Origin of the sequence: Riemerella anatipestifer (genome assembly GCF_035666175.1) — a bacterium.
Taxonomy (GTDB): domain Bacteria; phylum Bacteroidota; class Bacteroidia; order Flavobacteriales; family Weeksellaceae; genus Riemerella; species Riemerella anatipestifer_D.
On record NZ_CP142016.1, the window covers coordinates 2,409,161 to 2,466,831 of the forward strand.

Annotated in this window: 50 protein-coding genes and 1 pseudogene (1 of these 51 cut by a window edge); 43 read left to right on the plus strand and 8 right to left on the minus strand. The window is 34.9% G+C overall.

The genetic code is table 11. The annotated features are described in order from the left end of the window. On the plus strand, positions 1–2,156 hold the 3' portion of the coding sequence (gene metH / locus VIX88_RS12050; protein ID WP_064969369.1) for a methionine synthase. The gene continues 535 nt to the left of window position 1, outside the view; only the last 2,156 of its 2,691 coding nucleotides appear in the window; its start codon lies beyond the left edge, outside the window; the stop codon is at positions 2,154–2,156. A 33-nt stretch (positions 2,157–2,189) separates the two neighbouring features. Beyond that, a complete protein-coding gene (gene metF, locus VIX88_RS12055) occupies positions 2,190–3,146 on the plus strand; it encodes a methylenetetrahydrofolate reductase [NAD(P)H] (RefSeq protein WP_064969370.1) in 957 nt (318 codons plus the stop codon). 48 nt (positions 3,147–3,194) lie between these two features. Here metF and VIX88_RS12060 read toward each other — a convergent pair whose 3' ends face one another. Continuing rightward, positions 3,195–4,379 carry a beta-ketoacyl synthase N-terminal-like domain-containing protein gene (locus VIX88_RS12060; protein WP_064969371.1) on the minus strand — a complete coding sequence of 395 codons (1,185 nt, stop codon included), beginning with the start codon at positions 4,377–4,379 and terminating at the stop codon, positions 3,195–3,197. A 107-nt stretch (positions 4,380–4,486) separates the two neighbouring features. On the opposite strand from VIX88_RS12060, the gene VIX88_RS12065 reads away from it, so the two are divergent. From VIX88_RS12065 to VIX88_RS12085, 5 genes are all read left to right on the plus strand, one after another. Then, a complete protein-coding gene (locus tag VIX88_RS12065; protein WP_064969372.1) occupies positions 4,487–5,644 on the plus strand; it encodes an aminotransferase class I/II-fold pyridoxal phosphate-dependent enzyme in 1,158 nt (385 codons plus the stop codon). A gap of 4 nt (positions 5,645–5,648) precedes the next feature. Further along, positions 5,649–6,266 carry a dethiobiotin synthase gene (gene bioD, locus VIX88_RS12070; protein WP_064968621.1) on the plus strand — a complete coding sequence of 206 codons (618 nt, stop codon included), beginning with the start codon at positions 5,649–5,651 and terminating at the stop codon, positions 6,264–6,266. Then, positions 6,263–7,543, plus strand: a complete 1,281-nt coding sequence (bioA, locus tag VIX88_RS12075) for an adenosylmethionine--8-amino-7-oxononanoate transaminase (protein ID WP_064968620.1) — start codon at positions 6,263–6,265, stop codon at positions 7,541–7,543. The genes bioD and bioA overlap by 4 nt, the downstream gene beginning before the upstream one ends. A gap of 53 nt (positions 7,544–7,596) precedes the next feature. After that, positions 7,597–8,067, plus strand: coding sequence for a hypothetical protein (locus VIX88_RS12080; RefSeq protein ID WP_250206827.1), 471 nt, complete (start codon positions 7,597–7,599; stop codon positions 8,065–8,067). Positions 8,068–8,269: 202 nt separating this feature from the next. After that, positions 8,270–8,608 carry a cyclic-phosphate processing receiver domain-containing protein gene (locus tag VIX88_RS12085; RefSeq protein WP_064969373.1) on the plus strand — a complete coding sequence of 113 codons (339 nt, stop codon included), beginning with the start codon at positions 8,270–8,272 and terminating at the stop codon, positions 8,606–8,608. Between the two features lie 83 nt (positions 8,609–8,691). On the opposite strand, the gene VIX88_RS12090 is transcribed toward VIX88_RS12085, so the two are convergent. Continuing rightward, positions 8,692–9,900, minus strand: coding sequence for an RsmB/NOP family class I SAM-dependent RNA methyltransferase (locus VIX88_RS12090; RefSeq protein WP_064969388.1), 1,209 nt, complete (start codon positions 9,898–9,900; stop codon positions 8,692–8,694). 317 nt (positions 9,901–10,217) lie between these two features. Here VIX88_RS12090 and VIX88_RS12095 point away from each other — a divergent pair, with 317 nt between their 5' ends. Next, positions 10,218–11,648 (plus strand): CCA tRNA nucleotidyltransferase, encoded by a 1,431-nt coding sequence (locus VIX88_RS12095; RefSeq protein ID WP_109475585.1) that lies wholly within the window; start codon positions 10,218–10,220, stop codon positions 11,646–11,648. Positions 11,649–11,707: 59 nt separating this feature from the next. Here the strand turns inward: VIX88_RS12095 and VIX88_RS12100 are convergent, their stop codons facing one another. From VIX88_RS12100 to VIX88_RS12110, 3 genes are all read right to left on the minus strand, one after another. Continuing rightward, the gene (locus tag VIX88_RS12100) at positions 11,708–13,975 is read right to left on the minus strand and encodes an aconitate hydratase (RefSeq protein WP_260648280.1); all 2,268 of its coding nucleotides are present in this window, start codon (positions 13,973–13,975) and stop codon (positions 11,708–11,710) included. Positions 13,976–14,095: 120 nt separating this feature from the next. Further along, positions 14,096–14,956: a GLPGLI family protein gene (locus VIX88_RS12105; protein ID WP_013447203.1), complete on the minus strand. Its 861-nt coding sequence runs from the start codon at positions 14,954–14,956 to the stop codon at positions 14,096–14,098. 82 nt (positions 14,957–15,038) lie between these two features. Continuing rightward, positions 15,039–16,511: a lipopolysaccharide biosynthesis protein gene (locus VIX88_RS12110; RefSeq protein ID WP_015345566.1), complete on the minus strand. Its 1,473-nt coding sequence runs from the start codon at positions 16,509–16,511 to the stop codon at positions 15,039–15,041. A gap of 336 nt (positions 16,512–16,847) precedes the next feature. Between VIX88_RS12110 and VIX88_RS12115 the strand changes: the two genes are divergently transcribed. The 3 genes from VIX88_RS12115 (at position 16,848) to blaRASA (ending at position 18,535) form a co-directional block, all read left to right on the plus strand. Then, positions 16,848–17,297: a DUF6934 family protein gene (locus VIX88_RS12115; RefSeq protein WP_041321170.1), complete on the plus strand. Its 450-nt coding sequence runs from the start codon at positions 16,848–16,850 to the stop codon at positions 17,295–17,297. A 30-nt stretch (positions 17,298–17,327) separates the two neighbouring features. Further along, positions 17,328–17,489 carry a DUF4197 domain-containing protein gene (locus VIX88_RS12120; protein ID WP_141113035.1) on the plus strand — a complete coding sequence of 54 codons (162 nt, stop codon included), beginning with the start codon at positions 17,328–17,330 and terminating at the stop codon, positions 17,487–17,489. Between the two features lie 164 nt (positions 17,490–17,653). After that, positions 17,654–18,535: an RASA family extended-spectrum class A beta-lactamase gene (gene blaRASA / locus VIX88_RS12125; protein WP_041320648.1), complete on the plus strand. Its 882-nt coding sequence runs from the start codon at positions 17,654–17,656 to the stop codon at positions 18,533–18,535. Between the two features lie 260 nt (positions 18,536–18,795). Here blaRASA and erm(F) (VIX88_RS12130) read toward each other — a convergent pair whose 3' ends face one another. After that, complete coding sequence (gene erm(F) / locus VIX88_RS12130; protein ID WP_010256780.1) at positions 18,796–19,596, minus strand: 23S rRNA (adenine(2058)-N(6))-methyltransferase Erm(F); 801 nt, start codon at positions 19,594–19,596, stop codon at positions 18,796–18,798. Between the two features lie 1,049 nt (positions 19,597–20,645). On the opposite strand from erm(F) (VIX88_RS12130), the gene VIX88_RS12135 reads away from it, so the two are divergent. From VIX88_RS12135 to VIX88_RS12165, 7 genes and pseudogenes are all read left to right on the plus strand, one after another. Then, positions 20,646–21,440 (plus strand): cation transporter, encoded by a 795-nt coding sequence (locus VIX88_RS12135; RefSeq protein ID WP_014937120.1) that lies wholly within the window; start codon positions 20,646–20,648, stop codon positions 21,438–21,440. Positions 21,441–21,668: 228 nt separating this feature from the next. After that, a complete protein-coding gene (locus VIX88_RS12140; RefSeq protein ID WP_041321170.1) occupies positions 21,669–22,118 on the plus strand; it encodes a DUF6934 family protein in 450 nt (149 codons plus the stop codon). A gap of 30 nt (positions 22,119–22,148) precedes the next feature. Beyond that, complete coding sequence (locus tag VIX88_RS12145) at positions 22,149–22,310, plus strand: DUF4197 domain-containing protein (protein WP_141113035.1); 162 nt, start codon at positions 22,149–22,151, stop codon at positions 22,308–22,310. 183 nt (positions 22,311–22,493) lie between these two features. Beyond that, positions 22,494–23,318 (plus strand): class D beta-lactamase, encoded by an 825-nt coding sequence (gene blaOXA / locus VIX88_RS12150; RefSeq protein ID WP_310503742.1) that lies wholly within the window; start codon positions 22,494–22,496, stop codon positions 23,316–23,318. 184 nt (positions 23,319–23,502) lie between these two features. Then, on the plus strand, positions 23,503–24,423 hold the full coding sequence (gene estT, locus VIX88_RS12155; protein WP_046701559.1) for a macrolide hydrolase EstT: 921 nt from the start codon (positions 23,503–23,505) through the stop codon (positions 24,421–24,423). Next, positions 24,416–25,639, plus strand: a complete 1,224-nt coding sequence (gene floR, locus VIX88_RS12160; RefSeq protein ID WP_014053560.1) for a chloramphenicol/florfenicol efflux MFS transporter FloR — start codon at positions 24,416–24,418, stop codon at positions 25,637–25,639. The genes estT and floR overlap by 8 nt, the downstream gene beginning before the upstream one ends. A 27-nt stretch (positions 25,640–25,666) precedes the next feature. After that, a pseudogene (locus VIX88_RS12165) lies at positions 25,667–25,765 on the plus strand (LysR family transcriptional regulator); the annotation flags it as partial. Between the two features lie 234 nt (positions 25,766–25,999). On the opposite strand, the gene erm(F) (VIX88_RS12170) reads toward VIX88_RS12165, so the two are convergent. Together erm(F) (VIX88_RS12170) and ere(D) are read right to left on the minus strand one after the other, a co-directional pair. Next, a complete protein-coding gene (erm(F), locus tag VIX88_RS12170) occupies positions 26,000–26,800 on the minus strand; it encodes a 23S rRNA (adenine(2058)-N(6))-methyltransferase Erm(F) (protein WP_182650836.1) in 801 nt (266 codons plus the stop codon). 259 nt (positions 26,801–27,059) lie between these two features. Next, positions 27,060–28,286, minus strand: a complete 1,227-nt coding sequence (ere(D), locus tag VIX88_RS12175) for an EreD family erythromycin esterase (RefSeq protein WP_009040233.1) — start codon at positions 28,284–28,286, stop codon at positions 27,060–27,062. 357 nt (positions 28,287–28,643) lie between these two features. On the opposite strand from ere(D), the gene tet(X) reads away from it, so the two are divergent. The 25 genes from tet(X) to VIX88_RS12300 all read left to right on the plus strand — a co-directional run bounded on the left by tet(X) (position 28,644) and on the right by VIX88_RS12300 (position 57,569). Then, on the plus strand, positions 28,644–29,810 hold the full coding sequence (gene tet(X), locus VIX88_RS12180) for a tetracycline-inactivating monooxygenase Tet(X) (protein WP_310503746.1): 1,167 nt from the start codon (positions 28,644–28,646) through the stop codon (positions 29,808–29,810). Between the two features lie 185 nt (positions 29,811–29,995). Beyond that, entirely contained in the window at positions 29,996–30,790 is a 795-nt protein-coding gene (locus VIX88_RS12185) for a cation transporter (RefSeq protein WP_014937120.1), read from the plus strand. Positions 30,791–32,724: 1,934 nt separating this feature from the next. After that, positions 32,725–34,476, plus strand: a complete 1,752-nt coding sequence (locus tag VIX88_RS12190; RefSeq protein WP_064971223.1) for a DUF262 domain-containing protein — start codon at positions 32,725–32,727, stop codon at positions 34,474–34,476. 211 nt (positions 34,477–34,687) lie between these two features. After that, positions 34,688–35,272, plus strand: coding sequence for a zeta toxin family protein (locus VIX88_RS12195; RefSeq protein ID WP_064971222.1), 585 nt, complete (start codon positions 34,688–34,690; stop codon positions 35,270–35,272). Beyond that, a complete protein-coding gene (locus VIX88_RS12200; protein WP_164857935.1) occupies positions 35,259–35,411 on the plus strand; it encodes a hypothetical protein in 153 nt (50 codons plus the stop codon). Before VIX88_RS12195 ends, VIX88_RS12200 begins: the two co-directional genes overlap by 14 nt. A 255-nt stretch (positions 35,412–35,666) precedes the next feature. Beyond that, positions 35,667–36,722 (plus strand): hypothetical protein, encoded by a 1,056-nt coding sequence (locus VIX88_RS12205; RefSeq protein WP_064971221.1) that lies wholly within the window; start codon positions 35,667–35,669, stop codon positions 36,720–36,722. A 257-nt stretch (positions 36,723–36,979) separates the two neighbouring features. Then, entirely contained in the window at positions 36,980–37,906 is a 927-nt protein-coding gene (locus tag VIX88_RS12210) for a DNA adenine methylase (protein ID WP_038693319.1), read from the plus strand. After that, complete coding sequence (locus VIX88_RS12215; RefSeq protein ID WP_004920743.1) at positions 37,890–38,729, plus strand: type II restriction endonuclease; 840 nt, start codon at positions 37,890–37,892, stop codon at positions 38,727–38,729. The genes VIX88_RS12210 and VIX88_RS12215 overlap by 17 nt, the downstream gene beginning before the upstream one ends. Then, positions 38,730–39,629 (plus strand): DNA-methyltransferase, encoded by a 900-nt coding sequence (locus tag VIX88_RS12220; protein WP_014937104.1) that lies wholly within the window; start codon positions 38,730–38,732, stop codon positions 39,627–39,629. A gap of 754 nt (positions 39,630–40,383) precedes the next feature. Further along, a complete protein-coding gene (locus VIX88_RS12225; protein WP_079206264.1) occupies positions 40,384–41,124 on the plus strand; it encodes a DUF2971 domain-containing protein in 741 nt (246 codons plus the stop codon). Between the two features lie 1,337 nt (positions 41,125–42,461). Further along, positions 42,462–43,532 (plus strand): YcjF family protein, encoded by a 1,071-nt coding sequence (locus VIX88_RS12230; protein WP_014937102.1) that lies wholly within the window; start codon positions 42,462–42,464, stop codon positions 43,530–43,532. A gap of 235 nt (positions 43,533–43,767) precedes the next feature. Then, positions 43,768–44,124: a type II toxin-antitoxin system RelE/ParE family toxin gene (locus tag VIX88_RS12235; protein ID WP_014937101.1), complete on the plus strand. Its 357-nt coding sequence runs from the start codon at positions 43,768–43,770 to the stop codon at positions 44,122–44,124. Then, positions 44,111–44,446, plus strand: coding sequence for a helix-turn-helix domain-containing protein (locus tag VIX88_RS12240; RefSeq protein WP_014937100.1), 336 nt, complete (start codon positions 44,111–44,113; stop codon positions 44,444–44,446). Before VIX88_RS12235 ends, VIX88_RS12240 begins: the two co-directional genes overlap by 14 nt. A gap of 183 nt (positions 44,447–44,629) precedes the next feature. Next, positions 44,630–45,466, plus strand: a complete 837-nt coding sequence (locus VIX88_RS12245) for a helix-turn-helix domain-containing protein (RefSeq protein WP_014937099.1) — start codon at positions 44,630–44,632, stop codon at positions 45,464–45,466. Between the two features lie 87 nt (positions 45,467–45,553). After that, a complete protein-coding gene (locus tag VIX88_RS12250) occupies positions 45,554–46,108 on the plus strand; it encodes a YbhB/YbcL family Raf kinase inhibitor-like protein (protein ID WP_014937098.1) in 555 nt (184 codons plus the stop codon). Between the two features lie 779 nt (positions 46,109–46,887). Then, positions 46,888–47,511, plus strand: coding sequence for a hypothetical protein (locus VIX88_RS12255; protein WP_127919956.1), 624 nt, complete (start codon positions 46,888–46,890; stop codon positions 47,509–47,511). Between the two features lie 391 nt (positions 47,512–47,902). Further along, positions 47,903–48,109, plus strand: coding sequence for a hypothetical protein (locus VIX88_RS12260; RefSeq protein WP_260377649.1), 207 nt, complete (start codon positions 47,903–47,905; stop codon positions 48,107–48,109). 525 nt (positions 48,110–48,634) lie between these two features. Next, entirely contained in the window at positions 48,635–49,798 is a 1,164-nt protein-coding gene (locus tag VIX88_RS12265) for a metallophosphoesterase (protein WP_153926690.1), read from the plus strand. Positions 49,799–49,988: 190 nt separating this feature from the next. After that, positions 49,989–53,420: a DEAD/DEAH box helicase gene (locus tag VIX88_RS12270; RefSeq protein WP_081276889.1), complete on the plus strand. Its 3,432-nt coding sequence runs from the start codon at positions 49,989–49,991 to the stop codon at positions 53,418–53,420. After that, entirely contained in the window at positions 53,398–53,979 is a 582-nt protein-coding gene (locus VIX88_RS12275) for a hypothetical protein (RefSeq protein WP_064969380.1), read from the plus strand. Before VIX88_RS12270 ends, VIX88_RS12275 begins: the two co-directional genes overlap by 23 nt. Before the next feature lie 342 nt (positions 53,980–54,321). After that, entirely contained in the window at positions 54,322–54,822 is a 501-nt protein-coding gene (locus tag VIX88_RS12280; protein WP_214193913.1) for a GNAT family N-acetyltransferase, read from the plus strand. 264 nt (positions 54,823–55,086) lie between these two features. Beyond that, on the plus strand, positions 55,087–55,341 hold the full coding sequence (locus VIX88_RS12285) for a type II toxin-antitoxin system Phd/YefM family antitoxin (protein ID WP_004917649.1): 255 nt from the start codon (positions 55,087–55,089) through the stop codon (positions 55,339–55,341). After that, a complete protein-coding gene (locus tag VIX88_RS12290) occupies positions 55,341–55,598 on the plus strand; it encodes a Txe/YoeB family addiction module toxin (RefSeq protein ID WP_004917651.1) in 258 nt (85 codons plus the stop codon). Before VIX88_RS12285 ends, VIX88_RS12290 begins: the two co-directional genes overlap by 1 nt. Before the next feature lie 488 nt (positions 55,599–56,086). Next, positions 56,087–56,512: a hypothetical protein gene (locus VIX88_RS12295; RefSeq protein WP_064969382.1), complete on the plus strand. Its 426-nt coding sequence runs from the start codon at positions 56,087–56,089 to the stop codon at positions 56,510–56,512. 418 nt (positions 56,513–56,930) lie between these two features. Continuing rightward, positions 56,931–57,569 carry a hypothetical protein gene (locus VIX88_RS12300; RefSeq protein WP_127919959.1) on the plus strand — a complete coding sequence of 213 codons (639 nt, stop codon included), beginning with the start codon at positions 56,931–56,933 and terminating at the stop codon, positions 57,567–57,569. Positions 57,570–57,671: the final 102 nt, after the last annotated feature.

The following is a 57,671-nucleotide window of genomic DNA, read 5'->3' on the forward strand; positions in this document are numbered from 1 at the left end:
CTTATCGCCTTTTGGTAAATAAAGTCAATTTTGCTCCAGAGGATATTATTTTTGACCTTAATATATTTCCTGTAGCTACGGGAATGGAAGAACACAGACGAAACGCTATAGATTTTATTGAAGCGACGAGATGGGTAAGACAAAATTTACTGTATGCTTCGGTAAGTGGAGGCGTGAGTAATGTGTCGTTTTCTTTTAGAGGTAATGATACCGTGAGGGAAGCCATGCACTCGGTATTTTTATACCACGCCATACAAGCAGGAATGAATATGGGGATTGTAAACCCTACTATGTTAGAGGTGTATGACGAAATTCCTAAAGAACTTCTAACCCTAGTAGAAGATGTTATATTAGACCGAAAAGATGATGCTACAGAACGCCTACTAGAATATTCAGAAACGCATAAATCTACCAAAAAGGAAAAGGTAGAAGATTTATCGTGGAGAGAACAATCTTTGCAAGAACGAATTACCTACTCATTAGTAAAGGGTATCGACCGCTTTGTAGAGGAAGATATGGACGCCGCTCTTAAAGTGAGTGAAAAGCCTTTAGATATAATAGAAAATAACCTTATGACAGGTATGGGCGTAGTGGGTGATTTATTTGGAAGTGGGAAGATGTTTCTGCCTCAAGTGGTAAAATCGGCTAGAGTGATGAAAAAAGCCGTGGCTTACCTTCAGCCTTTTATAGAGCGCGAAAAAGATGCTACACGACCGTCCAATGGTAAAATTTTAATGGCAACCGTAAAGGGAGATGTACACGATATTGGTAAAAATATTGTGAGTGTGGTGTTGGGTTGCAACAATTACGATATTGTAGATTTGGGCGTAATGGTACCTGCTGAAAAGATAATCCAAACAGCGATAGACGAAAAGGTAGATGTTATAGGACTTAGTGGACTGATTACTCCGAGTTTGGACGAGATGGTACACATTGCCTCTGAATTAGAAAGGCAAAATCTAGAATTTCCTTTAATGATAGGCGGTGCTACGACTTCAAAAGCCCATACAGCGGTTAAAATTGCTCCTCAGTATCGCAATACGGTAGTTCATGTTAATGATGCGTCTAGGGCGGTAAATGTGGTAAGTTCTCTACTTAATAAAGAGAAATCTAATGCTTATGCTCTTAATTTGAGAGAGGAATATGATGAGTTTAGAGAGAAATTTCTTGGTAGAAAAATAGAGAAGGAGTATGTCTCAATAAAAGAAGCAAGACAAGAACGCTTTAAAATTGATTGGGATAAAGAAATCATTTCCAAGCCTAATAGTTTAGGAATAAAGGTAATTGAAAATCAAGATTTGGAAGCTTTGTTACCTTATATAGATTGGTCGCCGTTTTTTAGAAGTTGGGATTTACACGGTAAATATCCACAGATTTTAGAAGATGAGGTCGTTGGTGTTCAGGCTCGAGAACTGTATCATGATGCTCAAAAAATGCTCAGCCATATTCTAAAGGAGAAAACACTTACAGCGAAAGCTGTTTTTGGGATTTTTCCTGCTCAATCTAATGATAAAGACGATATTATCATCAATAAAAATGAGGAAAAAATAGCCTTTAGAACATTAAGGCAACAGCTTAAAAAATCCAAAGGAAAGCCTTACTATGCTTTGTCGGATTTTATTGCTCCAGAAACTTCGGGTAAGCAAGATTATTTGGGGTTGTTTTGTGTAACGGCTGGTTTTGGTACAGAAGAATTAGCTAAAGCCTACGAGGCTCAAAATGACGATTATAACGCCATTATGGTAAAGGCTCTTGCGGATAGATTTGCAGAGGCTTTTGCAGAATATCTGCACCGTGAGGTAAGATTAAAATATTGGGGATATGCCCAAGATGAAAGTTTAGATAACGAGGCGCTTATTGCCGAAAAATATAGGGGGATTCGTCCAGCTCCAGGGTATCCTGCATGTCCAGACCATTTGGAAAAAGAAACCATTTGGGAAGTACTCAAAGTAGAGGAAGAAATAGGGGTTTACCTCACCGAAAGTTTAGCGATGTTTCCTACGGCATCGGTGTCGGGGTATTACTTTGGAAGTTCTCACGCCAAATATTTTGGAGTGGGCAGAATTACAGAAGACCAGTTAGAAGATTACGCTAATAGAAAAAACATCAGTATAGAAAAAGCAAGAAAATGGCTTACTTCTAACTTATCAGAGTAGTTTAGTTTTTGTGTAAAATATTAAAATTTGATTATGAAAGTAACAGAACATATAAAAAAATCAGAAGGTAAAACCTTATTTTCGTTTGAGATATTACCTCCATTAAAGGGACAGAATATACAATGTATTTTTGATGCCATAGACCCTCTTATTGAGTTTAATCCTAGCTTTATAGATGTTACCTACCATAGAGAAGAGTATGAATATGTAGAGGTAAGAGATGGCTTGTTAGAAAAAAGAGTGGTAAGAAAACGCCCTGGTACAGTGGGGATTTGTGCTGCAATACAGAATAAATATAAGGTAGATGCTATTCCGCATATCCTTTGTGGTGGCTTTAATAGAGAGGATACCGAGAATTTTTTAATTGATTTAGATTTTTTGGGTATAGATAATGTAGTTGCATTGAGGGGAGATGCAGTAAAGTCCGAAATTTATTTTAAACCTGAGAAAAATGGTCATACTTATGCTTCAGATTTGGTAAAGCAGATACAGAATATGAATAAAGGGATTTACTTAGATACTAGCTTGGAGAAAGCAGCTCCTACCAATTTTTCTGTAGGTGTGGCTGGTTATCCAGAGAAGCATATGGAAGCCGCTAGTTTTTCTCAAGACATAGGTCATCTTAAGAAAAAAGTGGAGGCAGGTGCAGATTATATTGTGACCCAAATGTTTTTTGATAATCAAAAATACTTTGATTTTGTAGACAGATGCCGTTCCGAAGGGATAGAAGTCCCAATTATACCAGGACTTAAGCCTATTGCCACTAAAAGTCAGTTGAGTCTTATTCCGCATAGATTTAAGGTAGATTTGCCAGATGATTTGGTAACGGCTATTACTAAAGCCAATAACAATAATGAAGCTAAAGAAATCGGTGTAGAATGGTGCATAGAGCAAAGTAAGGATTTAATGAAAAAAGGAGTGCCTATTCTCCATTATTACTCTATGGGTAAAAGCGAAAGTGTAAGAAAAATAGCAGAGGCTATATTTTAAGATTGATATTGGTTCAGGCTATCTCTCACGATAGCCTGAACGTTTTTATTAGTCAATTTCTTTTGAAATCAATAGGCTTACAGCATTTCCTCCAAATCCAACAGCATTTACTAGTATATTATTGATTTTCTTTTCTTTGGTTATGTTTTGTTTTTCAATAAAAGGAACTTCAATGAGTTGTTGGTGCTCTAACATTAGCAAAGCCAATTCTAAACTCAAAATTCCAGAAGCTCCAAAGGTGTGCCCTATTTTCCATTTATTAGTGGTAAAGAAAGGAATGTTATGAGGTGTAAAAACATCTTCTATGGCAAATTTTTCGGAGGTATCACCTTTAATAGTTCCAGGAGAATGCATCACGATGGCATCTACTTTAGACTTGTCAATATTTCGAGTTGCCATTTCCATCGTCATTCTAAGGCATTCAGCCCTTTCGGAAATAGAAATGTTATGGGTTAAAGGCTCCGAAGCAACGCCTATTCCTGTAATATAAGCGAATGGTGGTCTTTCGCCTGTGAGTTTACCGATCGCCATAGAACCAGCACCTTCGCCTAAGACCATCGTATTTTCTGTTTTAGAAATATCTCCAGCAAGGCAAGGATAGTTTTCGCCTAGGCGATGAGAGTAGATTTTAAGGGCTTTCATTTGAGCGATACTAAACGGCGTTAAAGAAGCCTCGGCACCACCTACCAAAAACTGATTGGTAAATCCAGCTTTTATCCACGCAATGCCGTTGAGTACAGAATGTAAAGCCGTAGAGCAAGTAATGGAATGAGAAAAGTCTGGACCTGTAATGCCTAAATCCTGAAGCACCCAAGTTGAGATATTACCCAAAGTGGTAAGCGGAGAGGTTAGGGTAGGAGTTTTTCCTGTTTCTAAAAAGGTTTGGTAGAATTTTTCAAAACTTTCAGTAGCACCTCTGGAGGAACCTAAATTTACCCCAATATTATCGTTAGTATTCCATTGGGCTTCTTTAAAGGCCATTCTTGAAGCAAGTATACCGTACAGTACAGAAGGGTCTAGCTTTTTGTAAGAAGGGTGTTCTTCTTTTAAAGCATTCAGATGAGGTATTACGCTATCATGCAGTTTTCCCATTAAGGTAGTCTCTCCGTTGGAAAGTTCTTTTTTTAAGTAGGATTTGTCATCACAATAGGCATTCCAAATGTCTGTTTTGTGCATGCCTAGAGCAGATACACTGCCAAATCCGTAAATACCAATAGCCTCGTCTAGCTTCATCTGTCTAAATCTGTGTTAAGAAGGAGCAAAGATAAAAATATGAGATGGACTGAATCTACTTTTTAGTGATATTTTTGTACTTTAGCCCCAGAATTATTCCCTTTGAAATGAATATTCCCAAAAGATTATTAGATAAAATTTCCGAACGAAAAGAAAAAAATGCGTGGCGAGTGTTAACGGAATACACAGGCGAATATGTAGATTTTTTTTCTAATGATTATCTAGGTTTTTCTAAAGAAGTTTTGTTAGAAGATGATAAAGTTGCTTCGTATTCAAAGGTATTGGGTGGCTCTACGGGGTCTAGACTATTGTCTGGTAATTTGCCTATTTTTAGAGAAGTAGAAGAGGTTATCAAAGACTTTCATCAGTCGGAAGCAGCTCTTATTTTCAATTCGGGATATAATGCTAATTTAGGCGTGCTTAGTGCTTTACCTCAAAGGAATGATTGGGTATTGTATGATGAACTTTCTCACGCTTCCATAAGAGATGGCATTCGGTTGTCTTATGCACAATCTAAAAAGTTTAAACATAACGATTTAGAAGACTTAGAACATTTACTTAAAACCAGAAAAGAAACATTGGTTGCAGGAGAGATTTATATCGTTACAGAATCTGTTTTCTCTATGGACGGCGATGCTCCTGATATTGAAGCTCTGTTCAATCTTGCTCAACGTTATGGAGCTTATGTTATCATAGACGAGGCTCACGCTTTGGGTGTTTTGGGAGAATATGGGAGCGGACTAAGCCAAGTATGGTGTCAGCATTCGGCTTTGCTTTGTAGGGTGGTTACTTTTGGTAAAGGTCTAGGGTGTCACGGTGCGGCGGTGCTTTGTTCAGAATTGTTGAGGGAATATCTTATCAACTTTGCAAGGAGTTTTATTTATACTACAGCTTTGGATAGGCATTCGGTGTCCTCTATTTTAAAAGGATATAAAGCCCTTAAAACTCAAACACATCAAAGAGAAAAATTACTCACGAATATTGCTTTTTTCAAAGGAGAAGTAGAACGCCTAGGGCTTAGTGATTACTTTATTCCTAGTGTTGCACCTATACAAGGTATGCTGGTACAAGGCAATAGTCAAGCTAAACTATTGTCTAAAACTTTGGAAGAAAACGGCTATATTGCCAAAGCAATACTTTCGCCTACCGTTCCCGAGGGCAAAGAACGATTGAGATTTTGTATACACGCTTACAACACACCTTCGGAGATAACGGGAGCTTTAGAAATTGCCCACGATTTTATCATTTCTAATGTAAAGAAATAAACTTATGAAACTATTTGTTACAGGCATAGGTACAGAGGTTGGCAAAACCATGATTTCTGCCATATTGGTAGAGGCTTTAGGAGCTGATTATTGGAAACCTATACAAGCAGGAGATTTAGACTTTTCGGATACAGATAAAGTGAGAAGTTTGGTTACTCGTACAGATGTATCGTTTCACCCAAATGCTTATGCCCTTAATACACCTGCTAGTCCGCATTATTCGGCAGAATTAGATGGCGTGTCTATCAGACTTGAATCTATGGTAGAACCTCTTGCCGATAACGATTTGGTGATAGAAGGTGCAGGTGGTGTGATGGTTCCCATAAATGATAAGGATACTTTTTTAGATTTCATTAAGGAAGATTATAAGGTAGTTTTAGTTTCTAGAAATTATTTAGGAAGTATCAACCATACTTTAATGACTTACGAAGTGCTTAAAAATAAAGGCGTTAATTTTTTAGGTATTGTGTTTAATGGAGAAGCTAATCCTTCCACAGAACAGATTATCATCTCTAAAACTCAACTAGAAGTAATAGGTAGGGTAGCGGAAGAACCAATATGGAATAAAGAAACAGTGCGAAAATACGCTTCTGTGTTTAATACTAATTTTTTCAAAAAATGAATTGGAGCGAAAAAGATTTAGAATACAACTGGCACCCATACACACAACATAAAGGGCTAAAAGAACTCCCTGTAATTGTGAAGGGCAAAGGCGAGTTTTTATGGGATACCAATGGTAAGCGCTATATAGACGGCATTGCCAGTTGGTGGGTTAATCCGTTTGGACATAGTAACTCTGTTTTAGCAGAAGCTATTTATAATCAGCTTAATACTTTAGAGCATGTGTTGTTTGGAGGTTTTACGCATACCAAAGCAATTGAACTTTCAGAGCGGTTATTAAGTTTATTGCCCTCTAATCAGAAAAAGATATTTTACTCGGATAATGGTTCTACGGCGGTGGAAATAGCTATCAAGGCTGCCCTCCAATTTTTTTATAACAAAGGTTTAAAAAAAACTAAGATTATTGCTTTTGAAAATGCTTTCCATGGGGATACCTTTGGAGCGATGGCGGCTAGTGGGATTTCATTTTTCACCGAAGCTTTTAAAAACTCCCTTATAGAAGTAGAAAGAATACCTGTGCCTACCAAAGGAAACGAGGAAAGATGCATTAAACAATTTGAAACTTTGGTAAAAACAGATGAGTTTGCGTGCTTTATTTTTGAACCATTGATACTTGGTGCGGCAGGAATGCAAATGTACGATGCAGAGCCTCTCAATCAATTGATTACTATTGCTAAACAAAACCAAGTGTTTACCATAGCTGATGAGGTTATGACGGGCTTTGGTAAAACGGGCAAAACTTTCGCTTGTGAATATCTTTCTCAACAACCAGATATGATGTGTTTTTCCAAAGCTCTAACGGGGGGAACTATACCTATGGCGGTTACTAGCTTTTCGGAGGAGGTGTTTCAAGGGTTTTATGATGATGATGTTAATAAAGCCTTGTTTCATGGGCATACTTTTACGGCTAATCCTACGGGCTGTTCGGCGGCTTTAGCAACGATAAATCTCTTGCTTACAGACGAAATGCAAAGGCATATTAAAAGGGTTCATCAGTCTCACCTTAAATTTTTGAAACAACTAGAAGGGAAGAAAGTGGCTAATGCTAGAGTGCTAGGTGTTATTTTAGCATTTGAGTTAGAGTTAGACGGTAAGCACGATTATTATGGAGATTTAAGAAACAGGCTATATCAGTTTTTTATAGAGCAAGGGGTAATTCTTCGCCCAGTGGGTAATACAATTTATGTGTTGCCACCTTATACCATTTCTGATGAAAGCCTCAATATCATTTACCAAAAAATATTGGAGAGTATAGATAAATTTGGAGAAGTTTTTTGATGAGAGCTATAAAGTATAGCTATTAACTTTATCAATAAAAATAATTTAGAGATATGGTGTATCAGTATAAAAATATAGGTTATTCCTTTTTAATAATAATTACTTCGCTAGTGGCGTGTAAAGAGGGTAAATCTAACCCTAACCCTTTACCAAAAGAAGATGATAAATCGGTAGTAATTCAAAAAACAAAAGAGGTTAAAAGTCTTGCCAATTTGCTCATACACGAAGTAGTGAACAGACTACCTACATCTGATACCCTTTACATTGCAGTGGAAAAGCAGTATCCTATCTGTGGGAACGATGAGCGATTTAAAGGTGATGGAACAATGGCTTCTACTAGCGACACGAAAGAAATTAGTATAAATTCTACAGAGGCTTATGAATCACTTTATAAAGTTAAAAACACAACAGTAGTAACAGGAGGGCTTTTAGATGGGGATTATTTTAATGCTGATTCAACGGAATTTAGCTTTAATCTTTTAGAAGAAAAAACCAGTCTATTTATTGGATTTTGTTTCAATTAAAAACGATAAAGTAGAGGTGGCGATAAAACATAATGATAAAGAAAAAACTCATATCACTGTAGTTTTTAAAAATAATCAGTGGGTGGTTTTACACTAAAGCCTTTTGGTAATATTATTTTTTTGAAATTAAATAAGAATAATTAAAAAAAATTACTGCGACTTATCTTGTCTTTTATTATGGTTACCTTTATCCAAAAAAACAATGAAAAAACTATTTTTGGATGATGTTCGTACAGTATCAATGGTCTATCCTAATGCAAGTGATGGTGAGTTTGATGTAGTACGGTCTTATCAAGAGTTTGTAGAATATATAGTTAACAATGGATTGCCAGACTATATTAGTTTTGATAATGATTTGGGGCTTGATGATAATGGTAATATTGCCCCAGATGGTTTGGAAGCTGTAAAATGGCTGGTTTATGAATCGGGTTTAGATTTACGGAATCTAAAATATTTTGTCCACTCTGCAAATCCTGTGGCTTCAGAGCAGATTAAAGGACTTATGGAAAATTACATGAGGCATCTAAATTCAGAGTCATAAGATAAGTCTTATTTAAATATTAAGTAATATATTGAATATTGTTATACTTTTGTTTTGCAGTACTAAAACCAAAAGTATATTTTTTAATCTTTCAATCTTTCTATAAGAGCCATATAAAAGCCATCGTAGCCCTCGCTAGGGAGGAGGCTTTGGTCTTTGATAAGTCTAAAGTTAGGGTTTGTAGCCAAGAATGTGTTTACCTGATTTTGGTTTTCTGATGGTAGGATAGAGCAGGTAGCATATACCATCTTACCTCCTTTTTTTAGGATTTTAGAATAATCTTGGAGGATTTGCTGTTGCTCTTTCTTTATTCTTTCTATAAAATCGGTATCTATTTTCCATTTAGAATCGGGGTTTCTTTTTAGAACGCCCAATCCAGAACAAGGTACATCTAGTAGAAGGCGGTCGGCTTTATCGTGTAGCCTTTTAATGACTTTGTTGTCCTCTATAAATCTAGTTTCTATGTTGTGAGCTCCCGCTCTTTTAGCTCGGCGTTTTAGTTCGGCGAGTTTCCACTCAAAAATATCTAAAGCGATAATTTGCCCTTTGTTTTTCATCAAAGCAGCAATGTGAAGTGTCTTGCCACCAGCACCAGCACAAGCATCTACCACTCTCATACCTTCTTTAACCTCTAAGAAATGAGCAATTTTCTGAGACCCTGCATCTTGTACTTCAAACAATCCATCTTTGAAAGCAGAGGTTAAAAATACATTTTTCTTTTCCTTTAGCTCTATGGCTTCTGGGTAGTTTTTGAGGCTGTGGCATTCTACGCCCTCGTCGTTTAAGTCTGATACTAACTCCTTTTGTGTTGTCTTGAGTGTGTTGGCTCTTAGTACAGTAGCTGTTTGTTGGTTAAGGGCTATCATTTCTTTTTCCCATGCTTCGCCGAGTTCTTTTTCTAGTGTTTCCGCGAGCCATTCAGGAATAGAATGTTCTATGGCTTTGGTAGGGATGGTGTTTTTTTTCAGTTTGGTGATGATGTCGGCTATTTTAATTCCGTCAAATTCTTCAAACTTTTTATAATGCGTTTCGCTCCAAAGCAGATAAGCAAGGATAAGCCTATAGATATTGTTGGGCTTTACGCCTTCGCCCATATAGTATTCTAGGCGTTTTTTCCAACGGATAATATTATAAAATATCTCTGAAACTACCGCTCTATCTTGGCTTCCCCATTTTTTGTTGGCTTTTAGCAGTCGTTCTATGACTTTGTCTGCGTATTTGTTTTTCTCAAAAAAGGTTTCTCTAAGTGCGTCGTGTATGCCAATAAGTAGGTTGCGGTGTATGAGTTGCATAAGTGTTTTTATTGTTTTTAATTCTAAAATGAATGGAAGTAAGTCAATACTCATATAAATATTGACTTATCCTCTGCAAAAGTACTAAAATGAAACCATAACTCCATACAGAAACGGATATTAAAGCGTAAAGGATAGAGGCGGTATCCTTTTTTGAGGAGGAACGACGAGAAAAAGATAAAGCCAAAAGCCTGACCCGAGCGGTAGGGAATGCTTCGGAGAGGGGGACGCCCTAATTATTGGGAGCAAAAGGGTGAGGGTTTGTTTTCTCTTTTTTATCTTTGCAGGATTAAATAGCTAGTTGGTTCTTAGAATTCATGGAAAAATATATCAATCTTAATCAGAATAGAAATCTTAAACTGTTTAAAATTATCTCTAAAGTAGCGGAGGAAAGAGGGCAGACGGCGTACATTGTGGGAGGCTATGTGAGGGATTTGCTTATGAAACGACAAGTGCCTACGGATATAGATTTTGTAACGGAGCAAAGCGGGATAGAGTTAGCGCAAGCAGTGGCGAAGGAGCTGGATTCTAATCTAAAAGTATCGGTATTTAAGACCTATGGGACTGCTATGATAAAGTGGAAAGGACTAGAATTGGAGTTTGTAGGTGCAAGAAAGGAAAGCTATTCGGAAGATAGCCGAAAGCCTGCTGTAGAGAAAGGTAGCCTAGAAGATGACCAAAAACGCCGTGATTTTACCATCAATGCGATGGCAATCTCTCTAGGAAAAGAAGACTTTGGGCGTTTGATGGACCCTTTTAGTGGAGTACAGGATTTGGAGTCAAAAATTCTGAAAACTCCGCTAGAGCCTTTGCAAACTTATTCTGATGACCCTCTTAGAATGATGAGAGCGATTAGATTTGCTTCTACGCTTAATTTTAAGGTGGAACAGAATTCTCTAGATGCGATAAAACAGGAAGCGGACAGGATAAAAATCGTCTCAATGGAGCGTATTATGGTAGAGTTTAACAAAATAATGCTTTCCGAAAAACCATCTATAGGCTTGAAACTCTTGGACGATACGGGACTTTTGGAGAAGATTATCCCTGAACTTACCGCCCTTAAAGGTATAGAAGAAATAGAAGGACAAACGCATAAAGATAATTTTTACCATACACTAGAAGTAGTAGATAATATTTCTAAACATACGGATAAACTTTGGTTGCGATGGTCGGCACTGTTGCATGATATAGGGAAAGCACCTACCAAGAAATTTGTAGATGGCACTGGGTGGACTTTCCACGGACACGAGTTTTTAGGTTCTAAGATGGCTAAACCTCTTTTTCAGCGATTGAAGTTGCCTCTAGGGGCAGACCTAAAGTATGTGCAGAAAATGGTAAAGCTTTCATCTAGACCTATTGCTTTGGTAACAGATGATACTTCTGATGCTGCTCTTAGACGCTTATTGTTTGATGCAGGGGAAGATTTGGAAGACTTGTTCACGCTATGTAAGGCTGATATTACTACTAAAAATGCCAAAAAACAAGAACGCTTTAGAAAGAACTTTGAGTATGTAGCTCAAAAAATAAAAGAGGTGGAGGAGAAAGACCAAATAAGAAATTTCCAGCCGCCTATTTCTGGGGAAGAAATTATGGCTTTGTTTCAACTAAAACCAGGTAGAGAAATTGGGATTTTAAAGGAGAAAGTAAAAGAAGCAATTTTAGAAGGTGAAATTTCTAACACTCCCGAAGAAGCTAAAGATTTCGTAATAAAAGAAGCGGAAAAAATAGGATTGAAACTTAGTGTTTAAGATGATAATAAAAAAAAGCAGAGCCATTGGCTCTGCTTTTTTACTATACAGATTATAAATTATTTCTGTTGCTGTTGCTTAATCAAGTTCAATGCAGAACCAGCTCTAAACCAACCTATTTGTCCATCGTTGTAAGTGTGGTTAGCTAAGATAGTATCTTTAGAACCATCTGTGTGTACTAACTCAATAGTAACAGGCTTACCTGGAGCAAATTCAGCTAAATCTACAAAGTTGAAAGTATCTCCTTCTTTGATTTTATCATAATCAGCCTCGTTTGCAAAAGTAAGAGCTAACATACCTTGCTTTTTAAGGTTAGTTTCGTGAATACGAGCGAAAGATTTTACTAGAACCGCCATAGCTCCTAGATGTCTAGGCTGCATTGCAGCGTGCTCACGAGAAGAGCCTTCACCATAGTTATTATCCCCAACGATAACCGTTTTGATACCAGCCGCCTTGTAAGCTCTTGCTGATGCAGGAACTTCCATATACTCACCAGTAAGTTCATTTTTAACTTTGTTGGTTTCCATATTGAATGCGTTTACAGCACCAATAAGGGTATTGTTGGCGATATTATCTAGGTGTCCTCTGTATTTTAACCAAGGTCCAGCCATAGAAATGTGGTCGGTAGTACACTTACCAAAGGCTTTAATCAACAACTTAGCTCCCATTACATTTTCTCCATTCCAAGCAGGGAAAGCGTCTAGTAATTGTAGTCTGTCAGACTCTGGAGCTACTTTTACTTGAACTTGAGAACCGTCTTCAGCTGGAGCAATATAGCCTGCGTCTTCAACATCAAATCCTCTTGGAGGAAGTTCAAACCCTTGAGGTTCGTCTAATAAAACTTCTTCTCCATTTTGGTTAGTTAATTTATCTTTTCTAGGGTCAAAAGTTAAATCTCCCGCAATAGCTAACGCTGTTACTAATTCTGGAGAAGCTACGAAAGCATAAGTGTTAGGGTTACCATCTGCTCTCTTAGAGAAGTTTCTGTTGAACGAGTGTACAATTGTATTTTTTTCTTGTTTTTCAGCACCTTCTCTAGCCCATTGTCCAATACAAGGTCCACAAGCGTTAGCAAATACTTTACCTCCGATTTTATCAAAAGTATCTAAATAGCCATCTCTTTCTACAGTAAACCTTACTTGTTCAGAACCTGGTGTAATAGTGTATTCTGCAGCTACTTTTAAGTTTTTCTCTTGAGCTTGTTTCGCTACGGAAGCGGCACGAGAAATATCTTCGTAAGAAGAGTTGGTACAAGAACCAATTAATCCTACTTCAACTTTAGTAGGCCAACCGTTTTTCTCTGCTTCCTCTTTCATTTTTGAAATAGGTGTTGCAATATCTGGAGAGAAAGGACCGTTCAAGTGTGGTTCTAATTCAGAAAGGTTGATTTCAATAACTTGGTCGTAATATTTTTCAGGATTAGTGTAAACCTCTTCATCTGCACGAAGTACATTTTTGATAGCGTCGGCAGCTTCAGCTAAATCTGCTCTACCTGTAGAACGAAGATACTCGCCCATATTATTATCGTAAGCAAAAATAGAAGTGGTAGCACCTATCTCTGCACCCATATTACAGATAGTACCTTTACCTGTACAAGATAAAGCTTCTGCACCTTCGCCAAAGTATTCTACAATAGCACCAGTGCCTCCTTTTACAGTAAGGATACCTGCTACTTTTAGAATAACATCTTTAGCAGAAGTCCAACCGTTAAGTTTACCTGTAAGTTTGATACCAATCATTTTTGGGAATTTAAGTTCCCACGGCATTCCTGCCATTACATCTACAGCATCGGCACCACCTACACCTATGGCTACCATACCCAAACCACCAGCATTAGGCGTGTGAGAGTCGGTACCAATCATCATACCACCAGGGAATGCGTAATTTTCCAATACTACTTGATGGATAATCCCAGCTCCTGGTTTCCAGAATCCAATACCATATTTGTTAGATACCGATTGAAGGAATTGATAAACTTCGTTATTTTTATTTTCAGCTTCTTGTAAATCTTTATCTGCTCCTACACGAGCCTGTATAAGGTGGTCTGCGTGTACTGTAGAAGGTACAGCCACTTTAGCCTTACCTGCTTGCATAAACTGTAAAAGAGCCATCTGTGCCGTAGCATCTTGCATTGCTACTCTATCTGGAGCAAAGTCTACATAAGATTCTCCTCTCTTGAAAGCTTCTGGCTTCTGTTCAGAGAAAAGGTGAGCACAAAGGATTTTTTCAGAATAGGTAAGAGGTCTTCCCATAAACTCTCTCGCAGCGTTTACTCTGTTCTCAAAATCAGAGTAAACTTTCTTAATCATATCAAAGTCAAAAGTCATATTATTAAATGATTTATTTTTCGTATTCAAAATTTAGTATCCACAAAAATACGAATTTTACACGGAATAGCTGTTTTTAATGAGTTTAGATTGATTATAAATAAGGGAATGAAAGTAGGATTACTCTATCCAATCCTGCTCTATGAAACTATTTTCTCGTTTCATCTTTTCTTTAGCACTTTTTTCCATCTTTTTGATGAGTTCGCTTTGAGAAACCTCTTTTCCGTTGATAGAGGCTTTTAACACTACATTACTTCCCATCATTCTAAAAGATTTAGCAGGGTCTGAACGGTTTTCCTGAAATGCTTTCTTGAATTGTTTCCTGTCTATTTTAACTAAATTTATTAGTTTGTCGGTAAGGTTCACTTCTTGAGTATTGTTTATTTTTTGGCTACCAATGAGTTCAAATGAAAACATTTTTTGGTGGTCTTCCATTTTTACAATTAACCCTGGTAGACCGTGAAACTTGTATGGTCCGTCTGGAATAGGAATATCTGTAGTGAACCACGCTGTCCATTTTCTACCTGCAAATTCAGTGGTGGCTTTTTGAACTTTCCAATTTTTAAAGGTTTCATGTTCTGGAACGATTTTCCATTGCATTTTTCTTTCGTCGCGTACGGCATAATCATCAAAACCTATTTTGGTATAAAGTTCTACTTCATAATTAGGATAAGTTTTTAGTATCCAATCTTTAACCTTGGCTCTTTTCATATTTTTTAGATGACTAAGGTTAATGTTACCAGAAGAAATTTGACTTTGTTTTTTAATTTCTTGATTGATTATAGAATCGTTTTCTTGTTTTATTTTGCTGTAGAATACCGATTTTTCCTTATAAACATCTAAATTCATAATTTCTGAAATTAGAGAGTCTTTTTTAGTAGAATCTACAGCAAATTTGTACTCATAAGTGAATCTTTGGTTTTGACCTAAAACCCAATTCATCATAAACAAACAAATGGTTGATAGAATAAATTGTTTCATAATTAAATATTTTTTTGTTAAAAGTAGAAAAAAATACTTAACATCAAACATCAGGTTGGTGTTAAAAAAAGTTAAATAAAAATTACCGTTTCAATTTTTTTAATAGAGGGGCAATGAGTTGTTGAGTTGGGTAAATTTTGCATATATAATTGCCTAAGAGAATGATAGTAAGCGCAAGTGTAGGGCGATAAATAAAGTCTATTATTGCCCAAGGTAAAGCGGGTAGATAGTATATCAGTAGGATTGTTCCGCTACATAATAAAGACATATACAACATCTTTAAAGAAAGCGGAAATACCCCAAAATATATTCGGTTGAATATAATTTTAATAATGTTAAAAGTGGTGAGAGAAATAGCGGTTGCCAAGGCTATTCCCATAATTCCTAAATCGGTATAGCGTAGAAATACGAGATTAAGCCCCACTGTAGCAAATGCTAAAAATAGCATGACTACTATGTTGAATTTGAAGTATTTGGACATGGAAATAATATGCCCATTGAAACCTGTGGCTAAATCAAAAAGAATAGCAGGACCTAGTATCCATAGTAGGTATTGGTGGTCTAATAGTTCGTTTCCGTTTTTAATCATCTGTCCTAAAAATGGAAATCCAGCTAAAAGACAGGTATAGAGGATAATCCCAATACAGAAAAGATTAAGAGAAGTTTTTTGATGAGAGGCTTGGAGTTTAGCCATATCGTTTTCTTCAAAACATTGGTTTATCAGTGGAGCATAGATGGTGTAAAGCCCCATAGCAGGCACGGCAATGAGTTGCAAAATAGAGTAGATGTTAGAGTAAACGCCATTGAGTTTGAAATTAAGAAACTCGCTTATCATTACATTATCTATTTTGATAGCGATATAGTTGCCTATGTTTCCTAAAAAACCATAAAAACTGTACTCTAAAAATTTTTTCCAAGTGTTATTAGTCCTAAAAAATTGTGTGGAAAAATCCCATTTAAACCCAGTTAGTTTTTTATTATACCAAAAATACCCTGCCAGAGACAATACAAATACTCCTAGAAAAAAAGCCAAAGCACCGTATTCTGGAACTCCTAGAAAGAAAAATAAAGAAAAAGCTCCCATATTAGCGATTTTAGGAAATAAATTTTCAAAAATATTAGGAATGGCTATTCTTTTATAGTTAGAAATATATTTGTTGAGTACTGAGGAAATGGAGAGTAGAAAAAGTAATGGTAATATGAGGTATTTCATATTCCAAAACTGAGTTGCTTTAAGGCTGGGAAATAGGAGACAAGCAAGAAAGAACGCTCCAGAAAATACTATGAAATTAAAAACTACAGCTAGTAGAGAGAGAGAGAGCATACTTTGGTTGAGTCCTTGTTTTTCCGCAGAGAAAAAGAATTTAACATTAGAAAAAGAAATACCAAAGACTACGATTGGTAGAAAAGTTTCCGCCATAGGTAGAATGTATCTCAGTTTTCCATAGAACTCATAATCGTGAGGGAATAGGAATACAGAAGATAGAGTGCCTATTAAAAAACCTAAGTAGCCTATTATGGAATACTTTATACCTTGTCTTGCAATAACATTCATTAATAAAACAATGAACCGCAAAATTAGCAAAATAATTAACACTTGTTTTAAAATTCTCAATCTAATGTCTATTGAGCAGTTAGAATAATATTATGCGTATTATATATTTGTTTTCGTTCTGTAGAAAGGAATATTTTTTATAAAAAAATATAAAATACGCAATAAATAAGTTTATTTATATTTTTGATTTTCAGTATTTTGATTATTTCTTTTTAAGAAATTAATAAAATATTTTTCTGATTGGAAATATTTCGTATATTTGTGTGTTAGCAGTAATGCGTGACGAAAAAAATCGTATCTTTGACAAAAATTTGAACTGAAAGAAAGAAGTAGGAAATGAAATTACCAAAGTATCCGTTGGCATCGAGCGACAAGTTAATGACCTTTGAATTTACAAGCGAAGGACAGAAAGGCTTAATTGAAAAACTTGTGCGTTTCCAAGAAACCAACGTGAAAAACGTTTACAACCTTGCGTTTGGCGACAAAGACCTAACAACAGGCGACATAGACGATAAAGTAATTTCAAACAATGGGGATAGCGAAAAAGTTTTGGCGACAGTTGCCGCAACGCTTTACGCTTTTACCGACAAATATCCGAACGCTTGGATTTATGCGACAGGTAGCACAAAATCCCGAACAAGACTTTACCGAATGGGAATAACAAAATTTCTTTCGGAAGTAACAGAAGACTTTGAAGTTTTGGGCGAGAAAGATGAGGATTGGTTTCCGTTCAAAAAAAATGTTGAATATGACGGATTTTTAGTGCGTAGGAAAACAAAAAAATAATTAACTTTGTAAAATCAAAATTCAATTGATATGAAAGTAACAACTGAAATAAAGAAACGTAAAATTCCGATTGTTCGGGTGGACAAAGCGTTAAACAAGTTTGACGACAAAATCCTATTCCCAGACAAATTGGAAAAAGCAAATGAAATGCTTAAAAAAGTTGGACTACCTAAACAGTGGACAACTGCATAAGCACTACTGCTAACATCGGTTTTGCGTCAGGCGGGCTGACGTATAAACTTGAAGCCTTGTGCTTCGATTAAACATTAGAAATAAATTTAGGCTTTTGTGCTCCGAAACCCGCCCGAACGCAAAGCCGAACAACGTTAGCTGGCATTTTAAACAAACTCATGAAAATGAATACATTAAAACTGATAATAATTTCATTTACGTTTCTAATAATCAATTCATGTGCTACGGTACATGATAATAACCTAAAGTATCAAATAGAAAAAATCATCTCATCCAAAAAAGGTGATTTTGGCATCTCAATTATTGACGAAAATAACAACATCATCGAAATTAATGGAAATAAATCTTACCCTTTACTGAGCACTTTTAAATTTCCAATTGCTTTGACAATACTACACAAAGTTGAAAATGGTGAACTATTAATGCAACAACAAATCTTCATAAAAAAAGAAGAATTGCTGGAAAATACTTGGAGTCCATTTAAAGAAAAATACCCAAACGGAAACATTTCAATTTCATTAGAAGAAGCACTTCATTGGATGATTGTTTACAGCGACAACAATATGACTGATATTCTACTCCGTTTAATAGGTGGAACTAACGCCGTAGAAAAATTTATTGATGATGAAAACTTTGTCATTAAGAACAATGAAGATGAAATGCACAAAGACTGGAATTCTCAATTTATTAACAAATCAACACCAAATTCATTCACGAAACTTTTAAAGAACTTTTCCGAAGGAAAAATGTTAAACTCTGAAAATACGAAATGGCTATATGAATCTATGGTTAATAGCAAAACAGGTGTGAAACGATTAAAAGGCAAACTACCTAATGTTAAAATTGCACAGAGAGCTGGCACTTCTTTCACAAATGATGATGGAATCACAGGCGCAATAAACAATGTAGGCATAATGCAACTTCCTAATAATCAAAAAATTTATATAACTGTATTCATACACAATACTTCGGAAGAATTCAACAAGGGTGAGGAAATAATTGCTGATATTGCTAAAACGACTTATGAATTTTATACAAAAGAATAAAAACGTCAGCTAACATAGTATTTGCAAAAGGCGGGGTTAATGTGTTGAATTAAAAAGCAGGAATATTTAGCCGCATATGCTTTTCAATTCAACTATTTTGAGTAATTTAGTTTCATTGAAAAAGCATCTGCTACGGTTGGTCGAAATTGAACTATTGGTTCAATTTAGCCCACCCTTCGCAAATACTTTTTCCGTTATGCGGCAGCTTAAAAGACGACACCAAACCAAAAAAATCATCTTGACAACCACCCGACTTTGAACTACGAAGGATGAAATTTTTCAGGGACAACTTCCAGCATTTCCAAAAAACAGTTTACCCATTGACTTGGAGACAAACAGACAATTTGAGCATTAAGGTTTAAACCGAATTTTTCCGAAATTGACCTGACCTGACTTTTCCTGAAAATCGACTTTAAAGCTGTTTTTACAGATAAATCAGGTTTCTCTAACAGACAGGAAATAAATGCTAAGTATTTGGCTTTAAACTTAAAATCAAAAAATAAGTGTTTTCTTTTAATGTTTAACAGGGCTGATTTGACAGTTGGCGGTGGCAAGAAACTTTCAGGACCTACCTCATAGACAAGTTTCAAATCAAAAAAAGTATGATAGAAAACGGTATATGGATTGTAAAGCTTCCTCGAAAATAACTTTTGTGTAGGTTCTAACTGAAGGACAATTGAACCTCCCAGAAAATTTTCAAGACTCTCAAACATCAGGATTTTGAAAATATCGGAAGTAATGCCATAAGGAATATTTGACACCACTTTGAAAGGAAATTTCGGAACTGCAAAATTCCTAAAATCACAACCGACAACTTGAACATTTCGGGCATCAGAAAATAATTTTCGTAAATGTTCAACCAAAGCTGTGTCGTTTTCAATAGCAACAACATTGTTGGCGATTTTTAATAAATGAACAGTAAGGAACCCCTTGCCTGCCCCAATATCTAAAACCGTATCCTGATTACTTATATTTGCTTGTCTTATTGCATCTTTTATTAGCACTTTATCAATAGTAAAGTGCTGACCCGTAAAACGAACGGGCAATTTCTTTTTTGTCATTAGTAACTTCTTACAGGTGAATACTTGAATTCAAATCACAATTCAAAAATTGAAATTGCTTGACTGCAAATTTAGTAACTTTGCTTGACAAATTAACGAGAAAGAAGAGAAAATGAAAGCCGACCGCATAACATCACCTATACGCAAGCAGGGGGTTCGTGCTTCGTAAGACTGGAAAGTGGTAAATTTAAAGTTCAGTTCATCGTAGGTAGCTTAGTGGTAAAAATCCCTGCCTGCGTGTAGCTGAAAAACGTTACCAGCTATACACTCCAAACATTTCGCTAAGGAACTGAAACGATTTAAAGTGCTCTAAATTGTGAATAATAAGAAACTGAATTCAGACCCAGCCGAGCAGAACGTGTTAGAGGTCTAAATTCATTTTCTACAACGGACGACTTGAAAGCATATTTGAATGAGTCGACTCTTAAAAAATGTTGGGGAGTACAGCTGATAACTTTTAACGCTCGACTGAATGTTGGACTTTTAAAACCTAAAAAAAGAGGAAAAATCCAAAAGGGAAGAACCTCAAACTGACGAAAAGCGGAAAAACGAATGGATTTTGGAACTGAAAACTGAAAAAGAATAACTAAAAAACTGCGGAACTGACTTAAAGGCTGAAAAACTAAACGGTCAAATTGTGGACTTGAACGCTGAAAATGTGAAAAATGTGCGGACTGAAAACTATGCGGAAAAGACACTACGCAGAAAAAAATAGTACAGCTGGTAACAAGGTATTGCCGCAAGCGGGGTTAATTGCTTTTTTAGAAAATTTTGTTTATCTTTGGAGTATGGTATTTTAGTTGAAGTTAGGTGCTAAGAAGCCCCGCCTTCGGCAATACCCGGACCGATGTAGCGAAATCCGCTTCGCTCCTTTCGCTACATCGGCTCGGCGGCTTACACCGCCTGATGAGCTCGTCGCTTCGCGAACTTCGCACATCAAGCGGTTTTGCAAAATTCCCTCACGGAAGCAGAGCTTCCAGAGGAAACTTCGCAAAGCCGCCGAGCCGTTAGCAGTAATGGTAGGACGACCCAACAGACAATGAAGTGATATGCAAAAAACGACATTTAAGATAGCAAAAATGGACTGTCCATCAGAAGAACAAATGATTCGGATGAAACTTGACGATTTGACAAATATTCAATCGTTAGAATTTGACATACCCAACCGACTTTTACACGTTTTTCATATAGACAATAATGAACAAATTTTTCAGCGACTTGACACATTAAAATTTGACACTTCAATTCTCTCGACTGTTTCGGTTGACAATTTTACAGCAACTGACAATCAAAATGACGAAAGAAAAACCTTATGGACTGTTTTAATAATAAATTTTTTGTTTTTCGCCATTGAAATTGTAACAGGACTTATATCAAACTCAATGGGCTTGGTTGCCGACAGTTTAGATATGCTGGCTGACAGTATTGTTTATGGACTTGCATTAATTGCTGTTGGCGGAACAGTAGTCAGAAAAAAGAATATCGCAAAATTTGCAGGATACTTTCAAATTCTTCTTGCTGTAATTGGTTTTATAGAGGTAGTCAGACGATTTATTGGAGTCGAGAAAATGCCTGACTTTCAAACAATGATTTTCGTTTCGATTGTAGCGTTAATAGCTAATGTTATTTGTCTGTATTTATTGCAAAAGAGAAAAAGCAAAGAAGCTCATATGCAAGCAAGTATGATTTTTACTTCAAATGACATAATCATAAATTCGGGAGTAATTACAGCAGGACTTTTGGTTAATTGGCTCAATTCAGGTTATCCCGACTTAATTATTGGAGCAATTGTATTTGTCATTGTAGCGAGAGGAGCTTACAGAATTTTACAGCTATCAAAATGACGACTGACAAGACAACGGAAGAAACCACTACTGCTAACAGCGGTTTTGCGTCAGGCGGGGTGACGTGCTTCGTATGAGCATTTGTGCTAAATTTGAGCTTTCGGCTTCGTATCAAGGTTAATGCTAAAAATCCCGCCCGAACGCAAAGCCGCAAAACGTTAGCAGTAATGCGTGACGAAAAAAATCGTATCTTTGACAAAAATTTGAACTGAAAGAAAGAAGTAGGAAATGAAATTACCAAAGTATCCGTTGGCATCGAGCGACAAGTTAATGACCTTTGAATTTACAAGCGAAGGACAGAAAGGCTTAATTGAAAAACTTGTGCGTTTCCAAGAAACCAACGTGAAAAACGTTTACAACCTTGCGTTTGGCGACAAAGACCTAACAACAGGCGACATAGACGATAAAGTAATTTCAAACAATGGGGATAGCGAAAAAGTTTTGGCGACAGTTGCCGCAACGCTTTACGCTTTTACCGACAAATATCCGAACGCTTGGATTTATGCGACAGGTAGCACAAAATCCCGAACAAGACTTTACCGAATGGGAATAACAAAATTTCTTTCGGAAGTAACAGAAGACTTTGAAGTTTTGGGCGAGAAAGATGAGGATTGGTTTCCGTTCAAAAAAAATGTTGAATATGACGGATTTTTAGTGCGTAGGAAAACAAAAAAATAATTAACTTTGTAAAATCAAAATTCAATTGATATGAAAGTAACAACTGAAATAAAGAAACGTAAAATTCCGATTGTTCGGGTGGACAAAGCGTTAAACAAGTTTGACGACAAAATCCTATTCCCAGACAAATTGGAAAAAGCAAATGAAATGCTTAAAAAAGTTGGACTACCTAAACAGTGGACAACTGCATAAGCACTACTGCTAACATCGGTTTTGCGTCAGGCGGGCTGACGTATAAACTTGAAGCCTTGTGCTTCGATTAAACATTAGAAATAAATTTAGGCTTTTGTGCTCCGAAACCCGCCCGAACGCAAAGCCGAACAACGTTGTGCGTCATCTTGAAGCGACATAAACCTTAATGAAACAAAAATTAAAATGAGAAAAATAATAATACTTTTAAATATAATTATATTAGTAAACTTTACCGCAAATTGCCAAACTAAAAAACTAAATACAAAAGAAGTTGTAAAAACAGAATTTGGAAATATTTTGGATAGTTTAGAAGTAAACGGATCAATTTTAATTTATGACGTAAAAAACAAAATATATTATTCTAACGATTTTTCTTGGGCAAAAACTGGAGTAATTCCAGCATCAACTTTCAAAATTCCGAACTCAATAATTGCTTTAGAAACTGGAATAATTAAAAATGATTCTGCAATTTTCAAATGGAATGGTGAAAAACGGAGATTTAAAATATGGGAAGAAGATTTGACTTTTAAAAAAGCGTTTCAAGTTTCTTGTGTTCCTTGTTATCAAGAAATTGCTAGAAAAGTTGGTGTAAAAAGAATGAAAAAATATTTGAGAAAATTAGATTACAAAGGAATGGTTTTCGACAGTTTAACGATTGACAATTTTTGGCTTGAAGGAAATTCAAAAATATCTCAAAAACAACAAATCGACTTTTTAAGGAAATTCTATTTTTCAAAATTTCCAATTTCTGATAGGACAATAAAGATTGTCAAAAATATTATGGAAATTGAGCGAACTGAAAATTACATTTTAAGCGGTAAGACTGGATTAAGTTCGATAGAAGAAAAATATAATGGTTGGTTTGTTGGTTATGTTGAAACAAAATCTAATGTTTATTTTTTTGCAACAAATGTAATTCCGACAGACGGATTGAATGTTGATGATTTTATTTCATCGAGAATTAATGTAACAAAAAATGCGTTAAAGCAAATGAATATAATGAAATGATAAATGCCACTAACATATGGTAGCCGATAATTGCCGGCTTTCGTGCCAACTTGATACTTTGGTGCTTTTAACGAACCGAAGTGCTAAATTGATACGAAAGTGCTGTAAATCCGGCAACTACGGCTACCATTTTTCGTTAGCGGGCATTGTGAAAGATACCAGCATAACAGTTAAACATTGATAAATGAAAAAAAAACTACTTTGGATATTAATTTTAGGACTGATAATAATCAGTTGCAAACAAAGGAAAACAGAAATGAAAGAGAAAATAATTAAAACAAACGGCATTGAACTCTGTACGGAAAGTTTTGGAAATAAGAAAAATCCAGCAATCCTTTTGGTAGCAGGTGCAACCGTATCAATGCTGTATTGGGACACTGAATTTTGCCAACAATTATCTGAAAAAGGATTTTTTGTTATTCGTTACGACAACAGAGATGTAGGAAAATCCACTAATTATGAACCAGGTTCTACTCCATACGATATTGTTGACTTAACTAATGACGCTATTTCAATATTGGATGGCTACAAGATTGACAAAGCACATTTTGTGGGGATTTCTTTGGGCGGACTAATTTCTCAAATAGCATCAATAAAGTTTGCCGACAGAGTTAACTCCTTAACTCTTATGTCATCAGGCCCTTGGGGAGACTCAGACCCAACTATACCTGAAATGGACACGAGTATTTTAGATTTCCATAGTAAAGCAGGTACAGTCAATTGGACAAATGAAGACAGTGTGGTAAACTATTTAATTCAGGGTGCAGAATTAATGAGTGGCAAGAAACAATTTGACAAACAAAGAAGTGAAAAACTGATAAGAGCTGAGTTCAATAGAGCCAACAATTATATAAGTATGTTCAATCACGCTGCATCGCAAGGTGGTGGTGGTGAAGAATATTGGAACAGATTAAACGAAATCAAACAACCCACCTTAATTATCCACGGAACAGACGACAAAATTTGGCATTATAAGAATGCAGGTTTTTTACTAGAAAAAATAAAAGGTTCAAATCTAATCACCCTTGAAGGTACAGGACACGAATTACACGTTGATGATTGGAAATCAATTATTGATGGAATAGAAAAACACATAAATGACTGATAAACAAAAACAACGCCCCGCGTGGGCCTATACGCTGCCGGCAGCACTGCTGCTGATGGCTCCTTTCGACATCCTCGCTTCACTGGCGATGGATATTTATCTCCCTGTCGTTCCAGCGATGCCCGGCATCCTGAACACGACGCCCGCTATGATCCAACTCACGTTGAGCCTCTATATGGTGATGCTCGGCGTGGGCCAGGTGATTTTTGGTCCGCTCTCAGACAGAATCGGGCGACGGCCAATTCTACTTGCGGGCGCAACGGCTTTCGTCATTGCGTCTCTGGGAGCAGCTTGGTCTTCAACTGCACCGGCCTTTGTCGCTTTCCGTCTACTTCAAGCAGTGGGCGCGTCGGCCATGCTGGTGGCGACGTTCGCGACGGTTCGCGACGTTTATGCCAACCGTCCTGAGGGTGTCGTCATCTACGGCCTTTTCAGTTCGATGCTGGCGTTCGTGCCTGCGCTCGGCCCTATCGCCGGAGTATTGATCGGCGAGTTCTTGGGATGGCAGGCGATATTCATTACTTTGGCTATACTGGCGATGCTCGCACTCCTAAATGCGGGTTTCAGGTGGCACGAAACCCGCCCTCTGGATCAAGTCAAGACGCGCCGATCTGTCTTGCCGATCTTCGCGAGTCCGGCTTTTTGGGTTTACACTGTCGGCTTTAGCGCCGGTATGGGCACCTACTTCGTCTTCTTCTCGACGGCTCCCCGTGTGCTCATAGGCCAAGCGGAATATTCCGAGATCGGATTCAGCTTTGCCTTCGCCACTGTCGCGCTTGTAATGATCGTGACAACCCGTTTCGCGAAGTCCTTTGTCGCCAGATGGGGCATCGCAGGATGCGTGGCGCGTGGGATGGCGTTGCTTGTTTGCGGAGCGGTCCTGTTGGGGATCGGCGAACTTTACGGCTCGCCGTCATTCCTCACCTTCATCCTACCGATGTGGGTTGTCGCGGTCGGTATTGTCTTCACGGTGTCCGTTACCGCGAACGGCGCTTTGGCAGAGTTCGACGACATCGCGGGATCAGCGGTCGCGTTCTACTTCTGCGTTCAAAGCCTGATAGTCAGCATTGTCGGGACATTGGCGGTGGCACTTTTAAACGGTGACACAGCGTGGCCCGTGATCTGTTACGCCACGGCGATGGCGGTACTGGTTTCGTTGGGGCTGGTGCTCCTTCGGCTCCGTGGGGCTGCCACCGAGAAGTCGCCAGTCGTCTAACCGACGACTGGTAGCAGGCCCGCTCCGATGCGGCGCACTAACCATCGAAACCTCGTGAATGTCGGTATCCTGTCTGGCAGGATACCGCTCATTTCCCTTGTTCAGTTCAACATCGCATTGGCAAAATGGCGGGTTAAGTTCAAAATTCAACTTTTGTGCTTTTTATTCCGCCGAATGTGTCCCACATTCAGCTTTTTTTTAATAATTTAGCTTCTGTGGAAACACATCGGCTACGTCACTGCTAAATTGAACTTTCGGTTCAATTTATCCGCCACTTCGCCAATGCGTTTCCCGTTATGCGGCAGCTTAAAAGACGACACCAAACCAAAAAAATCATCTTGACAACCACCCGACTTTGAACTACGAAGGATGAAATTTTTCAGGGACAACTTCCAGCATTTCCAAAAAACAGTTTACCCATTGACTTGGAGACAAACAAACAATTTGAGCATTAAGGTTTAAACCGAATTTTTCCGAAATTGACCTGACCTGACTTTTCCTGAAAATCGACTTTAAAGCTGTTTTTACAGATAAATCAGGTTTCTCTAACAGACAGGAAATAAATGCTAAGTATTTGGCTTTAAACTTAAAATCAAAAAATAAGTGTTTTCTTTTAATGTTTAACAGGGCTGATTTGACAGTTGGCGGTGGCAAGAAACTTTCAGGACCTACCTCATAGACAAGTTTCAAATCAAAAAAAGTATGATAGAAAACGGTATATGGATTGTAAAGCTTCCTCGAAAATAACTTTTGTGTAGGTTCTAACTGAAGGATAATGGAACCTCCCAGAAAATTTCCAAGACTCTCAAACATCAGGATTTTGAAAATATCGGAAGTAATGCCATAAGGAATATTTGACACCACTTTGAAAGGAAATTTCGGAACTGCAAAATTCCTAAAATCACAACCGACAACTTGAACATTTCGGGCATCAGAAAATAATTTTCGTAAATGTTCAACCAAAGCTGTGTCGTTTTCAATAGCAACAACATTGTTGGCGATTTTTAATAAATGAACAGTAAAAAACCCCTTGCCTGCCCCAATATCTAAAACCGTATCCTGATTACTTATATTTGCTTGTCTTATTGCATCTTTTATTAGCACTTTATCAATAGTAAAGTGCTGACCCGTAAAACGAACGGGCAATTTCTTTTTTGTCATTACTGCAAATTTAGTAACTTTGCTTGACAAATTAACGAGAAAGAAGAGAAAATGAAAGCCGACCGCATAACATCACCTATACGCAAGCAGGGGGTTCGTGCTTCGTAAGACAGGAAAGTGGTAAATTTGAAGTTCAGTTCTTCGTAGGAAGTTCAGTGGTTAAAATCCCTGCCTGCGTATAGCTGAGAACCGTTATGTGAAAGAATAAAACGGCACCTCCAAAAAGAAAGTGCCGTTTCGAAATTAAATTTATAAATTCTCAATCCACTACTTCTGAAACAGTTGATTTTTCTATTAGAAAAATTCCGTCAAAAGCTTCTTCTATTTCAGTTTTTAGGCACATCGAATCAAATCGAATCTTATTACAATTTTTTAATTCCGTACTTCTGTTCATTAGTAAACAGCATTCTTTTCCTCCAAATTCTTGCATAATAAATTCAACAGAATCCGACTCTGGAAAATCAAGTGGAAATTTATCAACCCTAAAGCCAAATTGATAATCATTATCAGGATACAATGCCGCAGTTTCTCCACGTAGATTAGTTATTGCAAATGCTTTATATTTTTCTCCAAAAGTCATCGAAAGTCTTTGCCCCATTGGATAACAACTAATAAATCCATCAAAATCTACCGGAGTTTTTTGAATGTGAGCATTGTGGGCAACCAAAATAATCTTTTTACCAAGTGAATTTTTCAAAAACCAATCAATGCTTTCTGCCATATACTGGTCTTTTGCTCCCATATCTCCTTCAATTCCCCTTTCAGTAATGAAACTTTCCATAGCATCAGCATTATAATTCATATAAATCAAGCCTTTAACTTGATGAACTATCGATTGAAATTCTAAACTTTCTAATTTTGGTTGAAGAGTAATCAAACGAATGTAAACTTTTAATAGCAATGCTTTTAATTCATTATGTTCAGCTTCATCAAAAAGCGATAAATTTAACGCAAGCTGAGAAGTCGAATAGAAATCAAATTTCTCAGCAAGATTTAAAATCTTCTGTAAGACATCAGAAGAAACGATTGAAAGTCTTTGCAAATAATCAGATACAATACGAAAGTTTGGAAAATAAGAACCTCCATTTTTAGGAATATCCACACCTAAAAAGGTAATTTGATTATTATTGTCTTGATTATACCGACGAAGCCATAGCAAAGTATCTTTAAACTCATTTGGATAATAAAAGTGTGACAGTAACTTATCCAAATCGTCGAATGGAATTTGTGATTTTATCCACTTATCAACTTCTAATCCTTCAGAAAAACCAAACTCAAATGCCAAGGTGTCAAAATCACATTCAGTTACTAAAAACTCAATAACTTGATGCCTGAATGTAAAAAACTCTTTTATGAAATGTGCGTTTTCGCCTAAACCAACAATTGTAGAAGAATCAAAATATTCTCGAAATCGAAAAAGACTTTGTTTTATGGATGTATTATTTTCCGAATTAAACGGAAAAGTTAAGGGTTTTATATTTTTCATTATTACCTTATTTTAAATTAAAAATTAACGTACCAAATAGCAACCGTCTCAAAAAGACGATTTAATAATTTACTTTAATTTTTAATTACCAAGGCTTGCTGAAATACATAAAATGTGAATTATTTGAATACAAAGATACTAAAAATTCCTTCACATAACATCGCATTGGCAAAATGGCAGGTTAAGTGCTAAATTGAAAGTTTCTGCATTTTATTCCGCCGAATGTGTTCCACATTCGCTTTTTATTTGTAAGTTAGCTCTGTGGAAACACATCGGCTACGTTCTCGCTAAATTGAACTTTTTGTCCAATTTATCCGCCACTTCGCCAATGCGTTTCCCGTTATGTGCCATTTTTGAATGACAATGCGAATAGATACAGACAAACAAATGAATTTACTTAGTGATAAGAACGTTGCAATAATTGGTGGTGGACCCGTTGGACTGACTATGGCAAAATTATTACAGCAAAACGGCATAGACGTTTCAGTTTACGAAAGAGACAACGACCGAGAGGCAAGAATTTTTGGTGGAACCCTTGACCTACACAAAGGTTCAGGTCAGGAAGCAATGAAAAAAGCGGGATTGTTACAAACTTATTATGACTTAGCCTTACCAATGGGTGTAAATATTGCTGATGAAAAAGGCAATATTTTATCCACAAAAAATGTAAAGCCCGAAAATCGATTTGACAATCCTGAAATAAACAGAAATGACTTAAGGGCTATCTTGTTGAATAGTTTAGAAAACGACACGGTTATTTGGGATAGAAAACTTGTTATGCTTGAACCTGGTAAGAAGAAGTGGACACTAACTTTTGAGAATAAACCGAGTGAAACAGCAGATTTGGTTATTATTGCCAATGGTGGAATGTCTAAAGTAAGAAAATTTGTTACCGACACGGAAGTTGAAGAAACAGGTACTTTCAATATACAAGCCGATATTCATCAACCAGAGGTGAACTGTCCTGGATTTTTTCAGCTATGCAATGGAAACCGGCTAATGGCTGCTCATCAAGGTAATTTATTATTTGCGAATCCTAATAATAATGGTGCATTGCATTTTGGAATAAGTTTTAAAACATCTGATGAATGGAAAAGCAAGACTCTGGTAGATTTTCAAGACAGAAATAGTGTCGTTGATTTTCTCCTGAAAAAATTTTCCGATTGGGATGAACGCTACAAAGAACTGATTCGTGTGACATCATCTTTTGTAGGGTTAGCGACACGAATATTTCCCTTAGGTAAGTCTTGGAAAAGTAAGCGTCCATTACCCATAACGATGATTGGAGATGCTGCTCATTTGATGCCTCCTTTTGCAGGACAAGGCGTAAACAGCGGGTTGATGGATGCCTTGATATTGTCGGATAATCTGACCAATGGGAAATTTAACAGCATTGAAGAGGCTATTGAAAATTATGAACAGCAAATGTTTATCTATGGCAAAGAAGCACAAGAAGAATCAACTCAAAACGAAATTGAAATGTTTAAACCCGACTTTACGTTTCAGCAATTGTTAAATGTATAAAATGGAATAAAACGGCACATAACAAACAAATTGGCAATAGAGCCGGTGAAGTACTTCTATTGAACTTTTGTGCAATGTTGAAGATTAGTAATTCTATTCAACATTTGTGCTAAAAGTCGGCTCCATCGCCAATTTGCCAAACGTTAGCAGTAATGGTAGGACGACCCAACAGACAATGAAGTGATATGCAAAAAACGACATTTAAGATAGCAAAAATGGACTGTCCATCAGAAGAACAAATGATTCGGATGAAACTTGACGATTTGACAAATATTCAATCGTTAGAATTTGACATACCCAACCGACTTTTACACGTTTTTCATATAGACAATAATGAACAAATTTTTCAGCGACTTGACACATTAAAATTTGACACTTCAATTCTCTCGACTGTTTCGGTTGACAATTTTACAGCAACTGACAATCAAAATGACGAAAGAAAAACCTTATGGACTGTTTTAATAATAAATTTTTTGTTTTTCGCCATTGAAATTGTAACAGGACTTATATCAAACTCAATGGGCTTGGTTGCCGACAGTTTAGATATGCTGGCTGACAGTATTGTTTATGGACTTGCATTAATTGCTGTTGGCGGAACAGTAGTCAGAAAAAAGAATATCGCAAAATTTGCAGGATACTTTCAAATTCTTCTTGCTGTAATTGGTTTTATAGAGGTAGTCAGACGATTTATTGGAGTCGAGAAAATGCCTGACTTTCAAACAATGATTTTCGTTTCGATTGTAGCGTTAATAGCTAATGTTATTTGTCTGTATTTATTGCAAAAGAGAAAAAGCAAAGAAGCTCATATGCAAGCAAGTATGATTTTTACTTCAAATGACATAATCATAAATTCGGGAGTAATTACAGCAGGACTTTTGGTTAATTGGCTCAATTCAGGTTATCCCGACTTAATTATTGGAGCAATTGTATTTGTCATTGTAGCGAGAGGAGCTTACAGAATTTTACAGCTATCAAAATGACGACTGACAAGACAACGGAAGAAACCACTACTGCTAACAGCGGTTTTGCGTCAGGCGGGGTGACGTGCTTCGTATGAGCATTTGTGCTAAATTTGAGCTTTCGGCTTCGTATCAAGGTTAATGCTAAAAATCCCGCCCGAACGCAAAGCCGCAAAACGTTGCACGCAACACTACTGAAATTCACGCAGCCGAAATAAAGTTAAATTTTAGCGTTATAAAAGAAACTGAATCCAAACCGAACAAAGAAAATGTTGAAAGGTTTGAATTCATTTTCTATTTTTTGTATCACGGAATATAATTGATTTTTACTCGTAGTGAATTTTCATTAGTGTAGCGTAACAACGGAACAATCACCGAATTGACTTTGTCAGAGTAGTAATTACAATTCCTATGAAAAACTGAATTGAAAATAGGATAGACTTGAATTTGAAAAACTGTAATTGATTTTAGGAAACCGAAATTGACTGAAATTGCTTGGACAATTGAATCTTAATCTGTGCGAATATACCATATTGTGAATACTAAATAGAAGCGGAAACGAAAGTCCAGCGTGCAACACGGGTTTTGCAAAAAAGCGGGAGCGGTTTTTGTTTGGACATAATGTAATTTTTATTACCTTTGTATTGTTGGGGGAGGTTGGTGGTTTTTTATCCGCTTCTTCGCAAAGCCCCACCATTACCAGCTATACACTCCAAACATTTCGCTAAGGAACTGAAACGATTTAAAGTGCTCTAAATTGTGAATAATAAGAAACTGAATTCAGACCCAGCCGAGCAGAACGTGTTAGAGGTCTAAATTCATTTTCTACAACGGACGACTTGAAAGCATATTTGAATGAGTCGACTCTTAAAAAATGTTGGGGAGTACAGCTGATAACTTTTAACGCTCGACTGAATGTTGGACTTTTAAAACCTAAAAAAAGAGGAAAAATCCAAAAGGGAAGAACCTCAAACTGACGAAAAGCGGAAAAACGAATGGATTTTGGAACTGAAAACTGAAAAAGAATAACTAAAAAACTGCGGAACTGACTTAAAGGCTGAAAAACTAAACGGTCAAATTGTGGACTTGAACGCTGAAAATGTGAAAAATGTGCGGACTGAAAACTATGCGGAAAAGACACTACGCAGAAAAAAATAGTACAGCTGGTAACAAGGTATTGCCGCAAGCGGGGTTAATTGCTTTTTTAGAAAATTTTGTTTATCTTTGGAGTATGGTATTTTAGTTGAAGTTAGGTGCTAAGAAGCCCCGCCTTCGGCAATACCCGGACCGTTACCAGCTATACACTCCAAACATTTCGCTAAGGAACTGAAACGATTTAAAGTGCTCTAAATTGTGAATAATAAGAAACTGAATTCAGACCCAGCCGAGCAGAACGTGTTAGAGGTCTAAATTCATTTTCTACAACGGACGACTTGAAAGCATATTTGAATGAGTCGACTCTTAAAAAATGTTGGGGAGTACAGCTGATAACTTTTAACGCTCGACTGAATGTTGGACTTTTAAAACCTAAAAAAAGAGGAAAAATCCAAAAGGGAAGAACCTCAAACTGACGAAAAGCGGAAAAACGAATGGATTTTGGAACTGAAAACTGAAAAAGAATAACTAAAAAACTGCGGAACTGACTTAAAGGCTGAAAAACTAAACGGTCAAATTGTGGACTTGAACGCTGAAAATGTGAAAAACGTGCGGACTGAAAACTATGCGGAAAAGACACCACGCAGAAAAAAATAGTACAGCTGGTAACAAGGTATTGCCGCAAGCGGGGTTAATTGCTTTTTTAGAAAATTTTGTTTATCTTTGGAGTATGGTATTTTAGTTGAAGTTAGGTGCTAAGAAGCCCCGCCTTCGGCAATACCCGGACCGTTGTGTGCTATGGTAGAACGGCACTCCTGCAAAAAATGAACAAAAAACATAACAAGAAAAAATAAATAAATATGTCAAAACTAAATGTTGACCAAAAGACAATAATGTTATTATTTTCCGACAAGAAATCGGATTTTCTCATTCCTGACTATCAAAGACCATATGCTTGGGAGGAAGGACAATGCCAAACGCTCTGGGACGATATTTTTTCATTTGCATTTCCCGACAATAACTATGAAAAGTTCAACAAAGATGAAGAGTATTTTTTAGGTTCGATTGTAACATTTGAAAATGAAAATGGAAAAAAGGAAGTTATTGACGGACAGCAACGCTTGACTACTTTAATGCTTCTACTTCGTGCATTTTACTCGAAATTTGGTAATATGCAAGACAATAATTCCAAAAACACAAGAGAAAGAATTGCTCAATGTTTATGGAAAACAAATGAGTTTGGAGAAGCGGATTTAGAAAATTTAAAAATTGATTCAGAAGTTGCAACAGACAACGACAAAGAAGAATTTTTAGAAATATTAAGAACAGGAATTGTAAACAAGGGACAAAAAAGTAATTATGCTAAAAACTATATTTTCTTTCAACAAAAGATAGATGAGTTTTTAAGTGAATTCCCATCTTATTTTGCGTATTTGCCTGCACGAATTTTACAAAACTGTATCCTTTTACCAATAGAAGCAGAATCACAAGACACAGCATTAAGAATATTCTCAACATTAAACGATAGAGGACTTCCTTTGTCAGATGCGGACATATTTAAAGCACAATTTTACAAACATTATGGTGCAAAAAACGAAAAGGATGCTTTTATTGAGAAATGGAAAGAGCTAGAAGAAATAAGTAGTCGAATTTTTAAACCTCTTAACGGAACACCAATGGATGAACTTTTTACAAGATATATGTATTTTGTTCGTGCAAAACAAGGTAATAAATCAAGTACAACAGAGGCACTTCGAAAATTCTACGAAAAAGGTAAATATGCAATTTTAAAACAAGATGAAACTTTACCAAATCTTAAAATTTTAGTAGATTTTTGGAATGACGTTTACACCCAAAATACAGAAAGATTTTCGCCTAAAATTTTGAGAAAACTATTTATTTTGAACTATGCTCCAAACGGAATGTGGACATATTTTTTATCTGTTTACTTTTTACACAACAGAAACGAAAAAGACCAGTTAGATGAAAATAAACTTGAAATTTTCTTAAACAAAATTATTGCATTTGTTTGGGGTTATGCTTTCACAAATCCGGGTGTAAATGCTTTGAGAACTCCTGTTTATAGTGAAATGATAAATGTTGTTACAAATAAAGAAGTAAATTTTGACGAACATAAATTTGAAGAAAACACTTTAAGAACTGCGATTAACAACTTTGAATTTAAAAACGGAAGACCTATAACACGGGCAATGCTTACTTGGTGGGCATTTAATGACAATAATCAAGAAATACCTGCTTTAAATATAAACTTTGATATTGAGCATATTTTTGCTCGCAAAAGACAAGAAAACGACAAAACTTTAACCAACACCAAAAATCTTGAATCACTTGGAAACAAAGTATTATTAGAAGACAAAATTAATATTAGAGCAGCTGATTACAGATTTAACGACAAAGTGAAATATTATAAAGGATTTACTAACGACAAAGGGCAACATAAAAAGGGAACAATAATCCAAGAATTGGTTAATTTAGCAAATGATAAAAGCGATTTTACAGAACAAGACATTATAAACCGTACTGAAGAAATTACTAACAATTTTATCGACTATTTAAGAGATAACAACTTAATTAAAAAGAATTTACAATAACCACAGCACACAACAGCGGTTTTGCAAAATGGCGGGTTTAGTGCTAAATTGAACATTTGGTTTTCAAATGAAATTTAGTGTTAAATTGAAAGTAAGTGCTTCAAAATCCGCCACTTCGCAAAGCCACGAACCGTTAGGCTATATGCTATAACAACAGCACTCGAAAAATAGGAACTGAAAAACGAACAGAAATAATTTGTAAATTTGCGATATGAATGACAAAAAACTTTACATAATCGCAGGCTGCAACGGAGCAGGAAAAACAACTGCATCGTTTACGATTTTGCCAGAGATTTTAGATTGTAAAGAATTTGTGAATGCTGACGAAATTGCAAAAGGACTTTCTCCTTTTCAGCCCGAAAAAGTTTCTTTTGAAGCTGGGCGAATAATGCTAAACAGAATTAACGAGCTGCTTTCAGAAAACGAAAATTTTGCATTTGAAACAACTTTATCAACCAAAAGTTATAAAAGCAAAATTAACGAAGCAAAAGATAAAGGCTATCGAGTAATTTTATTATTCTTTTGGCTTCAAAACATCGATTTAGCTAAAGAACGTGTAAAAATAAGGGTTTTTGAAGGTGGACATAATATAGAACCAGAAGTTATTGAAAGAAGATATATCAGAGGCATTAAAAATTTGTTCGACATTTATCTTCCAATTGTTGATGGAGCATTTATTTTTGACAATTCTGAAGTACAACACAAATTGATTGCAGACAAACAAATAGACAATTTATTGAACATTGTAGACATAGACAAGTTTAATCTTTTAAAAAATTACTATGACAACAACTGAAAAACACATAGAAGAAAAAAACAAAATCCTAAAAGGTCTTGAAAAAGTATATGAAAAACTTTTAGAATTCAAGAAAATGAAAAATAGCGAACTTGTTGTTTTGCGTGACAACAAAATAATTAAGATAAAACCTGAATAAAAGCACATCGCCTAACAAGGTATTGCCGCAAGCGGGGTTAATTGTTTTTTTAGAAACTTTTGTTTATCTTTGAGGTGTGGTATTTCAGTTGAAGTTAGGTGCTAAAAAGTTCCCGCCTTCGGCAATACCCGAGCCGTTAGCCATAATTTTAAACAACATCGCAATTAAAAGACAATTCATCATAGAAAAACAAAAGTTGAGTAATTAATTTTTGCGTATAATACCTTTGAACCAAAATAATTAACAAAATAAAAAATGAAGAAATTTTTAAAAATCATTAAGTACGCATTTATTACCATTTTAAGTGTTTGTTTACTATTTGTCTTGTACTTTTTTATTAGCAATAAATTGTTTTTAGAGTCTAAAAATGAAAATAATATAACCTACTTGGCAAAAAACAATACTGAAATCACAAACTCAATTAATGACAAATTATTTGATGATGATTTTTATAAATCAAAGGTTTTCCTTTTGGGAGAAATTCACGGCTATGCTGACAATCAAAAATTGGACAAAGAGTTACTTTTTTTCTTAAATAAAAAATTGGGTGTTAAATATTACATCGCTGAAATGGACAGCATTACTGCTAAAAAACTTAATGTTTTTTTGACAGATGAATCGAAAAATCAACAAACTTTAAAAGAGGTTGTTTTAGCAATTAAAAAAAGAATTCCGCAACAATCAAGTCAGGAACTATTTGACAAATGGAACGATATTTATGATTATAACCAAAAACTAACAGATTCATTAAAAATTACAGTAATTGGAATCGACAAGAATTTCGACGATGATTCAAAAGGTACAAGAGACTTGGCGATGGCAACTAATTTAAAAAACTCAATCAAAAAATTGAATCTCGAAGATGAAAAATTTTATGGTCTTTTTGGTTTTTTCCACACCTTGCAAAATGTTACTGAAAATGGAAAAGAAACGTTTGCTTCTGAACTGAAAAATTTGGGTATAAAAACCACAACTTTTGTTAGTTATGCATTAGACAGCGAAATGTACCTTCCTAAAAATCCCCAATTCCCTACCCCAGAAAATGAAAAAGTGGATTGGATTAATGCAGATGGTCCATTTCAACTTGTTAAGGGAATCAATGATTTAAAAGAATTAAGTAAACCCAATTCAATTACCCTCTTTAAATTGAACTCAGAGGATTCACCTTATTTACAATCTCAACATTTAATTAGTGTAAAATCAAGAGTTTTTGGAGAAAATATTGTTCCTAAAAAAGGGACTTTTACAACAGATTATTTTCAGTATGTTTTTCTATTGAAAAATTCCAAAGCATTAACAAAACTGAAATAACAAAAACTACGGCTAACAAGGTATTGCCGCAAGCGGGGTTAATTGTTTTTTTAGAAAATTTTGTTTACTTTTGAAGAGTGGTATTTTAGTTGAAGTTAGGTACTGAGAAGTCCCCGCCTTCGGCAATACCCTGACCGTTAGCCGACACCCCACGAGCGATCGTGCAAAAATCGACATTCCGACAAATTTCAGCTTTGGAGTAACTTCAAACAAAAATTAAAATTGTATATTTGGAACGTATTTTGAATAAAAATGAAATGACTAAATATAAAATAGCAAAACCGTTTTTGAAATGGGCAGGTGGAAAAACACAACTCATTTCTGATATTGAACGAACTCTACCAACAAACATAACGCAGAAGAATTTCACATATATTGAGCCATTTGTGGGTAGTGGGGCAGTACTTTTTTGGGTACTCAACAACTTTGCAAACCTAAAAAAAGCTGTAATTAACGACATCAACGAAGATTTAATTAACACTTACAAAACCATTGCGGACAGACCAAAAGAGTTGATTTCAATTTTGCAAATAATGCAAAATGAATTTCACACTCTGGAAGGAAACGAAGAAAAGAAGAAACTCTATTACTACCAAAAAAGAGAATTGTACAATTCAAGAAAAGAAGAACAAAGCGGACAAGCCGCCCTGTTTATTTTTCTCAATCGTACTTGTTTTAATGGTTTGTATCGAGTGAATAGAAAAAATGAATATAATGTTCCGATGGGAGGTTATAAAAAACCAACTATTTGCGACAAAGAAAATATTTTAGCAGTTAGCGACGCATTGCAAAAAGTAGAAATTTTGTGTGGCGATTTTGAGCAAACGCTTGATTTTGCAGAGCAAAATACGCTTTTCTATTTTGATCCACCATACAAACCATTAAGCGAAACATCGAGTTTCAACTCTTATGCAAAAGATGAATTTAACGACAGCGAACAAATCAGATTAAGAGATTTCTGCAACAAACTTGATATTTTAAATCATATATGGATTTTAAGTAATTCTGATGTGAAAGGAAAAGATGAAAATGATAATTTCTTTGACAATTTATATTCTGATTTCAACATTCAAAGAGTTGATGCAAGAAGAAGTATAAATGCAAATCCAGAAAAAAGAGGAAAACTAACAGAGTTATTAATTACAAATCAAGTAAACAACGAAGAATATGTCAGAGCAATTTAAAATCTTTTTATCGCAACTTTCAGAAACTAACGCAACGCTTGATTATTTCGCAGATTTTAAGAAAATAAGGAACAATGTAAACAAAATTGCAATCAAACTTAACCAATTGAATTATTTAATTGGCAAAGAAAATTTGAAAGAAGCGGTAATAGAACTTTATGAAGAAAATTCAAAAGTTTTTGAAGTGTTGGACATCTTGATTGCTATTCGCAAAAACAAAAACGCTAAAACATTCAACAACAAAGGCGAAATAGTATTGTTAGACACTTATTTCACCTCGCCTGAACTGATTTTGGAATATATTGAAGAAACGGGATTGGCAGAAGTTTTTAGAAACAAAGATGTTACTAATTTAGTTGACTATGTTTTTGGAATAGAGGTTGGTTTAGATACAAATGCACGAAAAAACAGAGGGGGTGACAATATGTCAAAAGCTGTTTCACTCATTTTTGACAAAGCAGGAGTTTTCTACAAAAAGGAAGTAAATAATACAATCTTTCCAGAAATCATAAGTTTAGGTGCAGATGTGAAACGTTTTGATTTTGTCATTAAAACCAAAAAGAAAACTTATTTAATTGAAACTAATTATTACAATAGTGGAGGTTCAAAATTAAATGAAACAGCAAGATCTTATTCTGATGTTGCTCCTAAAATTAACCTATATGAAGGTTACGAATTTGTTTGGATAACTGATGGACAAGGTTGGTTTTCTGCAAAAAACAAATTAGAAGAAGCATATAACATAATTCCAAGTTTGTACAATTTGATAACACTTGAGGATTTTATCAAGAAAATTCAAGAAGAAACTGTAATAGAATTTTAAATGATAGTACCTTATTTCAAATCTGATGACAAAAACTTTTATCTTCTTCACGGAGATACAATGGAACTTTTGCCAAAATTTGAACATAAGTTTGATATGGTTTTTGCCGACCCTCCTTACTTTTTATCTAACAATGGGCTTTCAATCCAAAACGGAAAAATTGTAAGTGTAAACAAAGGGAAATGGGATAAATCTGAAGGTTTTGAATTTATCAACGACTTTAACAGAAAGTGGCTTTCATTGGTTCGCGAAAAGATGAAAGGTGATGCTACAATTTGGATTAGTGGAACAATGCACAATATTTTTTCAGTCGGGCAAATCTTGACAGAGTTAGGCTTTAAAATTTTAAACATTGTAACTTGGGAAAAGACAAATCCACCACCAAATTTTTCGTGCAGATACTTTACTTATTCAACCGAACAAATCATTTGGGCAAGAAAAACTGAAAAAGTCCCCCATTATTTCAACTACAAGTTAATGAAGCAACTAAATGGCAATAAACAAATGAAAGACGTTTGGAAGTTACCAGCAATTGCACCTTGGGAAAAATCGTGTGGAAAACATCCAACACAAAAACCTTTATCAGTTTTGACAAGACTTATTTTGGCTTCGACAAAACCAAACGCTTGGATTTTAGACCCATTTGCAGGAAGCTCAACGACAGGAATTGCCGCAAATTTAGCTAACAGACGATTTTTAGGAATTGACCAAGAAGAAGAATTTTTGACAATCAGCAAGAACAGAAAATTGGAAATTGAAAATCCAAAAATATCTGTAACATACCGACAAAAAATGGGAGGTTTCAACGACGAAAAAGAACTTGAATTATTTCTTGTCGAAGAACCAAGAACAGAATATAAAAATGAATTAAAACTCGAAAACAAAAGGGCGATCGGCTAACATCGTATTGGCAAAATGGCGAGTTAAGTCCTAATATAAAAGCAAGTAGTTCTATTTAACATTAATGCTAAATTCAATATTTTGTGTTTTGATTTCCGCCACTTCGCCAATACATAAACCGTTACCAGCTATACACTCCAAACATTTCGCTAAGGAACTGAAACGATTTAAAATGCTCTAAATTGTGAATAATAAGAAACTGAATTCAGACCCAGCCGAGCAGAACGTGTTAGAGGTCTAAATTCATTTTCTACAACGGACGACTTGAAAGCATATTTGAATGAGTCGACTCTTAAAAAATGTTGGGGAGTACAGCTGATAACTTTTAACGCTCGACTGAATGTTGGACTTTTAAAACCTAAAAAAAGAGGAAAAATCCAAAAGGGAAGAACCTCAAACTGACGAAAAGCGGAAAAACGAATGGATTTTGGAACTGAAAACTGAAAAAGAATAACTAAAAAACTGCGGAACTGACTTAAAGGCTGAAAAACTAAACGGTCAAATTGTGGACTTGAACGCTGAAAATGTGAAAAATGTGCGGACTGAAAACTATGCGGAAAAGACACTACGCAGAAAAAAATAGTACAGCTGGTAACAAGGTATTGCCGCAAGCGGGGTTAATTGCTTTTTTAGAAAATTTTGTTTATCTTTGGAGTATGGTATTTTAGTTGAAGTTAGGTGCTAAGAAGCCCCGCCTTCGGCAATACCCGGACCGTTGTGTGCAATACTATCCCAAAACCGCTAAAAATATTGAATGTCAAAAATTTATCATTATACAAAACTTTCAACAGCAATTGAGTTCATTCTACCAACAATGACTTTAAGAACAAATTTCTTAAATAGAATGAACGGTCCTAAAGAAAACCAAAGATGGGCTTTTGGAGGTGTAAATATTCCTTATAGAGAATTATATCCTGAAATTAATCTAAATCCAGACAAAAATATTGCCCACTTTGAAAGTCAATATCAACTTGGTGAAGATATTAAGGCAAAAATTCAAGCTATTTGCTTTGTATATTCTGATAAGTATTATGGTTACGAAAATGAAATGATGTGGGCACAATATGCCGAAAATCACCATGGAATATGCCTTGAAATCGATACTGACTTATTTCTTGAGGAAAATAAAGATATAAACATTTTTAAATTTCAAAATGTGAATTATAACCCAAAGAAAAAAAATCAATGGATAGATTGGAATTTAAAGAAATCTAAAGAAGAAAATATTTATCAACATATTGAACGAAATTTTGAAGAATTATTTTTATCAAAATCACATTATTGGGAAAAGGAGTTTGAAAAAAGGTTAATAATCATTGAGGATGACTATTGTTTTTTGAAAATAAAAAAGTCATTAACTGGAATTTATTATGGATTATTTACTAACCATAATTACGACAAGTCTATTCAACAGTTTATTAATCCCGAAATAACTAAATCGTACAAAGTCTATTTTGAAGATAATAGACTTAAGCGAATGGAAAGAAGAAAATAGTACAGCACACAACATAGTATTTGCAAAAGTCGGGATTAAGTAATAGTTGAAAAATTTGGAATATTTATCAGCTACTGCTTTTCCGTATTACTTTTTTTCTTAAATTAGCAATATGGAAAAAGCATCCGCTACGGTTTGGTCGAAATTGAACTATTGGTTCAATTTAGCCCGCCCTTCGCAAATACTTTTTCCGTTGCACGCAACACTACTGAAATTCACGCAGCCGAAATAAAGTTAAATTTTAGCGTTATAAAAGAAACTGAATCCAAACCGAACAAAGAAAATGTTGAAAGGTTTGAATTCATTTTCTATTTTTTGTATCACGGAATATAATTGATTTTTACTCGTAGTGAATTTTCATTAGTGTAGCGTAACAACGGAACAATCACCGAATTGACTTTGTCAGAGTAGTAATTACAATTCCTATGAAAAACTGAATTGAAAATAGGATAGACTTGAATTTGAAAAACTGTAATTGATTTTAGGAAACCGAAATTGACTGAAATTGCTTGGACAATTGAATCTTAATCTGTGCGAATATACCATATTGTGAATACTAAATAGAAGCGGAAACGAAAGTCCAGCGTGCAACACGGGTTTTGCAAAAAAGCGGGAGCGGTTTTTGTTTGGACATAATGTAATTTTTATTACCTTTGTATTGTTGGGGGAGGTTGGTGGTTTTTTATCCGCTTCTTCGCAAAGCCCCACCATTACCAGCTATACACTCCAAACATTTCGCTAAGGAACTGAAACGATTTAAAGTGCTCTAAATTGTGAATAATAAGAAACTGAATTCAGACCCAGCCGAGCAGAACGTGTTAGAGGTCTAAATTCATTTTCTACAACGGACGACTTGAAAGCATATTTGAATGAGTCGACTCTTAAAAAATGTTGGGGAGTACAGCTGATAACTTTTAACGCTCGACTGAATGTTGGACTTTTAAAACCTAAAAAAAGAGGAAAAATCCAAAAGGGAAGAACCTCAAACTGACGAAAAGCGGAAAAACGAATGGATTTTGGAACTGAAAACTGAAAAAGAATAACTAAAAAACTGCGGAACTGACTTAAAGGCTGAAAAACTAAACGGTCAAATTGTGGACTTGAACGCTGAAAATGTGAAAAACGTGCGGACTGAAAACTATGCGGAAAAGACACCACGCAGAAAAAAATAGTACAGCTGGTAACAAGGTATTGCCGCAAGCGGGGTTAATTGCTTTTTTAGAAAATTTTGTTTATCTTTGGAGTATGGTATTTTAGTTGAAGTTAGGTGCTAAGAAGCCCCGCCTTCGGCAATACCCGGACCGTTATATGTAATTAATATCAAAAACACTATAAAAATGGACGATTTAAAAAAACTAATTGAAGAAGCTATGAAAAAAGCTAAGTCTGAAATGAAAGACGTTAATATCTTAATTGCCGGCAGAACTGGTGTTGGAAAATCCACCTTAATTAACGCTGTTTTTGAAGGAAATTTTGCGACTACAGGGAGTGGAAAGCCTATTACACAAAAAATAACAGAAATAAGAAAAGAAGGCATTCCAATTGTGCTAACAGACACAAAAGGCTTAGAAATACAAGATTACGAAGAAATTAAAAATGAACTTCAACAATATATAAAGAATAAAAATAACGATGCAAATCCAAATAACCATATTCATATGGCTTGGATATGTATTGATGAAAATTCTAGAAGAATTGAAGATGCCGAAATAGATTTATGTAATTTTTTATCTGAAAGAGTTCCTGTTATCGGGGTTATAACTAAAGCCTTACATGATGATGGTTTTAGAAATGAAGTTCGTAAACATTTTACAAACGCAAAGAATATTGTCAGAGTAAACTCAGTTACTTTTAATATAGGTGAAAATAAAGTACCAATTACAGGTCTAAATGAACTTGTTGATTTATCAATGGAAATTCTGCCAGAGGCTCAGAGGAATGCTTTTGCTGTAGCACAAAAGGTTGACATGAAGCAACGAATTAATAGAGCACATAAAATAGTAGCCGGATCTGCATTGACAGCTGCTGGGGCAGGTGCAATTCCAATACCATTTTCTGATGCTGCCACACTTGTTCCAATACAAGTTGGTATGCTTGCTGGAATTTCATATGTTTTTGGATTAAATACAGATAAAGCATTGCTTTCTACATTAGTAAGCTCCACAATAACTGGTGTAGGAGCAACTTTTGTTGGAAGAACAATTGTGGCTAATATTGCGAAATTTTTCCCAGGAATTGGAAGTGCTGCAGGAGCTGCGATTTCTGGAGCAACAGCAGCGGCAGTTACAACTCTTTTCGGTGAAACTTATATTAAAACATTAGAATTACTTTTAAAGAATAATAGTATAGAATCCATTACCATTGTTGATATTACAAATGAATTTAAAAAACAACTAAAAATAAATTAACTGCATATAACATCGGTTTGGCAAAAACGGCGAGGGAGTTTTTAATAGAAAATTTGGTTTTCTATTAATTTTTGTACATTTATCGAAGATTTGGCTTCGTAAGCCCCGCCTTCGGCAATACCCGGACCGTTGGCAGAAATAGTACAACTGAAAAACTGTTCTAAAAAAATCTCGTAAATAAAACTTAAATATTAAAAAAGTTTGTATCTTTGTATGGAAACAATAAAAGATATGGATGAAAAAATTTAATGTGTTATTTTTAACCGAAGCAAGAGAATTTTTATTGAGTTTGGAAGAAAAAAGTCAGGACAAAATAATCTTTAATATTGATAAGGCTAAAATAAAGACTGATAATGAGTTGTTTAAAAAACTGAAAGGAGAAATTTGGGAATTTAGAACACTCTATAACAAAACCTATTATCGACTTTTTGCCTTTTGGGACAAGGAAAATAATCAGGAAACATTAGTTATATCGACACATGGAATAATTAAAAAGACAGGAAAAACTCCTGAAAAAGAAATAGAAAAAGCAGAACAAATCAGATTACAGTATTTTGAATTGAAAAATAAACTTAAAAATGGCAACAAATAATAAGGAATTGGAAATTTTTACTTTAGACCAAATAAAGAACGAATTTATCGGAGAAATCGGAACCGAGAAACGAACTCAATACGAACAAGAGTTACAGGTAGAATTGTTAGGCGAAATGATTCGTACTGTCCGACTTGAAAGAAATTTAACCCAAGAAGAATTAGGGAAATTAGTTGGTGTTCAACGTGCTCAAATTTCAAAATTGGAAAATAACACGAAGAATGTAACAATGGAAACGATTTTGAAAGTTTTTGGGGCATTGAAAGCAAAAGTAAATTTTAATGTAGAATTGACGAATAATACAATACAAATTGCTCAATAAAACTACTTCTGCCAACAAGGTATTGCCGCAAGCGGGGGATATTTGCATTTTAGAAAAATTTGTTTAACTTTGAGGTGTGGTATTTTAGTTGAAGTTGGGTGCTAATAAGCCCCGCCTTCGGCAATACCCGAACCGTTGTGAGCAATACTTCACAAAAGTGCATATAAACGAATAACGAACTGAATGAAGACAATTACACTTCCTGACGAACTTAATATCGAAAGTTTACAACCTGTCCAGATTTTTGATTACTGTAGCTCAAAAGAAATTGCAAAACAGCAAATTATTCTAAATCAAAACACATTCAGTTTTTTAATCGAGGGAAATAAAGAAGTTGTTTTTGATAACTCAACTTTATCAATTGATAATTCCAAGTTTCTGATAATGAAGTCAGGACATTGTTTAATGACAGAAAAACTTTCAGACACTCGAAATTATAGAAGTGTACTTCTCTTTTTTTCCAACGATATATTATTGAAATTTATCCAAAAAAACGAACTGAATAGAAACGAATTGAGTGAATATAAATCGGTTTATTCTTTTAAATATGATGAATTTATTCAACGATTTGTAAATAGTTTATTAGATATTTCCAAACTTTCAAAAAACATTCAAAAAAGAATACTTGAAGTGAAGTTTGAAGAGATAATACTTTATTTGACAGAAATATATGGTACAGACATTTTGCACTCGTTGTTGGTGAAAAATAATGATACATCTCAAAAATTCGTTCAAACTGTTGAAACGAATTTGATGAGCAAACTGACATTAAAAGAATTAGCATTTTTATGCAATATGAGTATATCTACTTTTAAAAGAGAATTTGAAAAACATTATGCTGAATCGCCAATAAAATGGTTTCAAAATAAAAGATTAGAGTATGCACATCATTTGCTCTATAAAGAACAAAAAAGATCTTCAGAAATATATTTAGAGGTCGGATATGAAAATTTATCAAGCTTTATACAAGCTTATAAATCAAAATATGGAGTTACACCCAAGCAGCATTATAAAGATTGAGCTTTTAGAAACACTTTTTGAACATTACGCTAAATTTTCCTCGAATTATACAATTTAATTTTGCTGAGAATTTAAATAGTAATAAAAATGAAAAGAACAAATTTGATTTTAGTTTTGTCGTTGATTTTCTCAACAGTTGTTTTTGGACAAAAGACATTTACATTAAGCAGCAAAGATTTAGGTGGAGAAACTACCAAAGTACAAGAGTTCAATGGATTTGGCTGTTTGGGAGACAACCAATCGCCTCAATTATCTTGGAAAAATGCACCCGAAGGAACAAAAAGTTTTGCAATTACAATGTATGACCCAGATGCACCAACTGGAAGTGGTTTTTGGCATTGGGTTGTGTTTGACATTCCAGCAAACATAAATGAGTTGGTAACTAACGCAGGTAATATTAAACTTAATTTAGCACCAAAAGGAGCCATTCAAAGTAAAACAGACTATGGAATTAATGGCTTCGGAGGTCCTTGCCCACCTGTTGGACATGGTTTTCATCAGTACATCATAACAGTTTATGCCTTAAAAACTGACAAATTAGGACTTGACGCCAATATTAATCCTGCTGTTGTAGGTTTTTATCTTTGGAACAACACTCTTGCAAAAGCGAGTATTGTAGCTTATTATAAACGAGACAAATAACAATCAACAAAATAGTATTGCCTACAACATCGGTTTGACAAAAGTGGGGCGACATTGCTCAATTCAACATTTGTGCTTATATTTGGCATTAGTGTTGAGTTGAGCTTTTGTGCATAAAATTTCCCACTTTCGCCAAGCCTAAAACCGTTGCCTGCCACACTATCCAACTGCTTCGTCCGAAGGATTGAACTTACCGAGTGATTAAATTGTAAATAATAAGAAACTGAATTCAGACCCAGCCGAGCAGAACGTGTTAGAGGTCTAAATTCATTTTCTACAACGGACGACTTGAAAGCATATTTGAATGAGTCGACTCTTAAAAAATGTTGGGGAGTACAGCTGATAACTTTTAACGCTCGACTGAATGTTGGACTTTTAAAACCTAAAAAAAGAGGAAAAATCCAAAAGGGAAGAACCTCAAACTGACGAAAAGCGGAAAAACGAATGGATTTTGGAACTGAAAACTGAAAAAGAATAACTAAAAAACTGCGGAACTGACTTAAAGGCTGAAAAACTAAACGGTCAAATTGTGGACTTGAACGCTGAAAATGTGAAAAACGTGCGGACTGAAAACTATGCGGAAAAGACACCACGCAGAAAAAAATAGTACAGCTGGTAACAAGGTATTGCCGCAAGCGGGGTTAATTGCTTTTTTAGAAAATTTTGTTTATCTTTGGAGTATGGTATTTTAGTTGAAGTTAGGTGCTGAGAAGCCCCGCCTTCGGCAATACCCTGACCGTTATCTGCAATCTTGCCAAGCCACCGTTAATAAATAGAAAATGAGGGGATTTATCAAAATAGCATTGATTTTATTTGGAATTGTAGTCTTATTACACTTTATTTTTATGATGATTGTTTTGAGTGCATTTGGTGGTTTTGATAAATCATACTCAACTTCTGATTTGAAAGAAGAATATATCAACAATAAAGACAAAATATCCGAAGTAATAAACTACTACAATAGTATTGTTTCAGAAGACAAAATTGTAGAAATAGAGTTTGAAGATGGTGAAACAATTGCAAGATTTGGAATTTATTACAGAGACTCCACAATGGGAAAAAATAACTTTTTGGATTGGGACTTGAAATTAAATTCTAGCCGAACAGATAGCATCATGAAAACAATCAATTGGAATAATGAAATTTTAAAAACTTTGAAAAACAAACTAGATGGTGCTAACTGTATTCAGATAAAAAATGGTGAACCAACTCAAGTTGGATTTGCGAGAAGTGGGATGGGAATGTACTTTTTTAATATTTTTAAAAATCCTATAAATTATACTCAATTTATAACCGATGAAAATTATAATGATTGTAATTTTCGATATGTAGATCCATATTTAGTTTTGGAATATAGAGGCGGTGCAATTGGTCCCCAATGTTTTCCGGAAAAAGACAAATAATAAAGACAGCAGATAACATAGTATTTGCGAAAGGCGGGGAGAGGTAATAGTTGAAAATTAGGGAATATTTATCCGCTACTGCTTTTCCGTATTACTTTTTTCTTAAATTAGCAATACGGAAAAAGCATCCGCCTCGGTTTGGTCGAAATTGAACGATTGGTTCAATTTAGTCCGCCCTTCGCAAATACTTTTTCCGTTGTAACCAATTTAGGAAAACCTTGTGGAAAAAACGACGGAAAAAATAAATGAAGATTTAAAAGCTGATTTTGTGTTACTAATGCACCCACGTTCTAAGTGGTTGTTTTGGAAATATTTTCGGAAATATCGAATAGAAGGCTCTTTGTGGAATATCTCTGAATTTATTGTTTACAAAGGAATAGAGGTCGAATTTATGTTTTATTCACGAGAAAACGAATTATTATTTCAAGACACCTATGAATTAGACCGCTGGTTATCTCCTCGAACTAAACGAGAATTGATAATAGATTTACCTGAATTAGTGAAGAAAACAGAACAGAAATTTAATCATTTTGATTACCGAATCACTAAATGGATAGAAGTGTCAGGAGTGGGAGGACATAATACCGTTAAACCCTAACTCTGTCAAATTTCTCTGCCTAAGCCTCATAAATAATTGATTTTCATATTTTTACAACACGACACAGAATAACCTAATTATTGCATTAAGCATTAAAAATCAAAATGTTACAATGTTTAAACTGTCTGAACAATCAGATTTAGGGTTAAGTATAAAGATAGAGAAATAAAGAAAATAAAAACTGGTTACAACAAGGTATTGCCGCAAGCGGGGTTAATTGTTTTTTTAGAAAATTTTGTTTATCTTCGAAGAGTGATATTTTAGTTGAAGTAAGGTGCTAATAAGCCCCGCCTTCGGCAATACCCGACCGATGTAGCGAAAGGAGCGAAGCGGATTTCGCTACATCGGCTCGGCGGCTTACACCGCCTGATGAGCTCGTCGCTTCGCGAACTTCGCACATCAAGCGGTTTTGCAAAATTCCCTCACGGAAGCAGAGCTTCCAGAGGAAACTTCGCAAAGCCGCCGAGCCGTTGGTGGCAATTTTACAAACCAACAGCAAAGACAAACAAAACTTGACATTAAACGATGAAATTAAAAAAAATATTATTATTTCTGCCCCTTACCATAATTATATATTTGGGAGTAGGTGCATTACTTTTATATACTGAAACAATTCAAAGATTATATATTTTCCTGGGGTGGTCTATAAAGCACGGAAATACAGACGAAGATAGCTCAACAGTTAGTTCAGACGGTCCAATTATTATTTACGAAAATGGCAAAATAATTAATTATCAAATCTTTCCAAAAGATACTTTATTTACAACGAGTAAAGTTGAAATTAGTAAGCAGGATACTTTAAGTTGTTATGTTGATAAAACAAGAGATACATTCAAATTTCAATTAAAAGATAGTTTGGAAATCGAACCAACAGAATATGCCTTACCCAATAAAATGCTTGTCATTTCTGACATTGAAGGAAATTTTAAAGGTTTTAAATCAATTTTGCTGGGAAATAAAATCATTGATAATCAATTTAATTGGACTTTTGGGGATAATCATTTGGTTTTAGTTGGAGATTTTTTTGATAGAGGTTTAAATATTACTGAATGTCTATGGTTGGTTTACAAACTTGAAAAAGAAGCGGAAAAACAAGGCGGAAAAGTCCATTTTATTTTAGGAAATCACGAAATGATGAACCTAAAAGGAGAATTAAAATATGTTCGAGATAAATACCACGAAAATGCAGATACTTTAAAATTAGACTATGGAAAATGGTACGCAAATAATACTGAATTAGGTAGATGGTTAAGAACAAAAAATGGCGTTGAAAAAATTGGTGATTTTCTATTTGTTCATGCAGGTATTAGAAAAGATTTTCCTGAAAAATACAATTTAAAAGAAATCAATGAGAACATAAGAAAATCAATAGATACAAATTTTGAGAAAGGTAAAAAACGAGATGATGTTTTTATAGGAAACGAAAGTCCACTTTGGTATCGTGGTATAGCAAAAGAAGATGAAGCCCAAAAGGATGTAGAGAATACATTAGCAAAATATAAGTCTTCAAAAATGATTATTGGACATACGATTTTTGAAAAAATTCAATTTTTGTACAATCAGAAAGTTATTGCAATTGATTTGGAGCACAAAAAAAATTCTGATAAAGGTAAAATGTTTGCTCTTTGGTTTGAAAACGGCGACTTTAAAATAACCGACCAAAATGGAACTAAAACTGCATTGAAATAAAAAAACTGCCACCAACATGGTATTGCCGCAAGCGGGGTTAATTGCTTTTTTAGAAAAATTTGTTTACCTTTGAAGTATGGTATTTTAGTTGAAGTTAGGTGCCGAGAAGTCCCAGCCTTCGGTAATACCCTGACCGTTATCAGCAAGCGTACTCAACCGCACCGACAAAACTAAACAGTAGATAAATTAAATGAAAAAATACACGGCAAACTACACATATACTAATCCGAATTTTGTAATTCAAAACCTTGTAACAAATCAGACAAATGCTGAGTTGTTACAGACTTTATATGTCGTAAAGAATATTTTACAACGTGGTTTCCCAACAACTCTTTCAAAATATCTACAATCGCAATTAGGCGAAATTCATAAACTTGACAACTTTGAAGAACGTTTTTTGTTTGCCACAAACCAGACACCAATTTGGAACGACACAATAAAAGGAGATAAAGACAATAATCATTATCCAGCAAAGGACTTTTTTGAACGAATAATTCCTAATGAATTTGGCGATTTTTCTTTTATTCAGTCTTTGCTTATTCCCGAAATTGAAATCAACGAGATAACAGGTGAAGATGACAAAAATTTCATCAATCAACAAGTAGATTTTTATTTACCACAAGCAAAACTCGTAATTGAAATTGACGGACAGCAGCACAAGATTGATGAAGTTACAAGAGTTTCGGATAACACAAGAGATAACTATTTAGCAAGCAAAGGAATTACGACTATAAGAATTACTACAAGAGAATTGCAAAACGGAACTTATACGGAAAAAGTTGAAACGATTTTAAAATATCTTGAACGTTACGATAAACTTCTGGATTTCTATAAAAACGCTTGTAGAAAAATAGAAGAAAATAGGCTGAGAGAAGAAGAAATTAAAACGAAATTATTGCCTACGGCAATAATCCGTTTTCAAATTTTACTCATTGAGTTGCTTACTCATAAGTATTTAACATTTGACGAAGATTGGAATTTCAATATTTTAGCTCATGAAGATTTACCCGATTTTGCTGAATTGGCAATAAAAGATCTAATCATTTGGATTGATAAACTTTGGCAACTTAAAAACAAACAAGAACTCAAAAAGCCAAATTTCAACATTGCAATAACGAATGATAAAACAAAATTTCAGCCAATAACCCAAGCCATAAATATTGACTTTTCGCTATTCAAACGCTATACGGACGAAAATAAAATCAACGAAGATGTGATTTTTGTCCGTACAGATTATTTTGACATTGTAAAAGACAAAAATTATTTCAGAGTTAGCACAACCGAACTAATCAACTACAATATAACAGACGAAGACAAAACAATTTTAGAGTTTTTTCTTGATAACATTTTTGACAAACCAAGCTTTAGAGAAGGACAATTTCCTATCATTTCAAACGCATTAAACAGAAAAGATACAATCGGACTTTTGCCAACAGGTGGCGGAAAATCTTTGTGCTATCAACTTCCGTGTTTATTACAACCAAGTATAAACTTTGTAGTTTGTCCAATCAAATCGCTGATGTATGACCAAAACGATAATTTGGTTAAAACACTTGTAACAAATGTAAGTTTCATTACAAGCGATTTGGAGAAGGACGAAAGACGAGAAATAGAAACCAATTTTGAACAAGGGCGATATTTATTTGTTTGGATTTCGCCTGAAAAATTTCAAATTCCAAGTTTCAGAGAAAAAATAAATGCCCTTGTCGCTAATTTTTCTATCGCTTACGCAGTTGTGGACGAAGTGCATTGCCTTTCAGAATGGGGGCACGATTTCAGAACTTCGTATCTGAATTTAGCCAAAACCATTGACAAATTAAGTCCGAAAGATGAAAACGGAGAAGGCAAAATCAAATTTATTGGTTTAACGGCAACGGCTTCCGTTAATGTTTTGAAAGACATTAAAATTGAGTTTTCAAGACAGAAACAGCGTTTGGAAGATGAAAATATAAAATCACTTTTGGATTACAGCCGAAAAGAATTACAATTTGAAGTGATTAATGATAAGGGAAATAAAAGGCAACAGTTACAAAACCTTATTGAAGAACTTAAAAACACAGAAAATTTTATTGAAACAACCGAAAAAGCAGGTTTAGTTTTTACGCCAAATGTAAACGGTGCTTATGGTTGCTATCAAGTTTCAAACATATTAAACACGCTTTACCAAAATAAAGTTAGTTGGTTTTCGGGCGATATTCCCAAACGAGATGTTTACGATGAAAAAGCAGGAAAAAAAATAAGAACAGAACCTATAATGAACCGTGACGAGTTCAATAAACACAAACAGAAAGTTCAAAAAGATTTCAAAGAAAACAAGTATCAACTTTTAGTTGCTACAAAAGCCTTTGGAATGGGTATTGACAAGCAAAATATTTTTTATACTTTTCATTATGGTTTGCCAAGTTCTGTAGAAGCACTATACCAAGAAGCAGGAAGAGCAGGTCGTTGGGATAAGCGAAAAAAAGAAAACAAAAATAAAATAGGGAAATGTTATGTTTTACATTCGCCCGAAACACACGACCAAGAGAGAGTTGAACGACTTTTCCATAAAGATACAACTTTTTCAGAAATGAAAGCAATCAGCGATGAAGTTGGTTTTGGTGGTAGAGATATTTTCAAGCAAGTTTTTCTTTTCGTTCAAGGACAAAACGATATCGAAAAAGATTTTGAAATTATTTTAGGTATAATCAAAAATTATTTCAAAGAAAAATCAAAAGTCAGAATTTTTTGGAATGATGCATATTCAAAACTCAAAATAAAAAGTGATGTTTTGCAAAAGGCGATTTATCGTTTGAGTTTATTAGGTATAATTTCCGATTGGACGACCAATTTCATTGACCATTTTGAAGTTCAATTTAAGTCGCTTAATGAAAATCATATTATCAAAAATATTTCCGACTACATTACAAAATATGAACCCAACACCGATGTAAAAAAAGATTTACAAAATGTTCCTCAAAACTCCGTTTTAGAAAAAGCAGTTTGGTATTTACTGAATTGGACTTTTGAAAATATTGCATACAGCCGAAAACAATCACTTAAAACGCTTTCCGATTGGTGTTCGGAATTTGAAAATAGTGAAAGTTTTAAGCGACGCATTGACAGTTATTTCATTTTTTCAGAAACGACTTTTGTTTTTCAACACATTGCAGAAAATCAAAAGGATTACGAACGATGGTTTGAAGTTTTGACATCTAACAATCAATTTCCAAACAAAACGGAATTTGAAAAACTAAAAGACAGCATTAGCCGATTTTTGGAAAGTTACCGCAATAGTGTTGGACTAAATTTTGTGAGCGGTTTTGTGCGTTTAGCATTGGATGAATATGAAGATAGTGACGGAAAAGAACGCTTTGAAAGTACTTTATCAAATGTTAAAGAAACCTTTACCCAAGAACAACAAGAAGACTTTTTGAACCGCTTAAAAGTTTTAGGAAAGCATTTGACCGAAGAACAAAAAATGGAATTGAGCCAATCCATTTCAAGATATTATCCTGAAATGTTGGAAGGACTTGCTGAATACTACGATTTGGCATATTTGCTAAATGATGTTTACGCAGAAAAATTAAAAAAAATGAAAACCCTTAATAGAAAGTTATATGAGCAACTTGCAAAAATTTAATCAAACGCTTGAAAGTTTCAACCAAGAAGTTGAGCAACTCAAAGATGTTTCAGCTGCTTACAAGAAGTTACAGCAACTTATCGAAACTTACAATCAAATCATCAAGACATTTGAAGAAAATAGCAATACGCTTGACAAAATAAATGAATTTCAAAAAGTTCAACAGGAAAAAGTTGTCAAAAGTTTAGCAGAAATTGAAACCGCCAATAAGCAAAATAAAACTGAACTTGCCAAACTTATTGAAGGCAAAACCGACATAATCCGAAAAGAAAACAAGGACTTTTACAAAGATCTTGAAAGCACAATTAAAATTAAACTTGATGATAACAAATCGGAAATCAAAAAACTGATTGAGAACGAGAGAAACCAAATCAAGCAGATTTTTGAAATTGAGTTTATGAAAAACACAAAGGAATTAAGACAAGTTATAGAAAACGAAACCAACAAACAGACACAATTACTTGCCGACAATCAAAAGACAATCAAAATTTCCATTTGGGTTATTGGTGGATTGACTTTAATAATGAGCCTTTTAGCACTAATAAAATTATGGATGTAACGCCTGACAAAAACGCCAGCTGATAACAAGGTATTGCCGCAAGCGGGGCTGGTTTGCATTTCCGAAACTTTTGTCTATCTTTGAAGTATGGTGTTTTAGTTGAAGTTAGGTGCTAATAAGCCCCGCCTTCGGCAATACCTGAGCCGTCCGATGTAGCGAAAGGAGCGAAGCGGATTTCGCTACATCGGCTCGGCGGCTTACACCGCCTGATGAGCTCGTCGCTTCGCGAACTTCGCACATCAAGCGGTTTTGCAAAATTCCCTCACGGAAGCAGAGCTTCCAGAGGAAACTTCGCAAAGCCGCCGAGCCGTTACCTGCAAGTTTATGTAAACAGTTCGTGCTATGATTGAAATTCAAAAATTTAAGAAAGAAAATATTGAAAAATTAATTTCGTGGATTGATAATGCTGAAGATTTGATGCAATTTGCCGGTCCGAAATTTACTTTTCCCCTAACAAAATTACAAATCCTGGAATCTTTAGAAGATAAAAATCGATTTACATTTTCAGTAAAAAATAAAGATGAAATAATTGGACACGCCGAAATTTATTTCAAAGAAAATTCACTTGCTTTAGGACGAATTTTAATCAATAAAGAAAATCGTGGAAAAGGCTATGGAAAATTATTAACCGAAAAACTACTGGATTACGGCTTTGAAAATTCGGAAAAAGAATTTGCCGAATTAAATGTATTCGATTGGAATATACCTGCCATAAAATCTTATGAAAAAGCCGGTTTTATAATTAATCCGAATGAATCAGTACAAAGAGAAATAAATGGGAAAATTTGGACTGCACTAAATATGAGAATTTATAGACAGGAATATAAGAAAACCTGCAGGTAACATAGTATTTGCAAAAGACTGGGTAAAGGTGTCGAATTGAAAAGCAGAAATATTTAGCCGCATATGCTTTTCAATTCAACTATTTTGATTAATTTAGTTTCATTGAAAAAGCATCTGCTACGGTTGGTCGAAATTGAACTATTCGTTCAATTTAGCCCGCCCTTCACAAATACTTATTCCGTTGTCTGCAATAATTTACCAATTATTACGCTGAATCCAATTTTATTAAAAATTTGTACGTATATTTGTACAAAATATTAAATCATGTTTGTAGCAAGTGTATCAGATTTTAGGAAAGACATTAAAAGTTATTTCGACCGAGTGACGAAAAACTTTGAAACCTTAATCATCAATCGAGGAAAGGATTCAGGCATTGTCGTGATGTCTTTAGACGAGTATAATTCTTTAATGGCAACGAATCATGAACTCTCATCAAAGAAAAACGAAATGAGACTTGATACTGCTATTGAAAAACTTAAAAAAGGTTCTTCTTTTCAAAAAGAATTAATTGAAGAGTGATGAAATATGTTTTTGTAGACGAATCTTGGGAGGATTATTTATACTGGCAAAAAATTGATAAGAAGAAACTAAAGAGAATTAATGATCTACTCAAAGACATTTCAAGAAATCCATTTGAGGGCATTGGCAAGCCTGAACCTCTAAAGCATAAATATTCCGGTTTTTGGTCAAGAAGAATTGATGATGAGCATAGACTGATTTATAAATTTGAGGACGACCAAATATTAATAGCAAAGTGCAGATTTCATTATGATTGAGAATTACTGCAGACAACATAGTATTTGCAAAAGGCGGGGGTAAGTGTAGGATTGAAAGTTTGGTAATATTTATCCGCTTCTGCTTTTCCGTATTACTTTTTTTCTTAACTTAGCAATACGGAAAAAGCATCCGCTTCGGTTGGTTGAAATTGAACGAATAGTCCAATTTATTCCGCCCTTCGCAAATACTTTTCCCGATGTGGCGAAAGGAGCGAAGCGGATTTCGCCACATCGGCTCGGCGGCTTACACCGCTTGATGGGCTCGTCGCTTCGCGAACTTCTCACATCAAGCGGCTTTGCAAAATTCCCTCTCTCGGAAGCAGAACTTCCAGAGGAAAGTTCGCAAAGCCGCCGAGCCGTTAGCGGTTATGGTAGGACGACCGCAAACCGAAAGTAAAAACATAAACAGACAATGAACAATGAAATATTATTTACGGAAAGACAAAGATTTAAAAAATGGTGGTTATGGTTAATTCTATTAGGAGTTAATGGACTATTTCTTTAAACAAGTTATCGGTGGACAACAATTTGGTGACAAACCTATGAGCAATGCAGAACTTTTAATTGCGACAGGGCTAACTATTGCTTTTACATTTTTATTTGTAAATCTTCGACTTGACACAACTATTAAAAAAGACGGAATTTATGTTCGTTTCTTTCCATTCCACCTAAAATTCAAATATTACTCTTGGGACAGTTTAACAAAATCATACGTTAGACAATACTCTCCATTAACTGAATATGGTGGTTGGGGCTTAAGCCTTGGACTTTTTGGAAAGGGAACAGCGTTTAATGTTTCGGGAGACAAAGGTTTACAACTTGAATTTTCAAACAATACGAAACTACTTATCGGGACAAACAAACCAGACGAACTGACCGAAACACTTAACAAAATTGAACAAATAAAACAATGACGATAAAAATCACAAACCGCTAACATCGGTTTGGCAATATGGCGGCTGAAGTGCTTCGATGAAACATTTGTGCAAGGTTCAATAGCAGTAATTCTATTGAACTTTTGTGCTAAAATCCGCCACATCGCCAAGCCGAGAACCGTTAGCGGTAATTTTATGACCGACTGTTATCAAAACGAAACAACGAAATATTAAAAAAAATATGATAATATTTTTTATAATTTTATTTATTCCACTTTTAGTCATTTCTTGGTACGGGATTGATTTTTTAGTAAAAAAAATAATGAAATCAAAATATGATAGAAAATATTCAGTGATTTCTTTTGCTATTTCTATTCCTATTTTATTTATAATTTTCGTTTATATTCTTTTGTCATTGGCATTTATGTCAGGAGCAGAATTTAAAGATTAAATTGAAATGAATAAATCACTTACAATATTGACTCTTTTACTTTTGACAATTTTGAGTTGTCAAAATGAAAAAAAAGGAGAACCCAAAAACAAAGAAGCAGTTAAACGAGCACAAACAATTGAAACAGGACAAAAATCACTTCAAATTTCAAAAAACATAAATGAAAAAACCAAAGCCTCTCAAAAGATAAAAAAAGACAGTTTGGATAATGTTTTAATTGGAAAAACAACACAAGAATTACAGAAGTATAAATTTTACACATGTTTAGAAGTAGTTCTTGAAAGTCAAAAATATGCAGTTACGATATATTCTTTAAACGTTGACAATTGTCATAATGGGAAAAATAAAGTAGTTATTGGAAAATTCATAAATTACTATGAGCAAGGAAAAGCAAATTTTGAAATAAAAGATGAACTTATTGTTACAAGTAATTTTCCAAAAAAATGTCATTCTAATATTCGTATAAAATTAATAGAAAATCAGCTTGAAAAAAATTATATAATTGAATATGAAGACAATTCTAAAGAAACACTTACAAAAATTTACAGACTTTGGGAAATAGACTTGAATAATGAAAAGTTTATACAAGTAGAAATACCAGAAAATTTTAAATGTGATAATCTAGGCTATGCAGATGGAATATAAAAACTACCGCCAACAAGGTATTGCCGCAGGCGGGGGTAATTGTTTTTTTAGAAACTTTTGTTTATCTTTGAAGTATGGTATTTCAGTTGGAGTTAGGTGCTG

Bases quoted from the DNA above. Each gene is read 5' to 3' on its own strand.
- metF (WP_064969370.1), top strand. From the start codon at position 2,190: ATGAAAGTAACAGAACATATAAAAAAATCAGAAGGTAAAACCTTATTT.
- VIX88_RS12060 (WP_064969371.1), bottom strand. From the start codon at position 4,379: ATGAAGCTAGACGAGGCTATTGGTATTTACGGATTTGGCAGTGTATCT.
- VIX88_RS12065 (WP_064969372.1), top strand. From the start codon at position 4,487: ATGAATATTCCCAAAAGATTATTAGATAAAATTTCCGAACGAAAAGAA.
- bioD (WP_064968621.1), top strand. From the start codon at position 5,649: ATGAAACTATTTGTTACAGGCATAGGTACAGAGGTTGGCAAAACCATG.
- bioA (WP_064968620.1), top strand. From the start codon at position 6,263: ATGAATTGGAGCGAAAAAGATTTAGAATACAACTGGCACCCATACACA.
- VIX88_RS12080 (WP_250206827.1), top strand. From the start codon at position 7,597: ATGGTGTATCAGTATAAAAATATAGGTTATTCCTTTTTAATAATAATT.
- VIX88_RS12085 (WP_064969373.1), top strand. From the start codon at position 8,270: ATGAAAAAACTATTTTTGGATGATGTTCGTACAGTATCAATGGTCTAT.
- VIX88_RS12090 (WP_064969388.1), bottom strand. From the start codon at position 9,900: ATGCAACTCATACACCGCAACCTACTTATTGGCATACACGACGCACTT.
- VIX88_RS12095 (WP_109475585.1), top strand. From the start codon at position 10,218: ATGGAAAAATATATCAATCTTAATCAGAATAGAAATCTTAAACTGTTT.
- VIX88_RS12100 (WP_260648280.1), bottom strand. From the start codon at position 13,975: ATGACTTTTGACTTTGATATGATTAAGAAAGTTTACTCTGATTTTGAG.
- VIX88_RS12105 (WP_013447203.1), bottom strand. From the start codon at position 14,956: ATGAAACAATTTATTCTATCAACCATTTGTTTGTTTATGATGAATTGG.
- VIX88_RS12110 (WP_015345566.1), bottom strand. From the start codon at position 16,511: ATGAATGTTATTGCAAGACAAGGTATAAAGTATTCCATAATAGGCTAC.
- VIX88_RS12115 (WP_041321170.1), top strand. From the start codon at position 16,848: ATGAAATTACCAAAGTATCCGTTGGCATCGAGCGACAAGTTAATGACC.
- VIX88_RS12120 (WP_141113035.1), top strand. From the start codon at position 17,328: ATGAAAGTAACAACTGAAATAAAGAAACGTAAAATTCCGATTGTTCGG.
- blaRASA (WP_041320648.1), top strand. From the start codon at position 17,654: ATGAATACATTAAAACTGATAATAATTTCATTTACGTTTCTAATAATC.
- VIX88_RS12135 (WP_014937120.1), top strand. From the start codon at position 20,646: ATGCAAAAAACGACATTTAAGATAGCAAAAATGGACTGTCCATCAGAA.
- VIX88_RS12140 (WP_041321170.1), top strand. From the start codon at position 21,669: ATGAAATTACCAAAGTATCCGTTGGCATCGAGCGACAAGTTAATGACC.
- VIX88_RS12145 (WP_141113035.1), top strand. From the start codon at position 22,149: ATGAAAGTAACAACTGAAATAAAGAAACGTAAAATTCCGATTGTTCGG.
- blaOXA (WP_310503742.1), top strand. From the start codon at position 22,494: ATGAGAAAAATAATAATACTTTTAAATATAATTATATTAGTAAACTTT.
- estT (WP_046701559.1), top strand. From the start codon at position 23,503: ATGAAAAAAAAACTACTTTGGATATTAATTTTAGGACTGATAATAATC.
- floR (WP_014053560.1), top strand. From the start codon at position 24,416: ATGACTGATAAACAAAAACAACGCCCCGCGTGGGCCTATACGCTGCCG.
- VIX88_RS12185 (WP_014937120.1), top strand. From the start codon at position 29,996: ATGCAAAAAACGACATTTAAGATAGCAAAAATGGACTGTCCATCAGAA.
- VIX88_RS12190 (WP_064971223.1), top strand. From the start codon at position 32,725: ATGTCAAAACTAAATGTTGACCAAAAGACAATAATGTTATTATTTTCC.
- VIX88_RS12195 (WP_064971222.1), top strand. From the start codon at position 34,688: ATGAATGACAAAAAACTTTACATAATCGCAGGCTGCAACGGAGCAGGA.
- VIX88_RS12200 (WP_164857935.1), top strand. From the start codon at position 35,259: ATGACAACAACTGAAAAACACATAGAAGAAAAAAACAAAATCCTAAAA.
- VIX88_RS12205 (WP_064971221.1), top strand. From the start codon at position 35,667: ATGAAGAAATTTTTAAAAATCATTAAGTACGCATTTATTACCATTTTA.
- VIX88_RS12210 (WP_038693319.1), top strand. From the start codon at position 36,980: ATGACTAAATATAAAATAGCAAAACCGTTTTTGAAATGGGCAGGTGGA.
- VIX88_RS12215 (WP_004920743.1), top strand. From the start codon at position 37,890: ATGTCAGAGCAATTTAAAATCTTTTTATCGCAACTTTCAGAAACTAAC.
- VIX88_RS12220 (WP_014937104.1), top strand. From the start codon at position 38,730: ATGATAGTACCTTATTTCAAATCTGATGACAAAAACTTTTATCTTCTT.
- VIX88_RS12225 (WP_079206264.1), top strand. From the start codon at position 40,384: ATGTCAAAAATTTATCATTATACAAAACTTTCAACAGCAATTGAGTTC.
- VIX88_RS12230 (WP_014937102.1), top strand. From the start codon at position 42,462: ATGGACGATTTAAAAAAACTAATTGAAGAAGCTATGAAAAAAGCTAAG.
- VIX88_RS12235 (WP_014937101.1), top strand. From the start codon at position 43,768: ATGAAAAAATTTAATGTGTTATTTTTAACCGAAGCAAGAGAATTTTTA.
- VIX88_RS12240 (WP_014937100.1), top strand. From the start codon at position 44,111: ATGGCAACAAATAATAAGGAATTGGAAATTTTTACTTTAGACCAAATA.
- VIX88_RS12245 (WP_014937099.1), top strand. From the start codon at position 44,630: ATGAAGACAATTACACTTCCTGACGAACTTAATATCGAAAGTTTACAA.
- VIX88_RS12250 (WP_014937098.1), top strand. From the start codon at position 45,554: ATGAAAAGAACAAATTTGATTTTAGTTTTGTCGTTGATTTTCTCAACA.
- VIX88_RS12255 (WP_127919956.1), top strand. From the start codon at position 46,888: ATGAGGGGATTTATCAAAATAGCATTGATTTTATTTGGAATTGTAGTC.
- VIX88_RS12260 (WP_260377649.1), top strand. From the start codon at position 47,903: ATGTTTTATTCACGAGAAAACGAATTATTATTTCAAGACACCTATGAA.
- VIX88_RS12265 (WP_153926690.1), top strand. From the start codon at position 48,635: ATGAAATTAAAAAAAATATTATTATTTCTGCCCCTTACCATAATTATA.
- VIX88_RS12270 (WP_081276889.1), top strand. From the start codon at position 49,989: ATGAAAAAATACACGGCAAACTACACATATACTAATCCGAATTTTGTA.
- VIX88_RS12275 (WP_064969380.1), top strand. From the start codon at position 53,398: ATGAGCAACTTGCAAAAATTTAATCAAACGCTTGAAAGTTTCAACCAA.
- VIX88_RS12280 (WP_214193913.1), top strand. From the start codon at position 54,322: ATGATTGAAATTCAAAAATTTAAGAAAGAAAATATTGAAAAATTAATT.
- VIX88_RS12285 (WP_004917649.1), top strand. From the start codon at position 55,087: ATGTTTGTAGCAAGTGTATCAGATTTTAGGAAAGACATTAAAAGTTAT.
- VIX88_RS12290 (WP_004917651.1), top strand. From the start codon at position 55,341: ATGAAATATGTTTTTGTAGACGAATCTTGGGAGGATTATTTATACTGG.
- VIX88_RS12295 (WP_064969382.1), top strand. From the start codon at position 56,087: ATGGACTATTTCTTTAAACAAGTTATCGGTGGACAACAATTTGGTGAC.
- VIX88_RS12300 (WP_127919959.1), top strand. From the start codon at position 56,931: ATGAATAAATCACTTACAATATTGACTCTTTTACTTTTGACAATTTTG.